The organism is Rhodococcus sp. MH15 (assembly GCF_019266045.1).
GTDB lineage: Bacteria > Actinomycetota > Actinomycetes > Mycobacteriales > Mycobacteriaceae > Rhodococcus_F > Rhodococcus_F qingshengii.
On sequence record NZ_LPNP01000061.1, the window covers coordinates 747,073 to 804,743 of the forward strand.

Sequence of the window (57,671 nt, forward strand, 5' to 3'; positions counted from 1 at the left end):
GAGGAACCCGAGAATGAAGTTCATCGCGATACCGCCGGACATGACGACGACGCGCTTCCACGCCGCCTTCTTGTACATCGCGTGCGGCTCTTCTTCAGGCGTCATCTCGTCGAGGGCCGTCATGCCCGCGATGTCGCAGAATCCGCCCAGCGGCAGCGCCTTGAGGCCGTACTCGGTCTCACCTCGACGGAACGAGAAGATCTTCGGTCCGAAGCCGATGTAGTAGCGGCGAACCTTCATTCCCAAAGCCTTGGCCGTCCACATGTGACCGGCTTCGTGCAAGGCGATGGACACGCCGATGCCGAGGGCAAACAGCACTACGCCCAGTGCAAAAACCATGAAAGCTCTAGCCCTCCTGCTTCACGAGCTGACGCGCTCGTGTGCGTGCCCAGCCGTCTGCGGCCAGAACGTCGTCCACGGTAACCGGTTCTGCGGACCATTGACCTGCATCGTCGAGAACAGCGGCCACCGTGCGGACGATCGCCGGGAAGGAAAGGACACCGTCGAGGAATGCCTGAGCCGCCACTTCGTTGGCCGCGTTGTAGATCGCGGTGAAGCAACCGCCGGATTTGCCCGCGCTTCGCGCCAGATCGACGGCGGGGAACACCGACGAATCGAGCGGCTCGAATTCCCAGGTGGAGGCGGTGGTGAAGTCGCATGCCGACGCAGCACCTTCGATGCGGTCCGGCCAGCCTAGAGCGAGAGCGATCGGGAGCTTCATGTCCGGCGGGCTTGCCTGCGCCAGCGTCGACCCGTCGAAGAAGGTGACCATGGAATGCACGATCGACTGCGGGTGCACGGTGACGTCGATGCGGTCGTAGTCGATCCCGAACAGCAGGTTCGTCTCGATCAGCTCGAGGCCCTTGTTGACCAGAGTTGCCGAATTGAGGGTGTTCATGGGCCCCATCGACCAGGTGGGGTGCGCTTTTGCCTGAGCTGGATTCACACTTTCGAGATCCTCGGCGCTCCAGCCACGGAACGGCCCACCCGAAGCGGTGAGAACCAACCGGGCCACCTCGTCGCCTGTTCCACCACGTAGGCACTGGGCAAGCGCCGAATGCTCCGAGTCGACCGGCACGATCTGACCGGGGGCGGCGGCTTTCGTCACCAGCGCTCCGCCGGCGACAAGCGATTCCTTGTTCGCCAGCGCCAGGCGCGCTCCCGAGTTCAAAGCCGCCAGTGTCGGTTCGAGTCCCAACGAACCGACGAGCGCATTGAGGACAACATCGGCACCGCTGTCCCGAACCAGTTCTGTCACGGCGCTCGGTCCCGAACGGGCGGTTACCGATTCCAGCGCCGATGCCGCTGCAGGATCGGCGACGGCGACGTCCGTGACGCCGGTTGCACGAATCTGTTCGGCCAACAACTCGACGTTGTTGCCGCCCGCTGCAAGACCGACTACTTCGAAACGGTCGGGGTTGGCAGCGATGACCTCCAGCGCTTGGGTACCGATCGAACCGGTACTGCCGAGGAGGAGGACGCGGGTACGTGTGGTTTCCTGCACTCGCCCATTGTTCCTGATAACACCTGAGAACAACCTTATCGACGCCCAACTACGTACGACAGGCAGTCGTATGTCACCATATTGGGCAGTAGTGCAACCGAATGAGCAGGAGGATCGACCGTGGCCGATACCCAGTTGGACGTCAAGTCCAGCGCCCCCGTCGTGGTCTCGCACGTCGATGAGGCCGAGGTTCCCTCTGCCGCATGGGGGTGGAGTGGTGAAGGACTCAAGTTTTTCCGTTTCCTCGGATGGTTCTTCGCAATATTCCTGCTTCTGATGATGATCGGAAACCATCACGGCAAGGTCGAGGATCTGTGGCTCATCGGCACCGCCGGATTGATGATCTTCATTCTGGTCCGCGACATCGTCATCCGTCGCCGCCCGCGCTAGAAACCTGACAAAGAGAAGGCCTCCACGAACGAAAGTTCGTGGAGGCCTTCTCTTTACGTGTTTCAGGCCTGAAACGTTTCAGTTCTCGGCTGCCAGCTGGCCACAGGCCGCGGCGATTTCCTGACCGCGCGTATCGCGCACCGTGCACGAGACGCCCTGGGCGATGACCCGACGCACGAACTCACGCTCGACGTCCTTGGGGCTCGCGTCCCACTCGCTGCCCGGAGTCGGGTTGAGCGGAATCAGGTTGACGTGCACCAACCCGCCGAGTGCTTTCTTCAGCTTCTTGCCCAGCATGTCCGCGCGCCACGGCTGATCGTTGACGTTCCTGATCATCGCGTACTCGATGGACACACGGCGACCGGTCTTGTCTGCGTAGTACCGGGCAGCCTGAAGTACCTCCGACACTGACCAGCGATTGTTGACCGGGACAAGAGTGTCGCGCAGTTCGTCGTCCGGTGTGTGCAGCGATACCGCCAGCGTGACGCTCAGGCCTTCGTCAGCGAGCTTGCGGATAGCGGGAGCTAGGCCGACGGTCGAGACCGTGACGGACCGCTGAGACAGGCCGAGGCCGTCGGGTGCAGGCGAGGTGATCCGTCGTACCGCTGCCACCACACGCTTGTAGTTCGCCAAAGGCTCGCCCATACCCATGAACACGACGTTCGAGAGGCGTCCGGGGCCGCCGGCGACTTCGCCGTCGCGCATGGCGGCCGCTGCCTCGCGAACCTGATCGACGATCTCGGCGGTCGAGAGGTTGCGGTCGAGGCCGCCCTGACCCGTCGCACAGAACGGGCAGGCCATTCCGCAGCCCGCCTGACTCGAGATACAGAGTGTCGCCCGATCGGGATAACGCATCAGGACGCTTTCGAGCAGCGTTCCGTCATGTGCCTTCCACAGGGTCTTGCGAGTGTCGCCCGAGTCGCACGCGAGGTGCTTGATCGGGGTCAACAAGGTCGGGAACAGCGACTCCCCCACCTTCTCGCGCACCGATGCGGGGAGATCGGTCATCTTCTCCGGATCGGCTTCCAGCCGCGCGTAGTACTGACGCGCCAGCTGATCGGCCCGGAAAGCCGGAAGGCCGAGCTCTTTCACCGCTTCTTTGCGCTCGGCGGAATCGAGATCGGCGAGGTGCCGTGGAGGCATTCCGCGCTTGGGTGCAGTGAAAACGAGGGGAAGAGAGGCAGCCATAGTTACACCATTGTCCCATTGTTTTGGGGTGCTACCCCACTGCCACCCGATTGTGGCCGGATTACCCGTGCAACTTCGCGCAGGTTGAGTGATGATCATGTCATGTCAACCACACCAGAGGATCCGTCGAATTCCCCCGTGTACGGCCCAGCCGACGGTTTCGGCCCCGATCCGGAACTTCCGAAGGTGGACGAGAACAAGGCAGTGGAAAAACACGATCCGGAACCGACACCGACGCCTGAACCAGTGCCGACCGGAACGTCGGTCACCGACCGAACCAGGGCTGCGACGACCTGGGTTGGCCTGGTCATAGGCGCAATTGTGCTGATCTTACTGCTGGTGTTCATCCTGCAGAACCTCGAGAGCGTCTCCGTCAAGATCCTCGCCTGGCAGATCGACTTTCCGCTCGGAATCACGATCCTGCTTTCCGCCATCGCGGGCGCGTTGATCATGGCGTTGGCAGGTGGCGTTCGCATCATTCAGATCCGGCGCGCAGCGAAGCGGCAGATGTGACTGAAATCTAGTTACGCAATTGGGTCGATCGATGGGCCAGCAGGCATCATTGATGTCGTGGAAATCACCGGAAAGGCCCTGATGTGACTACTCACATGGAGAGACCTGTGACCTCGCGAATTGCCCCGCAGCAGGCAAGATCCTGGCTCCTCGTCCCCGCGTCCAAACCGGACACCTTCGACGCCGCACTCGCGAGTGCGGCCGACGCCGTCATTCTCGACCTCGAGGATGCCGTCACCGCACCCAACAAACCAGCTGCCCGCCGCGATGTCGCCGCATTCCTGAGCGAACACAATCACGCCTGGGTTCGGATCAACGACGCCACGACACCGTTCTGGGAAGAGGATCTGGCCGTACTCGCGGGCCTCCCCGGACTCGAGGGTGTCATGCTCGCAAAGACCGAAAGCGGTCAGCAGGCCGACGCCACGGCCGAGCGACTTCCCGACGGCACCAAGATTCTTGCTCTCGTCGAATCCGCGGTGGGACTCGAGGCTGCGCCCGAGATCGCACGCACTGACGGCATCTTCCGTCTCGCATTCGGCAGCGGCGACTTCCGGCGCGACACTGGGATGGACGACTCCCCCACGTCGATGTCGTACCCGCGTTCGCGGCTCACCATCGCCAGCCGCGCGGCACGCATCGCTCCGCCGATCGACGGTCCCACGCTCGGCCCCGATCTGGATCTGCTCGCCCGAGACTGTGCGATCACCTTGTCACTCGGCATGGCCGGCAAACTCTGCATGACCACCGCGCAGACTGCCCCCGTCAACGCAGGACTGAGTCCCTCCGTGGCCGACGCGATCTGGGCTCAGAATGTCATCGACGATCTCGGCGAAGACGGCTCACGCGTGCGCGACGGCAGCGACTTGCCCAAGCTCGCCAAGGCGAAGAAGATTCACAAGCTCGCCACCCTATTCCACATCCCCACCGATCACTGATTTTTTTACTACTGAATCGGTGCAGAAAACGTCAGGCGCTCAAGTCGGAGCGCCTGACGTTCGTCTTTTGAGCCCGCCTTCACGCAAGTTCGAGTGATCGTGGTTTGGACCGAACATGGATCCGGTATCGCACCGTGAAGCCCAATCCCGTTACTTGCGAGAACGCACGCTCGGCCGTCTTCTCGGTGAACTCGATTCCGAGTACCCGCCGCATATCGTCTCGATTCTCGAACTCCCACCGGGTCTCGATGCGCGTGAGCGAGAATCCTTGAGCCTCGAAGAACGCTTCGACCGCCGCGGGATCGTATTTGGGCAGATCCGCCCTCATCCACTCCCCGTACGGGCCGGCGCTCACATCGAGATCCACGATCAGCAAGACTCCCCCGGGCCTCAGGATGCGCATGGCCTCACGAATTCCCGGGCCGCAGCCTTTTCCGAAGAAGTACGCCGTACGGGCATGGACGAGATCGACTGAAGCATCCACCAGACCCGTGGACTCTGCTGAACCCTGGACTACGTCGATCGACGCCGAATCGCGGGTTCGTTCCCGTGCGGACTTCACCAGCGGTGCATGCGGCTCCACTCCGACAACACGACGAGCGCTACGAGCAAACTCCGGTAGATGGAACCCCGCCCCACAGCCGACGTCGACGATGTCGCGTCCAGACCAGTCGACCTGAGCTCGCATCGCGGCCCAGATGGAACCGTCGACGTCCTGCGCGCGGTTCTCGATTTCGTACACGTCCGGCCAATGCCAGATGTTCGGGCTGGGGATCGGCTTGGAACGGCCGGAGAAGAAATCACGCACGAGAAATCAGACGAGTGCGTACAGAATCAGCCAGGTGACAAATGCCGACGGCAGGAGTGAATCCAGGCGGTCCATGATTCCGCCGTGGCCGGGAAGCAAGGTTCCCATGTCCTTGATGCCGAGTTCACGCTTGATCTGCGATTCGATCAGGTCGCCGACCGTCGCGACTACCACCAGGACGACACCGAGCAGGACGCCGATCATCGAATTCGCGTCGAGGATCAACGTCACCGAAAGCAAACTGCCGATGACGCAGAAAATGAGGGATCCGACGAATCCCTCCCAGGACTTCTTCGGGCTCACAGCGGGCACCATCGGATGCTTCCCGAACAGCACTCCAGCCGCGTAGCCGCCGATGTCGGAGCACACGACACCGATCATCAAGACGAAGACGCGACCGGGGCCGTCGTCTTCGAGCACCATCAACGCACCGAATGACGCCAACAGCGGGATCCACGCCAGAACGAACACCGTGATGGAGGTGTCTCGCAGGAAGTTCTTCGGGGTCGCTTTGAGCCCGTGGTCGAACAACCGCCACACCATGCACACCAGGACGGTTGCGGTGAATCCGCTGAGCACCCCGACCGGTCCCCACGGCCAGCCGAGCCAGATCGTGGCTTGCCCGCCGACGAGAAGGGGAATTCGCGGCACCTCGATGTCGGCTTCACGAAGCCGCGTGGTGACCTCCCACGTCGCGATGAACATCGCGATCGCAACGACTGCGATCCATCCCGGGGGGAGGAAGATCAAAGTGCCGATGACCAAGGCGCCGAGGCCAGCTCCGACGCCGATGGCGGCAGGTAGGTTCCTGCCCGCCTTCGACTTCGGCGGTTGCGCGCCCTCAGCGCCGCCCGTAGGCCCGTCCGTGACGGGACCACCGGCGGTTCCCTCTTGTGCGTGCACCCAAACTCCCTGATCTACTCCCGACGACAAACACTGCAAATGAGGAGGCTATACCTCCATCAACTCTGCTTCCTTGTGCTTGACGAGTTCCTCGACCGTGTGCACGTACTTCGCCGTGGTCTTGTCGAGTTCTTTCTCTGCGCGACCGACCTCGTCCTCGCCGGCTTCACCGTCCTTCTGGATCCGGCCGAGTTCGTCCATCGCCTTGCGGCGGATGTTGCGCAGCGTGACCTTCGAATCCTCGCCCTTGGACTTGGCCTGCTTCACCAGTTCACGTCGACGCTCTTCCGTGAGCTGCGGAACCGAAATGCGGATGATGCTGCCGTCGTTGGACGGGTTCACACCGAGATCCGAGTTGCGGATCGCCGTCTCGATCGCGTTGAGCTGCGAAGCCTCGTACGGCTTGACGATGACCATGCGGGCCTCGGGGACGTTGATGCTCGCGAGCTGCGTGATCGGCGTGATCGAACCGTAGTAGTCGATCACGATGCGCGAGAACATACCGGGGTTCGCGCGTCCGGTGCGAACCGAGCCGAGATCGTCCTTGGCTACCGTGACAGCCTTTTCCATCTTCTCTTCTGCCTCGAAGAGCGCTTCATCGATCACGGCTGTTCCTCCATGTTGTTCTGCATCATTTTTTGGGTGTCACTCACGACTTGATCAGGGTGCCGATCTTCTCACCGGACACCGCGCGAGCGATGTTTCCTTCGGTGAGGAGGTTGAACACCATCATCGGCATCGAGTTGTCCATGCACAGGCTGAATGCCGTCGCGTCCGCGACCTTGAGCTCACGTTCGATGACCTCACGGTGCGTGATCTGTTCGTACATCGTCGCGTCCGGGTCGAGACGCGGGTCGGCCGAGTAGACGCCGTCGACAGCCTTGGCCATCAGCACTACCTCGGCACCGATCTCCAGCGCGCGCTGCGCAGCAGTGGTGTCAGTCGAGAAGTAGGGCATACCCATCCCGGCACCGAAGATGACTACGCGCCCCTTCTCGAGGTGCCTGCGTGCGCGAAGGGGGAGGTACGGCTCGGCGACCTGGCCCATGGTGATGGCCGTCTGCACGCGAGAATCGACGCCCGCCTTCTCCAGGAAATCCTGCAGAGCGAGGCAGTTCATGACGGTGCCTAGCATGCCCATGTAGTCGGAGCGCGCGCGATCGAGGCCACGCTGCTGCAGTTCCGCCCCGCGGAAGAAGTTTCCGCCGCCGATGACCACTGCAACCTGTACGCCCGATCGAACGACCTCTGCGATCTGCTCAGCCACCTTGGTGACCACGTCGGGATCGAGACCGACTTTGCCGCCTCCGAACATTTCGCCGCCGAGTTTGAGCAGGACCCGCTTGAATCCTGGACGTTCGTTGGCTGGTTCGGACATTGTTCTCCTCAGTTCGATACAAGACCTTGTAGGTCCTTCATTCTTCTTCTGCCGCCGAATCGGACACCGCGGCATAGGAAAGCCCCCGGGACTCGTCCCGAGGCACTCTCATCCTGCCTCATCGGAGGCCCCAGGTACACGTAGACCCCGCCGGTAGAGCAAATGCTCTTCAGGCGGGGTCCATGTGTGCGGGCTCCGAATTAAGCGGAGGCGCCGACCTCGAAACGCACGAAGCGCTTGATGGTCACGCCTGCATCGTCGAGGATCGCCTTGACGGTCTTCTTGGAGTCCGTGACCGAAGACTGCTCGGTCAGAACGACGTCCTTGAAGTAACCGTTGACGCGGCCTTCGATGATCTTCGGCAGTGCCTGCTCGGGCTTGCCTTCTGCGCGGGCGGTCTCTTCGGCGATGTGACGCTCGGAAGCGACGATCTCCTCGGGAACCTCGTCACGCGTGACGTACTTCGCCTTGAGTGCTGCGACCTGCATTGCAGCGCCGCGAGCGGCCTCAGCAGCAGCATCGCCTTCACCGGTGTACTCGACGAGAACGCCGACAGCGGGCGGCAAGTCGGAGCTGCGCTTGTGCAGGTAAACGGCAACGGGGCCGTCGAAGGAAGCGACGCGGCTCAGTTCGAGCTTCTCACCGATCTTCGCGGACTGCTCCGCAATGACGGTGTCGATGGTCTTGCCGTCGAGCTCGAGCGCCTTGAGAGCGTCGAGGTCAGCAGGCTTACCAGCAGCAGCGACGGTCACGATCTCGTCGGCCAGCTTGATGAACTCGTCGTTCTTGGCCACGAAGTCGGTCTCGCAGTTGATCTCGATCATGACGCCGTCCTTGGCGACGACGAGACCCTCAGCGGTGGTGCGCTCTGCGCGCTTTCCGACATCCTTAGCGCCCTTGATGCGCAGCTGCTCGACGGCCTTGTCGAAATCGCCGTCTGCATCTGCGAGTGCGTTCTTACATGCCATCATTCCGGAGCCGGTGAGCTCACGGAGCCGCTTGACGTCAGCGGCGGTGTAGTTCGCCATGATTAGCGAGCCTCCTCATGTGTCTGTTTCGGACCTAGGACTAACGGTGAAGCACGGCCTAACGGTGAAGCACGGCCTGACGGTGGTGCTCGGGCCTAACGGTGAAACGGCCCTGACCAAAAGAACTCTTGGTCAGGGCCGGTTTCAACGAATCAGGCCTCGGTGGCCGGTGCCTCTGCGGCGGGGGCTGCCTCAGCCTCTGCAGCCGGAGCTGCCTCAGCCTCTGCGGCCGGAGCTGCCTGCGAGAGCAGTTCCTGCTCCCACTCGGCGAGGGGCTCGCCTGCGCCGGCTTCGGGCTTCGCGTCCTTGTCGGCGCTCAGTCCTGCACGTGCCTGCACACCTTCGGCAACCGCGGAAGCGACAACCTTGGTCAGCAGTGCTGCGGAACGGATGGCGTCGTCGTTGCCCGGGATCGGGTAGTCGACGAGGTCGGGGTCGCAGTTGGTGTCCAGGATCGCGATGACCGGGATGTTCAGCTTGCGAGCCTCGGCAACTGCCAGGTGCTCCTTGTTGGTGTCGACGATCCACACCGCGGAAGGAACCTTGGCCATGTCGCGGATACCACCGAGGGTGCGATCCAGCTTGGTCATCTCACGCGTGAGCATGAGGATTTCCTTCTTGGTGCGACCTTCGAATCCACCGGTCTGCTCCATTGCCTCGAGCTCCTTGAGGCGAAGCAGACGCTTGTGAACGGTGGTGAAGTTGGTGAGCATGCCGCCGAGCCAACGCTGGTTGACGTAGGGCATTCCGACGCGAGTCGCTTCGGAAGCGATGGACTCCTGCGCCTGCTTCTTGGTACCGACGAAGAGAACGGTGCCGCCGTGGGCAACGGTCTCCTTGACGAACTCGTACGCCTTGTCGATGTACGTCAGCGTCTGCTGGAGGTCGATGATGTAGATGCCGTTGCGGTCGGTCAAGATGAATCGCTTCATCTTCGGGTTCCAGCGACGAGTCTGATGTCCGAAGTGGGTTCCACTATCGAGCATCTGCTTCATGGTTACGACAGCCATGGCTGTGTACCTCAAACTTTCAATCCGGTTGATGCAGGCGATCGGGTGATCCCTGCCCTGGCACCCGCACGGCCGTCGGACCTGTTTCGTGAGAACCAGGACCAGCCGAGGCCGGAAAACGTGCGCGGGCGCGCGAAGTCGGACTGTGCGAGCACAGACCGCTCGACAAGTGTACGTCCTCGTCCCCCGATGCCATAACCACCCCGGAAGCAACAGACCGAACCGGCGGTTGTGGATCGGTGGCTACCTTGTGGATTACCCGTCTGATCTGCATTGAAGCGTGCGCTACTCCACGCAAGATCAAGGAATGACGATGTTGCGCGGAGCTCGACGAGGCGTGGTCTTTGCCGTGATCTCCTGCTGTGTCGCCGTAGGCACGGCGTCAGCAGACACGCGATTCGACTGGCCGCTCGCTCCTCGGCCGCACGTGGAACGCGCTTTCGACAAACCGGCCGAGAACTGGCTGCCGGGTCATCGCGGGGTCGATCTCGGCGGCAGCGCCGGCCAATCCGTCCTCGCGGCCGGCGACGGCATCGTGGTGTTCGCGGGAGTGGTCGCCGGAAAGCCGACGGTGTCGATCGATCATTCCGGCGGCCTACGCACGACCTACGAACCCGTCACCGCAGTCGTTCGCACAGGTGAACGCGTCGCAGCCAGGTCAGTGATCGGAACCCTTGAAACCGGGCACGAAGGGTGCGCTGTCGAAGCATGTTTGCACTGGGGCTTGCGCAGAGGACGCGAGTATCTCGATCCACTCGGACTGGTTCGGTCGCAACCGCTCAGGCTCAAGCCATTGAAAGGAGGCTGATCGGTCGCAGAAATCGGTCGCAGAATCAGTGCCACTCGGAGACGGCGTGCCGACCCACAGCGTCCGCGAAGTCGTCGGCCACCATCGCTGCCAGTTCCATGAACGCTCGTCTGGTGGCCGGTCGCATCAATTCGAGGTCCATCACCGACCCCTCCGCGAGATGCTCGTCGAAAGGAATGACCTCGACGGCGCGGCATCGACGCATGAAATAGTCCACCAACGCGTCCATGTCGATGACGCTCGACCCTGGTCGGGCGGCGCTGATGACGACGACGGTCCGCTCGACCAGATGGCCGTATCCGTGCAACTGAAGCCAATCGAGCGTTGCCGCCGCACTGCGCGCTCCGTCGATTGCCGGCGAACTGACCAGAACCAACGAATTGGCAAGATCGAGAACGCCGTTCATCGCCGAGTGCATGATCCCGGTACCGCAATCAGTGAGGATGATGTTGTAGTAGACCTGCAAGATGTCGATGACCTGGCGATAGTCGGCCTCGCTGAATGCCTCCGAAATCGCCGGATCCTGCTCACTCGCCAGCACCTCGAGACGACTCGACGACTGGGATGTGTGCACTCGAACGTCCGAATAGCTCTTTATGTCCGGTCTAGCAGCAATCAGATCGCGCACTGTCGAATTGGTCTGCAGCGGAACACGTTGTGCCAAGGTCCCGAAATCGGGATTGGCGTCAACCGCCACGACGCAGTCACCACGCAGCGAAGCAAACGTCGCACCGAGTCCGACCGTGACCGTCGTCTTGCCCACTCCCCCTTTGAGCGAGAGCAGAGCGACTCGGTAGTCGTTGCGGATCGGCTGCTCGATTCGGGCGGCCAGTGCACGGTTGCGCTGTTCGTTGGTCGAATCCCCCAGATTGACCACACCTCCGGTCGCACGATGCAATCCCCTACGCCAGCCGCCACGCGGCGTCCGTTTCGGGCGTTTCAGTAAAGCTTCGGCAACCAGATCCTGGTTTGTCACCTGCTGTTGGCTCGACGGTGGCGGTGGCGTGGACCAGACCTCTTGCAGTCGCGCCACAGGCTCCGGCGTCGGCGCCGGCTCGGGAGCCGGTTGCGGCGATTCGGACAGCCAGGCTGGTTGGCCGCTGTTCGGCAGGTGCTTCACATCTTGGCGGTTCACGAATCCCCCGGATATCGCATGTAATCGAGTGTCTCGATACGACGATCGAACTTTGCCGATTGTTCACTCTTCTGAGCTGCGACGCTACCAAATACCAGCCGAGAACTCGCGTCGCTCCACAAATCAGGCGCGCGGATGGGCCTGATCGTGGACGGATCGAAGCCGTTCGACCGACACGTGCGTGTACAGCTGAGTGGTCGCCAAACTCGCATGACCGAGGAGTTCTTGGACCACACGAAGGTCCGCACCACCCTCCAGCAAATGTGTCGCAGCCGAGTGCCGAAGCCCGTGCGGACCCATGTCGGGAGCCCCTGGAATTGCAGCCATGGTTTCGTGGACCACCGAACGCGCCTGACGCTGATCGAGCCGGCCGCCTCGAACTCCGAGGAGCAACGCTCGCCCGGACCGATCCGAACACAGCGCGGGTCGTCCGTGCTCCAGCCAGCCGTTCAGTGCCGATTCTGCGGGCAGGCCGTATGGCACCGACCGCTCCTTGTTCCCCTTGCCGAGAACACGAAGCAATCGTCGATCGGCATCGACCGACTCGACGTCCAGTCCACACAACTCGCCGACGCGAATTCCGGTGGAGTACAACAATTCCACGATGAGTCGGTCTCGCAGGGCGAGCGGCTCTTGTTGCTGCGCACCGCTTTCCGCCGCATCCATTGCGTCGAGGGCCTGGCTCTGACGCAGCACCGTCGGCAGCGTCCGGCGAGCGGGTGGAGCCGCCAGACGTGTGCCCGGGTCGACGGAAATGCGTCCGGTCTGCGCGAGCCACGCAGTGAACCCACGCGCCGAAGAAGCCCGTCGAGCTACCGTCGTACGGGCTGTTCCTACGGCATTCTGGGCGGCCAACCACGAACGCATGACACTTAGGTCGAGGCGGTCGAGATCTGCATTCTCCGAACCCGCGGAGAAATGGGTCAGCAATGCCCGCGCGTCACCGACGTAGGCGCGGATCGTGTGTTCCGACCGGCCTCGGCTCAGTCGGAGGTGCTCGGCATACGCATCGAGGTGAACGCTCAAGCTCGCCGGCAATGCGTCAGTCATGAACACACGCTCGCTCGCCGCGATTGAAACTGCAAGCTCCCTCGCCGATAGGGTTGATCGGTGAATCGAGCAATTCCTGTGAAGATGTTGTGCGTACTGGCACTGATTTCCGCAATCGCTCCACTGTCCATCGATATGTACCTGCCCGGCCTACCGTTGATGGCGGATGCACTCGACACTACTGCGGCCAGCGTTCAGCTCACGCTGACCACCTTCATGGCAGGCCTCGGAATCGGCCAGCTGATCATCGGTCCGATCTCCGACGGACTTGGCAGGCGACGAATACTGCTGGCCGCGACAATCATCACGGCACTGAGCGGCGCGGCATGCGCGGTGGCGCCGAACATCGAGTTTCTCATCGGTGCACGACTCGTCCAGGGCTTGAGTGGAGGCGCTGCCATCGTTCTTGCCCGCGCTTGTATTGCCGACCGAGCGCGCGGCGACGACGCAGCGAAGCTCTTCAGCATCATGATGATCATCGGCGGTATCGCTCCCGTGGTCGCGCCACTGATCGGCGGCGCACTTCTCGGCCCCGTCGGGTGGCGCGGGATCTTCTGGGTCCTGGCGGTCGCGGGCGCTGTAATGGTGGCTGGTGTCGTTTTGCTCGTTCCCGAGACACTTCCGCCCGAGCGACGCCACGGCGGCGGATTGAAGGCCCTGATCTCGAATCTGCGATACGTGGTCCGCAATCGGCACTACCTCGGATATGCGCTCGCATTCGTCTTCGGATTCGGCGCCTTGTTCGCGTACATCTCCGCGTCACCGTTCGTCGTTCAGAACGTTCTCGGGCTGAGTCCGTCACAATTCTCGATCGCGTTCGCAGTGAACGCCACCGGAATGGTCACGGCAGCGATGATCACCACTCGCCTGCTCGGTCGCGTCGGAGCACGCACGCTGCTGCGTTTCGGGGTGTGCCTACTCCTCATGGGCGGCGCCGTATTGTTCTGCACCAGCGTGGTTTTCAGTTCCACGAATACCTGGTTGATCTTGGTCCCACTGTTCGTGGCAATTTCGAGCATCGGGTTCATCATGGGCAATGCGACCGCTCTCGCCCAAGGAGAGGTCACCAACGCGGCCGGGACCGGTTCAGCGCTGATGGGAGCGGGCCAGTTCGGCTTGGCGGCGCTGGTTTCGCCGTTGGTGGGAATTGCGGGAGAAGACACGGCAGTTCCGATGGCAATCGCAATTCCCACCTTCGGAGTTCTCGCGGCCGTTGCGCTCGTGTTGCTGACTCGCGGCACGGCCGCCGCGAGTTAGTTTTCGGCCGCGGCGAGTTCGGACTTCCAGACCCGGAAGCCCTCTTCGGTGCGACCACGACGCCAATAGCCGGAAATAGAAGCAGCCGACGCCGGGACATTTCGTTCCTTGCGAATGTACGGTCGGAGGTTGTGCATGACGGCTTGTGCTTCACCGTGAATGAACACGTGCGGTTCGCCCGGCAACCATTCGAGTGCCTTGACCGCGGCGACAACCGGAGCGTTGTCGCCCGCTAATTCTTCGCCGACCGCATCGGACGATGCCCCGCGATGTAGCCAGGTCACGGCAATACCTTCTGGGGCATCGAGCGCGATTTCGTCTTCCGGTCCCCCGACTTCGACAACGGCGTAGCCGACCGCATTCGGCGCCAATCGCGCTATCGACGCGGAAATAGCGGGTATTGCGGTCTCGTCTCCGACGAAGAGATACCAATCAGCGGTTGGTGACGGCAAAAACGCGCCACCAGGTCCCCGCAGAGTAATCTCAGCGCCCGGCTGAACTGACGCGGCCCACGGACCTGCGACACCCATGTCGCCGTGGACGACAAAATCGATTGCAATCTCTTTGGCATCAAGATCGTACGAACGAATCGTGTAGGTGCGCAGTGTCGGCTGATCAGGAGTGCCGAATTCGATCTTTACATAGGAATCACTGTATTCGCTGGGAGTGAACGACTCGAAGCCTGGTCCCCCGAGAAACACTCGTACCATATGGGGGGTCAATTGTTCGGTCCGCAGAACCGTCAATGCAGTTGTCGGCTTGGCCACAGAAAGATCCTTCCGAAAGTTAGTGTTACCTAACTAATGTACACGACAATTGCAGCACGAGGGCGAAATACCTCGCCGGCGACTCCACACAGCGCTCTGTCGACCTTTGTACAGAGCGAAAGAAACCGACCAATCTGCTGGGTAAATTCGGTGCTGTTTAGACGAATTATTTGATCTGCTTCACACGGACGACCTGTCGGACAAAGCTGTCCGAGAACTCGGCAAAGCAACAGTAAAATACACCTCTGGCTCCCGGCGAGTTCGCCGAGAGCCAGAGGTGTATTTAATTCAATCTAGTGTGCAGCGTCGAAAGCGTCGATGATTTCCGCTTTGATACGCCCACGCGGAGCAACTTCGTAACCGTTCTTACCTGCCCAGTCACGGATGGCCTGGAGCGTCTCCTTGGAGCGTCCGGAACCTGAGGTGGCCTGCGGAGATGCAGCCTGAGCCTTCTTGCCGCGCTTCCCGCTCACCTTCGCAGCAGCCTCGACGAACGGCTTCACCGCAGCGTCGAACTTCTCTGCATTGGTGGCGCGCAGATCGATCACGTAATCCGTTCCCTGGTAAGAGAACTCAATTCGATCACCGAATCCATCGTCAATCGGCTTACCATCAAGGTCGTCGATGAGTTGCCGAATCAGCTTCTCAGCCATTGCACTCCTCTTTCAATGATCGATTCAATTCTCCTTCACAATACACAGATAGAGCGTTGATGAACAAAAGAAGTTCGAAAGCCTTCACCGTTTCCGAACAGACTCAATGGTCCGAATTAGCAGCGGGTTAGCGGCATTGCCTCGACCGAACACGACCCTGAAAATTCTGCACATTCATCCCTCGGATGCCGGGTGTCAATCAATGCCCGCCGTCATCGTGATCCAGACTAATCGGACTTCCATGCACATTGACCTGAGGCTTTCCTGAGACCCGTCGAACTTGCAGGTCGGGTCGGCGAAACGCATCGAGAATTACATTGCACACAGTCGAGCAAATTCGTGAAAAATAGCCCTGACGTGCCATTTCCGATGCGCTGCGGGTATTGACGATTCACGGTCTTCGCAAACGATTAGTGAGCATCGCCACGCATGGTCTGACGGGCGCAGAAGTAGTTCACGTACTACCGCGTCCGAAACCAACCACTGGAATCAGAACTTGCAAATCCCTCCAGTTCGAGCAGAGGAAGAGTGGCACGAACCTGAGCTATGAGCAATCCCGATTCCTCGGACAACTCACGCGTACTGCGAGACCCCGTTCCCGGCAATGCTTCGTATACCAATCGAGAATTGCCTCGCAATGCGTCGATGTCACGCGTCGCGGCTGCATCCTCCGCGGAATCCCCGACACCAAATGGGCCTGACGCTTCGACTACATCCACGGCATTGGACACGAGTTGCGCTTCACCTTCTCGGATCATCCGGTGGCATCCGGTCGACGATGCCGAGGTAACCGGTCCGGGCACCGCCATCACGGGACGGCCTAACTTCCGAGCCCAATTGGCGGTATTGCGTGCACCACTGCGCCAACCCGCCTCGACCACCACTACTCCGTCCGACAACGCAGCTACCAGTCGATTCCTTGCCAGAAACCGGAACTTTGCAGGTGTTGTGCCCGGCGGATATTCACTTATCACTGCACCCGAACTCGCTATCTGTTTGAGTAGTCGCGCATGCCCTGACGGATACGCTCGATCCACGCCACAGGCCAAGACAGCCAGTGTGTTTCCACCTACGCCCAATGCAGCGCGGTGCGCGGCCCCGTCGATACCGAAGGCCGCCCCGGAAATCACGGTCCATCCGTCGACAGCGAGGTCACCGGCAATCTCTGCCGTCACGTGTTCGCCGTACGCAGTCGATGCCCGCGTGCCCACAATTCCAACCGATCTCTCGGTCAGATCAACCAAATCCCTGGACCCCAACACCCACAACACAAATGGCGCCGTCTCACCCCCGGAGGGATCGAGTCCGTCAAAGGAAAGCATTCGCCACGCCGGCCAATCGGCGCAGTTCGGTGTTACGAGTCTGCCACCCATCGCCTCAATCAGGTCGAGGTCTCGTTGGGCTGTGTCGATGTGAGCGCGGGCTCGCGTCTTCTCCTCGATCGCGGGTGGCAGATCGCCGTTGCGAACCGCCCTCGCAGTTTCTTCGACCCCGAGCTCGCCGATCAACATGGACATATATGCGCTAGGGCCCTGCACGACGCGGGACAGATATGCCCAAGCGAGTAGTCGTGGATCGTGTGCAGTCATTGGAATCCCCTGTCTCGAAAGTCGAGTGCGGTGACAACTTGGTCTGGTCCGGGCATCGCTTCACCTGCCAGATCGGCGACACTCCAGGCAACCCGCAACGCTCGGTCCGCCCCACGAGCAGTGATGACACCTTTACGCAGCGCCCGTTCCACCGGCGCCAGCGCTGCACGCGAGAGTCTGAACTTCTGTCTCAACGCCGGCCCTGGTACCTCCGCGTTGGTCCGCCACCCGTACTCACTCCACCGCTGGGCTGCAGTGTCTCGAGCCGCCGCCACGCGCGCACGAACATCGCTGGTGCTTTCCCCCACTTCGTCGATCAGCGCTCCGGTTGCTACCGCCTGCATCCGGACCCTGATGTCGACTCGGTCCAACAACGGGCCAGACAATTTCCCCAGGTAACGGCGACGCGCCGCGGGTGCGCAGACGCAGTCCGCGTCTCGCGGCGGCGCGCATGGGCAGGGATTGGCGGCCAGGATCAGCTGGAACCGCGCCGGGTACCGAGCAACTCCGTCCCGCCGGGCGATTCGCACTTCCCCGTCTTCGAGTGGTGTGCGTAGCGCTTCGAGCACCTTCACCCCGATCTCGGCACATTCGTCGAGAAACAGCACGCCGCGATGGGCGCGGCTGACCGCACCAGGACGAGCCATCCCACTACCACCACCCACCAGTGAGCTGACCGACGAACTGTGATGCGGCGCAATGAAAGGCGGCATATCGATCAACGGCCGATCCTCCGGCAACACCCCCGCCACCGAATGAATCGCCGTCACCTCCAACGACTCCCCCTCCGTCAACGGTGGAAGAATCCCCGGAAGCCTCTGCGCCAACATCGTTTTCCCGATCCCCGGCGGACCCGTCAACATCAAATGATGCGCACCCGCCGCAGCAACCTCTATCGCCCACCGAGCATCCGTCTGCCCGACAACCTCACTCAGATCCCGCGCCGTCACCACATCAGCGCGCTCGAAGACATCGGGAACAGCCAGCGCCAACTCACCACGCAACCACCCGATCACCGCAGACAAATCATCGGCACCCAGCACCTCGATCCCCTTGACCAGGCCCGCCTCTGCCAACGCCCGAGCTGGAACCACCACAGTCCCCCATCCCGCCCGCTTCGCCGCAAGCACCGCAGGCAACACACCGCGCACCGTCCGCAAACGACCGTCGAGTGCCAACTCCCCCAAAAAGACAGTCTCCCGCAACAACTTCCGCGGCAATTTCTTCGCCGCGTCGAGAACCGACAACGACAGAGCCAAATCGTAAACGCTGCCCACCTTCGGCAATGTCGCCGGCGACAACGCCAAAATCACCTTGCTGTCCGGCCACTCCTCACCAGAATTGGTCACCGCGGCCCGAATCCGATCACGCGACTCGTGCAACGCAGTATCAGGCAGCCCTACCAAATGCACCGCAGGCAACCCGCGCCCGATATCCGCCTCGATCTCCACTATCTGCCCGTCCACACCACTGACCGCAACAGAATGCGCCCGCCCCAACGCCATCAGAACGCATCCACAAAATGCTCGACCGAAGGCACGCCGTCGCGGCCGATCAATACGGCCACCACATCAAAACGCACCCTCGACCACGACCGACCCGAATCAGTGAGCCACTGCATCGCCAACACCCGAATCCGACGCTGCTTCGCGAACGTCACCGACTCCGCCGGACTCCCGTACCCGACACCAGAGCGAGTCTTCACCTCCACGAACACAATCCGATCACCGGATGTCGCAACAACATCCAACTCGCCGTACCGACAACGCCAATTGCGCTCGACAATCTCCAAACCAGCATCAATCAGGAACTCGACAGCCACATCCTCGCCCCGAGCTCCCAACGCCATATTCCTCGCCATCACAGCCCCCACCACTCACACGACCGCGCGCCCGCCCCATACGAAGCGCGTCCCAACCACCACCCTCAACCCACCACCACAAAACCAAGCCACCCACAACCCACCTGTTGACAACTCCGTACCTGTGGAATTCGGCAGCGCGACACACCAACGGCGACCCGAAACCTGACAATTTTCTGAAATCAGCCACATCTTGGACGAAAGTCCAGTAGAACTAGTTACAGTTTTGCTCAAACCGTCACGCACCCCGCTGAATGGAGTTCTACATGGCCCGCCGCTCACTTCGCCACGCAGTAGCAACCACTACATCCCTCGTTCTCATCGCCGCCGGCGTCACTGTTGGACTTGGAGCCTCGGTGGCGCAAGCAGCACCGGCATGCGCGCTCAACCAGTCGGTCACCGACAGTTGGGCCGGTTCCCTCGGGACGCCGTACACCGTCAGCAAGGAGGTTGTCGGCGACGGCAAGGTCGCCCCGGGACAGACGGTCACCTACCTGACAAAGGTTTCCGGTTCGGGAGCACTCGTCAATCAGATCCGCGATTTCCACCCGGCAGGATTCCAGCTGGTCAAGGCTCGCCTGAACGTCAAATGGCTTATCGGCGACCAGAAGTGGGACGACGTCACCAAGACCGTCGTCGTCGGCAACAACTCCGTGGTGGCAAAGGGCGGCGGATGGACCACTGCTGGTGGCGGCATCATCGCATTGGAGACCACCTACAAGGTTCCCGATAACGCAGTTGTCGGCTCTCAGCTCGACAGCGGCGCCGGCACCAACATTGTGCTGGCGGCGGGCGACTGGAACATCAATCCGATGGGCGTGTGCGTCACCATCCGGCAGCCGAACCCCGTCGAGGCCGGCGCCGGAAGCCTCGAAGACATGGGCTTCGGCTCACTCAACTCCGGATCGGGCCAGGTATTCGGCTCCCTGACCGACCCGCAGGGGTCAATGACCAATGTCATCAGCGGCGTCCTGGGCAATGTGCTCGGCAACATGAGCTGACTCAGTTCAGATTAGTAAATGGGCCGAGCCACCAGCACATGCTGGCAGCTCGGCCCATTTCTACGTTGCCGAACAAAGCTTTGCCGTCAACCGAGTTCAAGAAATCATCAGCAAATCACCGCGTCAGCTTTCCGCCGTACCGGGCCGGCGTCGTACCGAAGGTTTCCCGAAATGCGGCGATGAACCCGCTACTGGTTCGGTAACCCACCTGCGGGGCAACGTCGTTGACACCCTCACCCCGCGCGAGCATCTCGAGCGACGCATACATTCGGGCGCGAGTCCTCCACTGTCCGAAGGTAATCCCGGTATCGGCGACAAAGGCACGCATCAAAGTCTTGGAACTGACCCCGAGTTCGCCCGCCCACTCCCCCAGCGTCCGTGCGTCTGCCGGATCGGCAAGGATGCGGGCAGAAACCGAACTCGCCGCAGCATTGCGAGGAACCGCGAGGACGTCGTGCCGTTCGGGCGCGGCAGCAAGAATGTCGTAGAGCAACTCCTGACTCATCAACCGCCGAGCATCGTCGATGGTCCGATCTGCGAGATGGCGCAGCAATTGAGCGGATAAAGCATCGACTTCGAGAACCAGTGGCTGAGTCCACCTGGGCCCGCCAGGGCGTAGATCCGGACGCGCATAGGCCGCAATCATGCACCCCTCCGTCAGAAGTGTCATGTCGTGGAGAACGGTGCCCGGCAACCAGACCAAGTGCTCGCTGTGCAGGTGCCACACGTTGCCTCCGGTAGCGATCCGCATCGTCCCTTCACTCATCCAGGCGATCTGATGCTCGGGGTGTCGATGAGCTCCGTACGCAGTCACTCCGTCGACGACGTTGGTGTAGACCTGAAAATCTTTGAATGTCCGTCCGCGACTATCGGGCAGCGCTAGCAAGGACTTTGGACGAGTCGAGTACTCGATAGTGGACATTTTGCGTCTTTCTGGGCGTATCCGACTCCATCCTGAAGGATGGACCGACGATCTTGCAAAGGTTAGCCTCACTTTATTGCTGACGCGACCAGTTCAGCACTTCACGCGGACCTCAGATCACTTCGCCCACCACTTCGAAGGAGCATGCACGTGCCCTCACGTAGCACCCGAATCCTCGCCGCCTTATTCACGACGGCCGCGATCATCGGGTTCTCGACCGCCTGTGGAACCTCGCAAGGCGTCGACACCGCATCAGCGCCCCAGAGCAACGACGCATTCCCCGTGACGATCGAGCACGCACTGGGTTCGACGACAATCGACGCCGCACCACAGCGCGTCGTCACACTCGGATACACCGATCACGAACCACTGCTTGCCCTGGGGGTTGAACCCGTCGGAATGGCCGAATGGTGGGGCTCCGGCCTGGATGAAAGCTGGCCGTGGACGAAGGACTACTGGAAGGGAATGACTCCGACCTACATCAACAGCGGCGGAGACTTCAACTTCGAGCAAATCGCCTCCCTCGCACCAGATCTGATCCTCGCGCTGTACGCCGACATCGACACGGAGACCTACAAGAAGCTGACCTCGATTGCGCCGACTGTCGCGCAGAGCAAGGACTACGACGCGTACACAACGCCGTGGACCGACATGACGCTCACCGCCGGGCGCGCCCTCGGCAAAGGACCACAAGCTCAGCAACTGATCACGGATACCGAAAACGCGTTTGCCGCCGCCCGCGCTGCACACCCGGAGTTTGCCGGGCAAACCGCAACGATCGTCAACCTCGACACTCCCGAGGGATACGTGTTCTCGTCGCACGACCCACGCGGCATTTTCCTCTCGTCACTCGGGTTCACCCTCCCCGCGACCGTCGACGCATTCGTCGGCGACCAGTTCGGCGACTGGCTGCCGAACGAGCGATACGACATCCTCGAACCCGTTGATCGTTTGATCGTGATGGCCGATCCGGAGGGAGAGAAGGCCCTCGCCGACAACACGCTCTACCAGCGCCTACCCGCCGTGAAGAGCGGAAATGCGATAGTCGTGCGGTACACCGCAGATCCACCCGTCGGCGCGGCGATGTCCGGCAATACCGTCCTGAGCATTCCGTATGCCATCGACCAACTGACAGCCACGTTGTCGAAGTAAACTACAGGGCAGGTATCGAAAATATGTTCGAAGAGTGTTAGCCTCGGGGTCAGGAAGCACTCACGGACATCGAGGATCACCATGGACGAGGTACCGGACACCGCGTTAGATCTGGCTCGACTGGTCGACGAGCTGACGGTTCTCGACCAGCGACGCGTCGACATCGGCGAGAGTTTGGTTCATCTCGAGTACCTCTACTCCCAGATGGGCGCACGGCAACAAGCAGATGCTGCCCGAAAAGCCTTCCAGGAGAAGTACGTCGGACGAATCTACGAACTCGCAGACGGCCTGCGAACCTGAAAAGGGGTTGCACACAACCACTGACCGAGCGCATGGTCATTCCTGCACGACACACCGGACCGATCGGTTCGGCTGTGAACTATGTGGGAGAAATCTGATGGAGAAGATCACCAAGAGGCTGTGGAACTGGGCATCGATACTCGACGAGAACGCTCGCGAGCAAGCGCTGCGTACGTCCCAGATGCCTTTTGTCCGTCCACATCTGGCGCTTATGCCGGATGCGCACCTCGGTGCGGGAGCGACGGTGGGTTCGGTCATTCCGACGGAAGGCGCAATCATGCCCGCCGCCGTCGGAGTCGATATCGGCTGCGGAATGATCGCGGTCAAAACCCAGTTCAACGCACGCGACCTTCAAGGCCGCGACCTGAGCGTACTTCGCCACAGCATCGAACGCTCCGTCCCGCTCTCGGCAGGTGTCTACAACAAGACGCTGAGCGACACGGCGCAAATCCGCATCGCAGAACTCGAGGCGATGGCGGACGATCGCCTGGCCTTCTACGACAAGTTCAAGAACAACTGGAGGTTTCAGCTCGGAACGCTGGGTTCTGGCAACCATTTCATCGAGGTGACACTCGATGAAAGCGACGGCGTCTGGCTGTTCCTGCACTCGGGAAGCCGCGGTATCGGAAACAAGCTCGCGCAGCATCACATCAAGATCGCCAAGGACTTGTGCGAGCGGTGGTACATCAACCTTCCCGATCCGGATCTTGCCTACCTGGTCGAGAAGACGCCCGAATTCGACTCGTACATCACCGATCTCAACTGGGCTCAGCACTTCGCTCTGCTCAACCGCGAAGAGATGATGGACCGCGTCGTGAAGGACTTCGCGCACTTCATGGGAGACGGCAAGCCCGCGATCATCGACGAAGTCGAGCGGATCAACTGCCACCACAACTTCACCCAGAAGGAGTTCCACATGGGCAGGGGTGTGTGGCTGAGCCGTAAGGGTGCGATCAAGGCCGACGAGGGCACGCCCGGGCTCATCCCCGGTTCGATGGGGACGGCGAGTTACGTCGTCGTCGGGAAGGGAAACGTACCGTCGTTCAAGTCCAGCCCCCACGGCGCAGGTCGGGTGTACGGACGTAACCAGGCACGCAAGACCTTCACCATCGAAGATCTCGACAAGGCAATGGTCGGCATCGAATACAAGCGTTCCGCGGCGTTCCTCGACGAGATCCCGGGTGCGTACAAGGACATCGACGTCGTGATGGACGACGCGAAGGACTTGGTCGAGATTCGACACACGCTGCGTCAGATTGTGAACGTCAAGGGCAACTGACCCCGCACAACTCCGCGAAATACGAAGTGCCCCGCCGATATCGGCGGGGCACTTCGTTGTCGAGATCAGTCCGGCAAGCGCAGATCAGTCAGGAAGGCGCAGATCCGGCTTGTCCAGCTCTTCGATGTTGACGTCCTTGAAGGTCACGACGCGTACGTATTTCACGAATCGCGCCGGGCGGTACATGTCCCACACCCAGGCGTCGGACATCCGCAGCTCGAAGTAGATCTCCCCGTCTGAATTGTGGGGCAGCAACTCGACCGTGTTGGCCAGGTAGAAACGTCGTTCGGTCTCCACGACGTAGGAGAACTGTCCGACGATGTCCCGGTATTCACGGTAGAGCGACAGCTCCATCTCGGTTTCGTACTTCTCGAGATCCTCGGCACTCATCGGTTTAGCCAGTCCTCCCAGTTCGTCTGAACGTCCATCATCCCGTACGGCCCGCGCGTTGTTCCAACCGGACTCCCGCAGCCACCACGTTGGCATAGGTCATGCGGTGCTCAGGGCACGGCCCCAGCTCGTCGAGTGCGTCCATGTGCAGTGGCGTGCTGTATCCCTTGTGAATCGCGAAGCCGTATCCCGGATGAGTGTCGTCCATCTCGGTCATCACACGATCTCGGGTCACCTTCGCGAGAACGCTCGCCGCGGCGATGCATGCAGCGGCGCCGTCACCGCCGATGACCGGTAGCGACGGAGCCGTCAGACCCGGAACCCGGAATCCGTCGGTGAGAACGTAGCCCGGTTCGAGGTCGAGGCCCGCAACTGCTCGTCGCATCCCCTCGATGTTGGCGACGTGGATGCCGATCTGATCGACTTCCGCAGCGGGAACAGAGATGACACTCCACGCCAACGCCAAGCGCTTGATCGCCGGGAAAAGCTCCTCGCGCGCACGTTCGGTCAGCTTCTTCGAATCGTCGAGCCGCGCGAGGGCTGCTTGCGGTTTCGGCGCCAGGACACACGCTGCAATGACAAGTGGACCAGCGCACGCTCCGCGCCCGGCCTCGTCGACGCCGGCCACCGGACCGAGTCCGGTTCGCGCCAACGCAGACTCCATCGTCCGCAGACCTGCCGATCTGCGAATGACAACGCGAGGGGGCCAACTACTCACTGTCTCTGCCTACTCGGAACTACGCGAATCCATGTGTGCGGTCCGACAACTCAGTTGCCCTGAATATCAGGCGCATCGATGCCGCCCATTCGCGACGGGGGAAGAACGATGAAACGAGCTTGACCGATGATGTTGTCGATCGGGACGGTTCCCTGGAACTCGTCGTCGACGTGGTAGCGCGAGTCGGCGGAATTGCTGCGGTTGTCACCCATGACCCACACGTGGCCCTCGGGAACGGTGATCGGTCCGAAGCAGCGGCCCGACTTCAATTCGGTGTCACACGTTTGCGTTCCCGGAGTGAACGGGAAATCCATCTTGATGTACGGCTCGTCGAGCGGCTTGCCATCGACCAGGACTCGGCCCTGATCGTCACAGCATTCGACGGTCTGGCCGCCGGTAGCGATCACTCGCTTGACCAAGTCGTTCTCGTCCGGCGGAACGAGGCCGACCCACGAACCGACCTCTTGAATACCGCGGACGACAACGTTGTCGGACCGATTGGACACATATTTCGTGTTCCACGAATCGGGTCCCTTGAAGACGACGACGTCGCCGGGTTCCGGATCGCCGAAGCGGTATCCGATCTTCTCCACCACGATGCGGTCACCGGTACATCCCGCACAGCCGTGCAGTGTCGGTTCCATCGACTCGGATGGGATGAGAAAAACTCTGAAGACAAATGCCTGAAGGACGATGCTGAGTACCAGCGCTACGCCGATCAGAACAGGGAGTTCTCGCAGAAACGATCGCTGTTTCTTCTGCGGCCGATGTGAGGTCGGTTCCGCGGAACCGCTTGATCCCTCGTGATTCTCGGGTCCGGACGACAATGCCTGCTCCTTCGAAGAATCTGCCACAGAAACCAGATTAGCCCGACACCGCGCGTACGCGGTGCCGGGCTCATCGGAAAGATCAGCGCTTTTCCTTGATCTTCGCCTTCTTGCCACGAAGCTCACGGAGGTAGTACAGCTTGGCGCGACGGACGTCACCGCGGGTCAGAACCTCGATGGAGGCCAGCGTGGGGCTGTGAACCGGGAAGGTGCGCTCGACGCCGACGCCGAAGGAGACCTTACGGACGGTGAAGGTCTCGCGAACGCCGCCGCCCTGGCGACGAATAACGACGCCCTTGAAGACCTGCACGCGCTCCTTGGAGCCTTCGATAACCTTGACGTTCACGTTGAGCGTGTCGCCGGGACGGAACTCAGGGATGTCGTCGCGGAGCGACTTTTTGTCCAGGAAGTCCAGGGTGTTCATATGTCATCCTTGTATTTCGCAGGAGCAGAGGAACCGAGCGGCACGCGTTTCGGTCTCCCGAAACGGCGCTCGTCTGGTTCGTGCCCAGATCAAGTGCTGCTGCCTGGTCCAGGCAACCCGTCCATTGTGCCAGACGCGGATACCAGCGGGGAAATCGGTGGCGGCGGAGCTGCGTGGATGGTGTGGTCCAGTTCCTGCTCGGCCGCGGTCATCGCATGTTCGACGCTCGGCGATCCGGCTATCAGATCCTGGACGTAGATCTTGGCCCGGATGACGGGCCGACGCCATTTCCGTTCGCGTTCGAGCGCGCGGTTCATCCGTTTCGGCTTGCGCGTGTACCGCCAGCGAGCCCACGGTGCACCCGGCCGGCTCAGGCGGACCGCTCCGATTACCAGCAACGGGAAAACGAACAGGCCGACGAGCCCCGTCCAGATCTTCCCTTTGAGAATCACGATGGCTGCCAAGGCGAAGTTGATCAACGCGACGAAAACGAAGACCAATTTGATCCACGGATCGCGTTCTTCACGGAATCCGGCGACGTCGAGAAGTTCGAGCGGGCGGAAACCCAGCAGCACCAGACCGGTCACGGCGATCGCGACGAAGACCGCATCCACCGAGGTCCGACCTTGTTCGGACCAGTACACATCCTTCAGATAGAAGATCAGTGCGAACTCGTCGAGCACCAACGCCGCACCCATACCGAAGATCGCCGCCAGGACGGCACCGGTGGTCTGCGAACCATCGACGTAGACCGCGATCAACGCACCACCGGAGATCATCATGGCGATCACACCGAACACGACGTGATGCACATGCTGGCCTCCGGGCGCGATGTTGCCCGGCCACCATTTCACTTGCGCGCGAATCATCCGGACGCTGAGGCGGATGAAAAGGAAGGCGGACAGGAACCCGAGCAGGAAGAACAGCAACGGCAATCGGCCATGGGCGATGATCTCGCGCTCGAGCCACTCCCGCATCACTGTCCTCCCTTCACCGAATTCATGATCCGACCCTGATCGGATTCATACCGCCAACCGACTCGATTGTGACGATACGGACTTCGAAAACCCGGCGGACGGATTTACTTGCCGAAGCCCGCCTTGCGCAGAGCGTCGGCCATCGACCCGGCAGCAGGCGCGCGGTTGTCCGGTCGCTGCTCGCGTCCGCCCTGGCGTCCGCCATTTCCTCGTTGCTGCCCCTGCCCCTGACGCTGGCCCTGCGGCTGGCCCTGACGCTGGGGTTGCCCACCTCGCTGGCCTTCGGACTTGCGGGGCGCTCCCACCTCGTCGTCGAGACGAAGCGTCAGCCCGATGCGTTGGCGTGCCTCGTCCACTTCGAGGACCTTCACCTTGACGACGTCACCTGACTTGACGACCTCGCGTGGGTCCTTGACGAAGTTGTGTGACATCGCCGAGACGTGAACCAGACCGTCCTGATGAACTCCGATGTCGACGAAGGCACCGAAGGCTGCGACGTTGGTGACCACGCCTTCGAGGGTCATGCCGGGCTTGAGATGCGCGACCTTCTCGATACCTGCGGCAAAGGTTGCGGTCTTGAATTCGGGTCGTGGATCTCGTCCCGGCTTCTCCAACTCGGAGATGATGTCGGTGACGGTCGGTAGACCGAATCGCTCGTCGACGTAGTCGGACGCCTTGACCGATCGAAGTGCCTGCGAGTTTCCGATCACGGTGCGCACGTCCCCGCCTGCACTCGCGACGATCTTGCGAACCACCGGATATGCCTCCGGGTGGACGCTCGACGCGTCGAGAGGGTCGTCGCCGTCGGTGATCCGCAGGAAGCCTGCGCACTGCTCGAATGCCTTGGGTCCCAGGCGGGAGACATCCTTGAGACCCTTGCGGGATTTGAACGGACCGTTCTGGTCCCGATGCGCGACGATGCTCTCTGCAAGGGATCCTGCAATTCCGGACACCCGAGCAAGCAGCGGCACGGACGCGGTGTTGACGTCGACGCCGACCGAGTTGACGGCATCCTCGACGACGGCGTCGAGGGAACGCGAGAGCAGCGATTCGGTGATGTCGTGCTGGTACTGACCGACGCCGATGGACTTGGGATCGATCTTGACCAACTCCGCCAACGGATCCTGCAAGCGACGCGCAATGGACACCGCACCGCGAATCGAGACGTCGAGGTCGGGAAGTTCCTGCGACGCGTAGGCCGAAGCCGAGTACACCGATGCGCCTGCCTCGGAGACGACGATCTTGGTCAGGTTGGGCGCGCCGGTCTTCTTGATCAGTTCGGTAGCGAGCGTGTCGGTCTCGCGTGAGGCCGTGCCGTTGCCGATGGCGATCAGTTCGACGCCGTGTTCGGCGACCAGTCCGGCAAGCGTCGCGAGAGCCGCGTCCCACTTGTTCTGCGGCTGGTGCGGGTAAATCGTCTCGTAGGCAACAACTTTGCCGGTTCCGTCGACGACGGCAACCTTCGTTCCGGTGCGGAATCCGGGGTCGAGTCCCATGGTGGGTCGGGCGCCGGCGGGAGCTGCGAGGAGTAGATCCTTGAGGTTGGTGGCGAAGACGTCGACGGCGTCCTTTTCGGCCGACTGCCGCAGACGCATCCGAGTGTCGATACCGAGCGTGACGGCGAACTTCGTCTTCCACGCCCACTTGACGGTGTCGAGAAGCCACCCGTCGGCGGCCCGACCACGGTCGGCGATCTCGAACCGCGACGCGATGCGGCCTTCGTAGACCGTGCGCTCCCCCGGCGCGAGTTCTTCGGTGTCTGCCGCCATGTTGAGCGACAGCACTTCTTCCTTCTCGCCGCGCAGGACGGCGAGGATGCGGTGCGAGGGCAATTTGGAGAACGGTTCCGAGAACTCGAAGTAGTCAGCAAACTTCGAGCCATCGGTTTCCTTGCCCTTGCGGACCGAGGAGACGACCTGGCCGCGATTCCACATCAGCTCACGCAATTCACCGACCAGATCGGCGTCCTCGGCGAAGCGCTCGACGAGGATCGACCGGGCACCGTCGAGCTGCTCGTCCGAATACTTCGCGGGATCGGTGGTGGGATCTCCGATGAGAGCATCGGCGACGGGCTCGTGGCCGGCCTCGCGGGCGATCTGCGCCTTGGTGCGCCGCTTCGGCTTGAAGGGGAGGTAGATGTCCTCCAGCCGCGCTTTCGTCTCGGCCAGCATGATCTGACCGCGCAGTTGATCGTCGAGTTTGCCCTGAGAGTCGATCTCTGTGAGCACGGCGTCACGACGGTCGTCGAGCTCGCGGAGATACCGCAGCCGCTCGTCCAGGAGTCGCAGCTGGGCGTCGTCGAGCGTGCCGGTGACTTCCTTGCGGTACCGGGCGATGAAGGGCACCGTGGCTCCGCCGTCGAGAAGGTCGACTGCTGCTGCAACCTGGCCTTCGCGGACGTCGAGTTCCTCGGCAATGCGCTGGTTCACGGTCTTGAGAATCACGAGATCCGACCCTACCGCTATCCTGAGACAAGAAGATCGGCAACAGTGCCGTGTCAGGGCTACCGGGGGAAACAAATGAGTACGCGGTACGTCCGGATTGCCGCAATGGTGGCCGCAGTTACTTTTGCGGCTTCGTGCAGCGGTGGACAGAACCCGGATGATCCGATGCAGACCCCCGCCTTTCCCGACACCAATGTTCCGGTAGCCGAGACCCTCGACGGCCGTCTGGGACAGGCTCAGGTGGCTGCGCTCGGGCGTGGTGCGGACGTCTCCATCGCCATCCTCGACCGCTCCTCGGACAAGTACCTCGACGTCGCCGGTGACCAGCAGATCGAAACAGCCTCGGTGGCAAAACTTTTCATCGCCGAGGATCTACTTCATCAGGATGCGCGCGGTGAGCGACCCATCACGGACGACGATCGCACCCTCATGGCGGCGATGCTCGAATCCTCCGACGACACCGCAGCCAACCTCCTGTGGGACGAGGTCGGCGGCCAAGAGGTGATCACCCGCGTCGCCGAGCGTTACGCACTGACCGCGACGACGCCGCCCTGGGACGGAATGTGGTGGAACACCGAGACCACGACACGTGACCTGGTCACCTTCTACAGCGGTGTCCTCGACGACTCCGATCAACTCGGACCTGAACGGGTCGAGCAGTTCGTCGAGTACCTGCGGCAATCCACTCCCGAAGGAACCGACGGTTACGACCAGAGATTCGGCCTGCCCGAGGCCTTGTTCGGCGAGCCCGTCATAGGAGTCAAACAGGGCTGGATGTGCTGTGTCGAGGACAAGTGGATCCATCTGTCCACCGGCATCGTCGGTGACGACAACCGATACATCATCGCAATCGGTTCGCGAGAAGACGTCCAGTACACGGATGAGGACAGCTTCTATCCCGACACCTCGTTCACCGATGCCGTCGACGACGAAAGTGCATTGCACGCTCGCGACACGGTCACCGGCGTCACGCAGATTCTCTTCCCGAGCGGAAGCATCGACGACTGGGCAGCGGCATCCACGACCGCGGATTCGGCGATGCCCGAAGCTTCCGGGCCCTGAGTCGATCCACGCGGTCGTGTTCGTCCTCAAGCCTGCTTGTACTCGAGCACCGAACCGATGACCCGGTCCTGTTGTTCGAACGTGAGCATGGGCCACAGCGGCAGTCGAAGGATCGACGCGGAGAACTCGGCACTACGCACGCACGGCTGCGGTGTTCGTCCGTAGCGCACACCGGCCGCACTCGTATCGAGCGGAACGTAGTGGAACGGCGCCACGATTCCGTCACCGGCAAGGTGCCGAATCAAGCCGTCACGGCTCTCTTCGGTCGGCATCTTGAGATAGAACAGGTGCGCAGTGTGCTCGCGATCATCGGGCACCGCCATGGGCACGACACCGTTCGCGGCCGCCCACTCGCCCAGACTCACGCTGTAGGCATCCCAGACGCGATGCCTGGCCGCCTGAATCGCGTCGAACTCGGAGAGTTGTGCGTCGAGGACGGCGGCATTGAGTTCACTGGGCAGATAACTCGACCCGATGTCCTGCCACGAATACTTGTCGACCTGGCCGCGCAGGAAACGCGCACGGTCGGTCCCCTTCTCACGGATGATTTCGGCGCGAGTCATCAACTGATCGTCAGAGAGCAACAGCGCGCCGCCCTCACCGCAGTGAACGTTCTTGGTGTCGTGAAAACTCTGCGTTCCGATTGTTCCGATGGTGCCGAGCGAGCGCCCGCGCCACTTTCCGCCGAGTCCGTGAGCGTTGTCTTCGATCAACGCAACGCCGTGGAGTTCCGCGAGGTCGAGGAGAGGTTCCATGTCCGCGGCGACTCCGCCGTAATGCATGACCAGTACAGCTTTGGTGCGTTCGGTGATCGCCGCCGCGACGCACGCCGGGTCGATGTTGCCGGTACTCGGATCGATGTCGACGAAAACAACAGTGGCCCCGCGCAACGCGACGGCGGTTGCCGCCGAACTGAACGCGAAGCTCGGAACTATTACCTCGTCGCCCGGGCCCAATTCGAGCAGCAGCGCACCCAATTCGAGTGCATGCGTGCACGAGGTGGTCAGCAGAGCATGCGTGGATCCGGTGATCGCCTTGAGCGCTGCAGTCGCGGACTTGGTGAAACGTCCGTCACCGTGAATGTGGTCGGACTCCAGAACCGTTGCCAGATTCGACAATTCGTTCGATGCCCGATAGGGGCGGGAGAAGATGATGCGATCAGTGCTCACGACTACGCCGATCGATCGAGGTTCCGGGCCGCGGGGAGTCGACAGTCAGATACAGCGGCTTTCCGACAAGGACGTGCAGTGCCACACCGAGATATTCGGCAATGAGCCCGAGCGAGAACAGAATCGCACCCGAACAGACCAGCAGCGCCATGATGATCGACGCCCATCCTTCGGGATCATTGTTGTCGCCGGTCATGGCCCCGATGAAGATCACCGCGGCCATGATCACGCCGGCCGACGCCAGGGTGACTCCGAGCAGGCTGACCAGCCGCAGACCGCGTGTTCCGCTACACAACACCATCTTCCAGAACAACGAGAACAAACGGCGGTAGTTGTACCCGGATTCTTCGCGGCCTTCGGCTCGAAGTGTCACCGGCGCCGTGGCCGTGTTACCGACAACCCACGTCAGCGCAACGTCCAGATACACGCCGTTGGCCGCGACGCCGGCCAACTGTCGGCCGATGTCACCGCGGATCAGGCGATAACTTTCGAATCTCGTCGAATCAGGGAACGCGAATACCGTCGCCAAGACGATCTTTGCGCCGCGCGAGGTCAGGTTCCGCAAGAATCCGTGCGGGCGTGTGTTCGTGGGTTTGGAATACACGAGATCGGATCGCTCCGTCAGCGCGGTGTCGAGGAAAGCCCCGATGTGCACCGGGTCGTGCTGGCCGTCCTCGTCCATCGTCACGATCCACTGTCCAGTTGCAGCGGCCATGCCGGCGATGGTCGCCGCGTCCTGGCCGTAGTTGCGGCTGAGCCACACGACACGCACCTGCTCGAAACGGCGCTCCAATTCGAGTAACACGACGTCGGAGCGGTCCGGGCCGTTGTCGTGAACCAGCACGATCTCGTCGACGGAGAACTGCGCACCACCGGGCGTCGCACTCGGTGTGCCCAGGCCGTCCAACTCCTCGACGAGCGCCGTGATCGTCTTTTCGCCCTGATAAACGGGCACTACGACGGAAATCGAGTGCACTCGCTTCCACTCCCTTCAGGGGGCTCGACTGGCGCCGAGAGACAGGCACGATCGGGCCCACACCGTCGCGAACTTTAACACGCAGAGATGTCTTGACTTCGGATGCCGGCGGCGCGTGACGCGCTCGCGTCTCCGTACGCCCCACCTGCCCTGTTAAGGTCTGGAACTCGTGGTGGAAACTCGCACTCTCGCCCGGGCAGACGTGTACAAGTGGGGCGCCGTCACGGCGATCGGTGTCATCGCCGGTTATCTGGCCGTGGTGCTCGCGAATGCTCGTCACTTCTACACCGACGACACCGAGTCCCAATACGCGCCGCTGTGGGTCATGCTCGGCCGCAGTCTGCGAGAAGGACACCTCCCGGTGCTCGTCCCCGAGAACTGGATGGCGGGCAACTACGCGATCGAGGAAGCAGGCCTTCTCAATCCACCGCAACTCCTGATCGACCTGATCGCACCGTCCTTCGACAACCTGGCGTTGTACGCGACGATCGTGAAGTTGATCTTCGCGATCATCCTTGCACTCGGCGTCTATCGGATCTGCCTCGAGTACGGCTCGAAGCCCACGTGGGCTGCCGTCGCCGGCGTCTCGATTCCGTTCACCGGTTTCCTGCTGTTCTTCGACTCGGCCAGTTGGATGACTGCCTTCACCGGCACTGCCTGGATGGTTCAGGCGTGGGCGTCGGCAATCCGCTACGCCCGAGGTAAGAGCGGTCCGATCCCGACCTTCGTGTTCTTGTATCTCGCGATGTCGGTCCAATATGTTTTCCCCGCAGTCGAATCCGGCTTGATGATCGGCGCGGTCGCAATCGGCGAAGTTGTCTATCAGCGGCGTTGGCTGCCGTCACTGCGGCTTCTGGCGGTGTCCGCGTGTGCCGCTCTGGCCGGTCTCGCGACGTATCTGCCGAGCCTGCTCACCGCGGACGTCACCTGGCGCGGTGCATCCGAAGTCAAGAACGACGCATTCCTCGCCGTCCCGTGGTCGGAATCGCTGAACGCGAGCCTGCCGAGCACGATGCCCGCGTTCACCTCGTGGTGGGGATACATCCAGACCATGCCCATGGTCTACATCGCCTGGTTCCTCATACCCGCCCTGGCATTCATCGACTGGGGCAAGGCACGCGCCGCGGCACGCGAATTGACCGCCGTCGGGATCTTCACGGTCGCCGTCCTCATGTGGACTGCCGGGCCGAGCACGATCGGCCCACTGCGGTGGCCCGCGCGCGTACTTCCGATGGTGGCCATCGGACTCCTGCTTCTGGTGTGCATCCTGCTCGGGCGTTACGCCACGACCGACAAGTTGCGCGGGCGCTGCGTTGCAGCGGGAATCCTCGTGGGCCTGCTTCTGATTCGGTCAGCCTCGGCAGCTCCCGGGCTCGCGAAATGGCATGTGATCTCGGCCCTGCTCGTTGCCGCACTCGGCGCCGCGATGGTCTGGCTCGGCCGTACCAAGGGCACTGCTTTCGCATGCCTCGTAGCGATCGTCGCTGTCTCCCCCATCGCGTACGCCCAGGTTCGGGCCGCGCAACCAACCCCGATGAGCTGGAACCTGCCCGAATCCCGCTCGGAGATGAAAGACGCCTTCCCCGACTTCGAAGGCACGACACTGCAACTGGGCGACCGTGCGCTCATCGCCCCCGGGGACAAGACCCTCGACGGAGCGTACGGTTCCCTGGCTTTCGGCAACTACCCCAAAGACCTCGAACTGACCTACACCAGCGGCTACACCCCCAACGGGCACTTCTACTTCGGTGACCTGCTCTGCATGCGCTGGGACATGAGTGTCTGCCCCGACGCCTTCCGACGCGCATTCACCGTCGAACCCACCACCGGCCGCACCATCGTCGACCTGATGAACGTGGACCGCGTCGTACTTCAGAACGCTCTCTACCCCGATGCACGCAAGAACCCGGCTCCCGACGGATGGAAATGGGTCGACTACCCCGGACACGAGAACTACATCTCGGTACTCGAACGCGTCGACGGCCCCGTCTCGACACGCAACGGACGCATCGCCGACGCCCACGGCGTCGAGGCTACGTCGATCGCGGAATCGAACATGTCGAGCACCCTTCGTGTCAGTTCGGAGACCGGCGGCAAGGTTGTGTTCGCACGGCTCGGCTGGCCCGGATATCGGGCGAGCATCGACGGTCAGCCTGTCCCGATCGACGTCGTCGCGAAGTCCTTTGTCACCGTGGACGTTCCAGCCGGTACGAAAGACGCGGAACTTGTCCTGACGTGGCGTCCCCCGGGATGGAAGGTCGGCGGCGCTTCGATGGTCGCCGGAGTCCTCGGACTCGGCGTGCTCGAGTGGATGTATCTGCGGAACCGACGCAAGGACGGGATCAACACCGTGAAAACCGAGTCTTCATGACCGAAGACATCGCATCACCCGAGAACCCCGGCCCACTGCTTCGGGTGGTCAAGCATCAACCCATCGCATTTGCCATTGTCGGAGTGGCCAATACGACGATCGGATACGTGCTCTTCGTGGTCTGGTCACTGATCCTCGACAACAAGGACCTGTATCAAGTGGCTGTGATCGGCGCGTACTCCATCAGCGTCCTCATCGCTTTCGTTCTGCATCGGACTCTCGTTTTCCGCGTCCGCGGACATGTGGCACGCGACCTGGGAGCGTTCATCGTCGTCAATTCCGGTGGCCTGGTGCTGAATCTGATACTCGGAACAATCGCGGTGTCGATTCTGCATGCCCCGCCGCTTCCCGCCCAGGCGGTTGTCATGCTGATCGTCGCCGGTGTGAGCTTCTTCGGTCATCGATACTTCTCGTTCCGCCGCAAACCTGCCGAACGGCACTGACCTTCTACGATTCGCGGGGTAACGCTCGATCCACCGCCGCCTCGACGATCGTCCGAATATCTTCCTCTCCGAACAGGTTCGGCAATGTGAGTCGATCCAGTGCGAGCCAGTTCAGCGACAAATAGAGCAGGCGAACGGTCATCGCATCACCCGGCACGCCCGACGCCAGATGATTGGCTACGTTCAGATCGAAGTCTTCTCGGATGCGGACGGTCAGGACCGCTCGCAGGTCCGGTCGACGCGTCGCCTCCAGTCGTAACTCCATGAGCGCGAGGAAACCCGTTCCGAACGAGGTGACGCGCTCGACCACGTCGAGCATGAGCGTCACCAGGCGCTCACGATCGGTGCCGTTGACGGGATCGATCATCCCTTCGAGGTCCTCCGGAATCAGTCGCTCGTAGATCCGGCCACCCGCTTGAGTGAGCAGGTCGTCGCGATTGGAGAAGTAGTTCGACGCTGTCCCGTTCGGCACTGATGCCTGGGCGTCGACGGCTCGAAACGTCAAGCCTCGAGCACCCTCTCGGGCCAACACCTCGATTGCCGCGTCGATCAGGGCAAGCCGGCGTTCCGGGTTCTTTCGCACTTGACATCACTCCTGACACGACCCTAAGTTAAACCACTACAAACATAGTAGTACGAACGGAGCGTTATATGCGAAAGCTTGTGTACTACGTGGGAGCTTCCCTCGACGGATACATCGCGGGGCCTGGTGGCGAATTCGATTTCCTCCCGGTCTCCGAACAAATCACGGCCTGGATATGCGATCGATATCCTGAAACCGTGCCAACGCATGTGCGGCCCGCTCTCGGAATCGAGGACGCTCCCAACAAGACCTTCGACACGGTCGTCATGGGCCGCGGCTCCTACGAGCCCGGGCTGGCCGCCGGAGTGAAAAGCCCCTTCGCGCACCTGCGTCAGTTCGTCGTCTCCACAACCATCCCTGACACCGAGGATCCCCCCGTCACCATCGTTCGCGCCGATCCGCTTGGGGTAGTCAGATCTCTCAAAGAGGAAGAAGGACAAGATATCTGGCTGTGTGGCGGCGGAACTCTCGCCGGCGAACTACTACCGGAGATCGACGAGTTGATCATCAAGAGGTATCCGGTAGTCGCCGGCGCAGGCATACCGATGATCAGAGGTAACTTCGAGCCGACACTGTTCACACCGACTGCAACCGAATCGCTCGACGACGGCGCAAGCATCACCTGGTTGAAGCGAAATACCTAAGGAAGAAGATCCGGTCGACGCTCGGCCGTGCGCTGCAGCGACTGCTCATGGCGCCACGCTTTGATCTTCGCGTGATCACCGGAGAGAAGCACCGGCGGAACTTCGAGGCCGCGCCACACAGCCGGGCGAGTGTAGCTAGGCCCTTCGAGAAGGCCGTCGGAAAACGAATCCTCTTGGTGTGAAAGCTGATTGCCGAGAACGCCGGGCATCAGTCGCACGACAGCCTCGACCATCACCAGCACGGCCGCTTCGCCGCCGATCAGGACGTAATCGCCGATGCTGACTTCTTCGACTCTGACCCGCTTGGCGGCGTCGTCGAAAACCCGTTGATCGATACCTTCGTATCGGCCGCAGGCGAAGACGAGGTGCTTGGCGTTGGACCAGCGGTGCGCGGTCTCCTGGGTGAACGGGACGCCGGCGGGAGTGGGCACCACCAGAATGGTCTCGGCATCATCGGGGCCGGAAGAATCGGAGCGCCCGATCACGTCGTCCAGTGCCGGGCCCCAGACGGTGGGTTTCATGACCATGCCGGGTCCGCCGCCGTACGGGGAATCGTCGACGGCTTTGTGTACGTCATGGGTCCACGACCGCAGATCGTGGACGTCGACCGAGATCAAGCCGCGTTCGATTGCCTTGCCCAGCAAGGCAGCACGAAGCGGTTCGAGATACTCGGGAAAGATGGTGACTACATCGAGACGCATGACAAGCGATCAGTCGCTGTCGGCGTTCGAATTGTCGCTGTTCGACTTGTCACCGAAGTCCGGGTCGAGCAGTCCCTCGGGGGGCTCGATCACCACGACGCCGTCGGCGATCGACACCGAGGTGACGATGGCTGCGACAAACGGGATCAGCAATTCACCGGACGTCTCACCGGCGCGGCGAATCGATAGCAATTCACCTGCGGCGGAATGCAATACCTCGATGACCGAACCGATCTCGGTGCCGTCCGTGAGGACGACCTTCAGTCCTTCGAGTTCGTGATCGTAGAACTCGTCCGGATCATCCGAAGGCTCGAGTTCGGAACTGTCGATGACAAACAGTGTGCCGCGCAACGCATCTGCGTCGCCACGGTCACTGACGCCTTCCAGGCGCAGCAGAAGCCGCCCGGAATGATCCCGGGCGGCTTCCACTGTGTACGACTTCAGTGTGGACTCGCGCGGCTTGCGCCCACGCAGCACGGAACCTACGGCAAAACGATCCTCGGGCTCGTCTGTACGAACCTCGACTACCAATTCACCTTTGATGCCATGCGACTTCGCGACACGACCGACTACGAGTTCCACCTGTTTACTGCCGTCTACTGATCGGTGTCGACGACATCAACACGGATACCGCGGCCACCGATGCCGGAGACCAAGGTCCGCAGAGCGGTCGCCGTGCGACCACCCCGACCGATGACCTTGCCGAGATCGTCGGGGTGCACGTGCACCTCGACGGTCCGTCCCCGACGTCCGGTGATCAGCTCGACGCGCACATCGTCGGGATTGGCGACGATGCCACGCACGAGATGCTCTACCGCATCAGCGACGACGGCACTCACTTGTCAGCAGCCTCGGCGTCTGCAGCGGGAGCCTCGGCGTCAGCCGCGGTGTCTTCTGCCTTGGCCTCGTCAGCCTTTGCAGCCTTCTTCTTCTTGGGGGTGATTGCTTCTGCAACCGGCTCGTTCTCGGCCTGCGCGAGCGCAGCCTGGAAGAGCTCGAGCTTGGTGGGCTTGGCTTCCTTGACGCGCAGGGTGCCTTCGGTGCCCGGGAGGCCCTTGAACTTCTGCCAGTCACCGGTGATCTTGAGGAGTGCCTCGACGGGCTCGGTGGGCTGTGCGCCCACGGACAGCCAGTACTGAGCGCGCTCGGAATCGATGTCGATCAGCGAGGGCTCTTCCTTGGGGTGGTACTTGCCGATGGTCTCGATCGCACGGCCGTCACGACGGGTGCGCGAGTCGGCGATGACAACGCGGTACTGAGCGTTGCGGATCTTGCCGAGGCGGGTGAGCTTGATTTTGACAGCCACAGCTGCAGTTCTCCTTCAGCGCGCACAACAGTGCTGCGCATGTCACGTGCAATTCAGCGACCCACACGATTTGTGAGCCCGGTTTTGCCTCTATCCTGTGACCGTCGCAGCGGTACGTAACCGGTTGCGACGAACAATGGTCCATTGTGCCAGATGGGTGGGCTCGTTCGGAAACCACCCTGTGCGCGCTTCGAGAGTGCGGGGACTCCCTAACCACTCACGGGGGTTCCGCGGAGGATCACACGCATCGGCTTCGCGAGCACATCGGGGTTTCCGCGCGGATCTTCGGAATAAACCACCAGGTCGGCGGGCGCTCCTTCTTCGATCCCCTGCGCACCCAACCAACTCCGTGCGTCCCAGCAGGCTGCGCCCAGCGCCTGATGCGCCGTCAAACCGGCAACTTCGAGTTCGGCGATCTCGTCGGCGATCCGCCCGTGCCTGATCGATCCGCCGGCATCCGTTCCGGCATAGATCGGAATCCCGGCCTCGTGAGCGGCACCGATCGTCCGATGTCGACGAGCGTGCAGATCCCGCATGTGCGCCGCGTAGATCGGATACCGCGTGGCGGAGTCCGCGATCTCGGGGAAAGTTGCGATGTTGATCAGCGTCGGAACCAAGGCCGTGCCGTGAGCGACCATCAACTCGATGGTCGCGTCCGTCAATCCGGTGCCGTGCTCGATGCAGTCGATGCCGGCGTTGATCAGGCCGGGCAGAGCATCCTCGGCAAAGACGTGAGCGGTGACCCTTGCGCCTTCGGCATGGGCGGCAGCGATGGCCTCGACCAGAATCTCGTCGCTCCACAACGGGGCGAGGTCGCCGATGGAACGATCGATCCAGTCCCCGACGAGCTTGACCCAACCGTCACCGGCGCGTGCCTGCCGCACCACCTCGGCCGGCAACTGAGATTCGTCGTCCAGGTCGACCGGCAGGCCCGGGATGTACCGCTTCGGTGCTGCGATGTGCTGACCTGCGCGAATGATCCGCGGCAGATCGAGGCGCTCGTCGATGAACCTGGTGTCGACCGGCGATCCGGCGTCACGAAGCAACAGCACGCCCGCGTCACGTTCGGTCTTCGCCTGCCCCAGCAAGCCGTCGACGGTTTCGCCGCCGCCACCGCCGTAGCGGATACCGACGTGACAGTGCGCATCCACGAGACCCGGTGTGATCCAACCCGATTCGACGATCGTCTCCGCACCGGACACCGACTCGAAGGAAATCAGCCCGTCGACGATCCACAATTCGATCGGCTCGGCATCGGGCAGACCGATACCCCGCAGATGAAGCGCAGCCACCGACTACTTCTTGGGCAGCTTGAGCTGGGAGAGATCGATGCCTTCCAGTCCGGGCGGCAACTGATCGAGACCCTTGGGCATGTTCGACAGGTCGGGCATACCGGCCGGCATTCCGCCGGGCATACCCGGGAATCCGCCCATGCCGGGGAATCCTCCGCGCATCTTGGGCTGCGTCGGGCCCTTGCCGCCCTTCTTGCCCTTCTTGCCCTTCTTGCTGCGAACCTGCTTACGCGCGCCGGGCATACCCATACGGCCGGCCATGGCAGCCATCATCTTGCGGGCTTCGAAGAAACGGTCCACCAACTGGTTGACGTCGGAAACCTTGACGCCCGAACCGTTCGCGATGCGCAGTCTGCGTGAGGCGTTGATGATCTTCGGATCGTCGCGCTCGGCCGGCGTCATACCGCGGATGATGGCCTGAATGCGATCGAGTTGCTTCTCGTCGACGTTGGCAAGCGCGTCCTTCATGCCGCCTGCACCCGGCAACATACCGAGGAGGTTGCCGATCGGGCCCATCTTGCGGACGGCCATCATCTGATCGAGGAAGTCTTCGAGGGTGAGCTGACCGGAACCGATCTTCGCTGCGGTCGCTTCGGCCTGATCGGCGTCGAACACCTGCTCGGCCTGCTCGATGAGGCTCAGGACGTCGCCCATGCCGAGGATCCGGCTGGCCATGCGATCGGGATGGAAGACGTCGAAGTCTTCGAGCTTCTCGCCGGTGGACGCGAAGAGGATCGGCTGGCCGGTGACCTCGCGGACGCTCAGCGCGGCACCACCGCGGGCGTCGCCGTCGAGCTTGGTGAGGACGACACCGGTGATGCCGACTCCCTCACGGAACGCGTCGGCCGTGCTGACCGCGTCCTGACCGATCATGGCGTCGAGGACGAAGATGGTCTCGTCCGGGTTGACGGCGTCACGGATACCGGCGGCCTGCGCCATCAGCTCCGAGTCGATACCGAGGCGACCGGCGGTGTCGACGATCACGACGTCGTAATGCTTGTTGCGTGCTTCTTCGACGCCGGCGCGGGCGACCTCGACGGGGTCGGCCGCGGAAACGCCCAGTGCGTTCTCGCCGCCGCCGATGGAGGTGCCGGGGTGCGGCGCGAAGACTGCGGCGCCTGCACGCTCACCGACGATCTGAAGCTGAGTGACGGCGCCGGGACGCTGAAGGTCACAGGCGACGAGGAGGGGCGTGTGCCCCTGATCCTTGAGCCACTTGGCCAACTTTCCGGCCAGCGTGGTCTTACCGGAACCCTGCAGACCGGCCAACATGATGACCGTCGGCGGCGTCTTGGCGAACTGCAGTCGACGGGTTTCACCGCCGAGAACCTCGACCAGTTCTTCGTTGACGATCTTGACGACCTGCTGAGCCGGGTTCAGTGCACCCGAGACCTCGGCGCCCTTGGCGCGTTCCTTGATCTTGGCGATGAAGCTGCGCACTACGGGAAGCGCGACGTCGGCCTCGAGCAGGGCAAGGCGGATCTCGCGGGCCGTAGCGTCGATGTCGGCGCCGGACAGACGACCCTTGCCACGCAGATCCTTGAGAGATCCGGTCAATCTGTCGGAAAGGGATTCGAACACCGAGTGCGCTCCTGAAGGTCGTGCGAGTTAGCCATGGATATTCTCGGGCACCAGCCTAGCCGCTACGCCCGCACCGATCCCAGCCGATGCGGGCGTAACTGCCGAAACCGGTCCGTCAATCCTCTTTCTTCTTGGGTTGTGGCACCGGAACCACCGCCAGCACCGCCTCCTCGACGCGCTCTCGCGCCGCGCGGGTATCGGCCTCACCGAAGTCGAGGCAGAACGCGTCGACCACCGAGGAACCCAAGGTGGCGACCTTCGCCCACCGGATGTCGGCTCCACTGTGTTCGAGTGCTGCGGCCAGTCGGCAGAGCAGGCCGACGCGGTCCTCGGTACGCAATTCGAGGATCGCCTGACCGTCACCGGGCGCGTCGAACCAGATGACCCGCGGTGGCGCCTGCGCATAGAGCACCGGAACCGCGGAATCCTTGTTGGTCTGGATCGGGTCGTCCCACTGCTCTGCCCGTGCCTCCTCGTCCTTCGCGTCGAGAAGTTCGAGCAAATTCAGTTCACCGGCCGAAGCCCGGATCAATTCCTGCCGGAGCAGCACCGCCTGCGGGGGTGTGCCGAACCTCGGCGTCACGACAAACGAGTTGACCGCCGAACCTGCATGCGACCCCAGCGATGCGGAATGCACCCGCAAGGACTGCAGCGCCAGAACTCCGGCAGCCCGAGACAGCAGCCCGGGAGCGTCGGGCGCGATGACGGTCACGACGTAGGTGTGCGCATTCTCGGCCGGAACGAGCGAGACGTGAACCCCGCCCTCCTCGGCGATGGCCAATTGCTCGGGAGCGAGTGGATCGGGTTGCGGGAGCTCCTCCCCTGCCATCAGCAAACGACAACGACGCACCAGCTCGCCGATCAACGACGACTTCCAGTCGCCCCAGACACCAGGCCCGGTGGCCAGCGAATCCGCTTCCGCCAACGAATGCAGGAGATCGAGAAGGGTCCCGTCTCCCTCGAGTGCGTCGACCACTCGCTGCACCGTTGCCGGATCGTCGAGGTCGCGACGGGTGGCGGTTTCCGGCAACAGCAAGTGGTAGCGCACCATCGCCGTCAACGTCGCGACGTCGGAAGGCCAGAGTCCCAAGCGATTTCCGATCGCGGTGGCCAATTCGGCACCGACGACGCTGTGGTCTCCCCCTCGCCCCTTCCCGATGTCGTGGATCAACGCACCGAGCATGAGCAGATCCGGCCGAGCGACGCGAGTGGTGAATCCGCTTGCATACGCGGCGGTTTCGACCAGGTGCCGATCCACCGTCCACGTGTGGACGGCGTCGCGCGGCGGAAGATCGCGAATGGTCCCCCACTCCGGCAGGAGTCGACCCCAGAGCCCGGTCCGGTCCATCGCCTCGATCACCGGAACCGCACGCGATCCCGAACCCAGCACGACCAAGAGATCGTTGACTGCATTTTTCGGCCACGGCTCACGCAATTCGGGGGCATTGTCGGCCAGGCGATTGAGCGTCGACGCGGAGATCGGCATGCCGTTGGTGGCCGCCGCTGCCGCGACCCGCATCACCAGACCGGGATCCTTCTTCGGTCTCGCATCGCGCGCCAGAACTACTTCGCCGGCATGCTCGACGACGCCCTCGTCCAGTGGCCGTCGCACCGGCGCGCGACGCAGCCGCGACAAACCACGCCGGGGCAAGGAGTTTCCGGCGGTACGGATACCGACGTCGACCGAATAGCTGATGGTGCGCGCCGATTCGCTGAGAAGTCGCGCCAGATCGAAGCGATCACCGATCCGTAGCGCCGCACCGATCTCGTCGGCGTCCTGTGCTCGCAGTTGGTCGCGGGCGCGACCGGCAACGCGGTGAAGTTCGGTGCGCACGTCGAGCAACCGCCTGTGCGCAAGTGCCAGACCGCCGCCGGGCGAGTTGGGTCCCAGCCCCGGCATCCCGTCGGTCAATTGCGCGATGGACAGGGCGTTGAGCAGTTGGACGTCTCGCAGCCCGCCACGACCGCTCTTGAGATCCGGTTCGGCGCGATGGGCGATCTCGCCGCTGCGCTCCCACCTCGTACGGGTCTGGGTGATCAATTCGTCGAATCGGCTGCGGATGTCCATGCGCCACTGTCGTCGGACACCACTGATCAACAGGTTGCTCAGCTCCACGTCGCCGGCAATGTGGCGTGCTTCGAGCATTCCGAGTGCTGCCGTCATGTCGGTGGCCGCAACCTGAAGCGCCTGCGGAAGCGTCCGCACGCTGTGGTCGAGTTTGATGTGCGCGTCCCACAGCGGGTACCACAGGCTGTCCGCGACCTGGGCCACGACCGCCGGGTCCATGTCGTCGTGCAGCAGAATCAGATCGAGATCGGAATACGGCAGCAGTTCGCGTCGGCCGAGACCACCCACGGCGACGATGGCAAACCCACAATCCGGTTTGATGCCCAGTTCGGTCCCCTTGGTGGTCAACCAGAATTCGTGCAGATCGACCAGTGCATGTCGCAGCGCGGGGGCGTCGAGCCTCCTGTTCTTGACGCCTCCGGTGAGTAGGGCCTTGCGTGCGCGGGCCAGGTCCGCAGCTTCGTCGGATCCCCCTGACGAGACCGGCCCTGGCCCCGTCGCTTTCGCGACGGAACCAGGGCCGAAGTTCTCGGACCCTTTCGGGTCAGAGTGCATCGCCACCGCGTTCCCCGGTGCGAACCCGGATGACCGACTCGACTGGCGAGACCCACACCTTGCCGTCACCGATCTTGCCGGTTCGAGCGGCCTCGACGATCACCTCGACCACCTTGTCAACGGCCGCGTCGTCGACGACGACCTCGACCCGGACCTTGGGTACGAAGTCCACGGAGTACTCCGCGCCTCGGTACACCTCGGTGTGGCCCTTCTGTCGGCCGTAGCCCTGAACTTCGCTGACTGTCATACCCAGCACTCCGGCCTGCTCGAGTCCGGTCTTGACGTCCTCGAGCGTGAACGGCTTGACGATTGCTGTGATCAGCTTCATGTGCTCATCCCTTTCCAAACTCTGAAGTGCCTGAATTCACTTTAATCACGTGCTGATCACGCGAGGTCGTATGCGGTCTCTGCGTGTTCGGTCTCATCGATGCCGCGTGCCTCGTCCTCGGCCGAGATTCGCCAGCCCAGGGGCTTGAGTGCGAAGCCGATGATCGTCGTCAGAACGCCGGTGAAGACGAGTGCTGCGAGTGCGATCACGATCTGAACCACCAGTTGCTTGTAGTCGCCGCCGTAGAAGAGGCCGGTTGCGGTGCCGAAGAATCCGATACCGATCGTGCCCCACAGGCCGGAGACAAGGTGAACACCGACGACGTCGAGCGAGTCGTCGAAGCCGAAGCGGAACTTCAGGCCGACTGCGAGAGCGGACAGGATGCCGGCTACTGCGCCGAGGAAGATGGAACCGACCGGGTTGAGCGCACCGGCAGCAGGGGTGATGGCGACCAGACCGGCGACCGCACCGGAAGCTGCGCCGAGGCTGGTGGCGTGGCCGTCACGAATACGCTCGGTAGCGAGCCAGGCCAGGACTGCGGCACACGTCGCGGTGGTCGTGTTGACCCAGGCGAGACCGGCGTTACCGTCGGCGGCGAATGCCGAGCCGGCGTTGAAGCCGAACCAACCGAACCAGAGGAGTGCGGCGCCGAGCATCACGAAGGGCAGGTTGTGCGGACGGAAGGCGGTCTTGCCGAAGCCGAGACGCTTGCCGACGATGAGTGCGAGGACCAGACCGGCCATACCCGCGTTGATGTGAACGACTGTGCCACCGGCGAAGTCGATCGGAGCGACGTTGGCGACGGTGACTCCGTCGTCGTTGACCGTGGTGCCGAAGAGCTTTGCCGCGATGCCGTCCTCGGAGCCCGAGAGGAGTCCGCCGCCCCACACCATGTGTGCGAGCGGGAAGTAGACGACGGTGACCCAGATACCCGAGAACAGGAGCCAGGTGCCGAACTTGACCCGCTCGGCCAGGGCACCACTGATGAGGGCGGTGGTGATGATCGCGAACGTCACCTGGAACGCGATGTCGATGACGTTGGGGTAGCCCCAGGCGCCGGCGATGAAGTTGCCGTCAGCATCGGTGATGCTGTTCTTGAGGCCGAAGAACTCGAACGGGTTGGCAAAAATGCCCCCGATGTTCTCGGTGCCGTAGGACATCGACCATCCCCACAGAACGTAGATGACGCCGATGACGGCCATGGCCCCGAAGGACATCATCATCATGTTCAGGACGGACTTGGACCGAGACATCCCGCCGTAGAAGAAAGCGAGGCCGGGTGTCATCAGCAAGACCAGAGATGCAGCCATCAGCATCCATGCGGCGTTACCGGAGTTCGCCAACAAATCGTCGGTACTCACTTACTACCTCCTAGTCGCACGTGCCGGGCAGCACGTCGTTAAGGAGAAGAGTGCTGGGCTGGTGTTTCGTCCATGGCGCTGTCGCGTTTCGCAGACGTGAACCAATTGCCCAACTTTGTTGCAAACAGGTTTCGCCAGGGGGTTCTACCGACCCTGTGCGCCTTTTTGGTAGTTCGCGCTACCAAAAAGGCGCACGGGGGCGTCAGCCCAGGAGGGCGTCGACGAACGCACCCGGCTCGAACGGCGCCAGGTCGTCGGCACCTTCACCGAGGCCGACCAACTTCACCGGCACACCCAGTTCATGCTGAACCTGGAAGACGATTCCGCCCTTGGCAGTTCCGTCAAGCTTGGTCAGTACGACGCCGGTGATGTCCACGACCTCCGCGAACACTCGTGCCTGCGCCAGTCCGTTCTGGCCGACCGTCGCATCGAGAACCAGCAGAACGTCGTCGACCGACGCCTTCTTCTCGATGACCCGCTTGACCTTGCCGAGCTCGTCCATCAGGCCGGTCTTGGTGTGCAGGCGGCCGGCGGTGTCGATGAGGACCACGTCCACGCCGTCCGCGATGCCTCGTGAGACCGCGTCGAAGGCAATCGCAGCGGGATCGCCACCCTCCTTGCCACGAACAACTTCAGCGCCGACACGCTCAGCCCACGTCTGGAGCTGATCGGCGGCGGCGGCGCGGAACGTGTCCGCGGCACCGAGCACGACGCGACGACCGTCGGCGACGAGCACGCGAGCCAGCTTGCCGGTGGTGGTTGTCTTGCCGGTCCCGTTGACGCCGACGACGAGCAGAACAGCCGGGTGATCATCGTGCGGCAATGCGCGGATGGAGCGGTCCAGTTCGGGACGCAGTTCGGCGATCAACACCTCGCGCAGAAGGGCGCGGGCGGCAGCCTCGGTCCGGACGCTGCGGGCCGCCATCTGCTCACGAAGCTTCGTGACGACTTTTTCCGTGGTCGCGGAGCCGAGGTCCGCGATGAGGAGGGTGTCCTCGACTTCTTCCCACGAATCCTCGTCCAGATCGCCGCCACCGAGCAGACCCAGCAAGCTCTTGCCGACTGCTGACTGCGAGCGGGAAAGGCGCCCGCGCAGTCGGTCCAGCCGACCCTCGGTCGGGTCGATCTCGTCCAGCACGCGCGGTGCAGGCTCGACGGGTTCGGGAACGACAGGTTCTTCGACAACAGGTTCTGCTACCGCTGGTTCTTCTACGACCGGCTTTTCGATTACCGGCTCTTCGACAACCGGCTCTTCGACAACCGGTTCCTCGACAACCGGTTCCTCGACAACAGCGGGTTCTTCGACAACCGGCTCCTCGACAACGGCCGGCTTCTCCGCAACAGGTTCTTCGACGATCGGTTTTTCGACGACAGGTTCTTCGACGACGGGCGGCTTCTCGGCGACCGGAGGTGTCGGAACCACCGGAGGTGGCGCCGTTGCCGTCGACCCCTGACTGAAGTTGAACCCGCCACCGGCCTTGTAGCCGCCTGACTTGTCCTTCTCGGGTGCGCCGAGCTCCGGCTTCGTCTCGGGTGCCTTCAGCGATACCTGCCCCTTGCGGTAGCGCAGGAATCCGGCAACGAGAACGACGAGTAGTACGGCCGCTACAGCCGCGATGATGATCCAAGCCTGGGTAGTCACCGGCCCATTGTTTCAGGCTCCGACCCGGAAAGTGAGCAGGGCTTACGTCGAGGCCATGTCTTGACCGCGAAGTCGCTGCGAAATCACGGTGGTGATGCCGTCGCCGCGCATGCTGACGCCGTACAACGCATCGGCGATTTCCATCGTCGGTTTCTGGTGAGTGATCACGATCAACTGCGACTTCTCCCGCAATTGTTCGAAGAGTCCGATCAGCCGCCGCAGGTTGGTGTCGTCCAACGCCGCCTCGACTTCGTCCATCACGTAGAACGGGGACGGGCGTGCCCGGAAGATCGCGACCAGCATGGCCACCGCGGTCAACGACTTCTCGCCGCCCGACAGCAACGACAACCGCTTGACCTTCTTACCGGGCGGACGCGCCTCGACTTCGATGCCGGTGGTGAGCATGTCCGAGGGATCGGTGAGGACCAGCCGCCCTTCTCCCCCGGGGAACAATTTCTCGAACACTCCCACGAACTCACGCTCGACGTCGGCATAGGCCTCGGTGAACACCTGCAGTATTCGTGCGTCGACGTCTGCGACCACAGCAAGAAGGTCCTTGCGTGCGGTCTTGACGTCCTCGAGCTGAGTGGAGAGGAAGGTGTACCGCTCCTCGAGAGCTGCGAATTCTTCGAGCGCCAGCGGATTGACCTTGCCGAGGGTGGCGAGGTCCTTCTCGGCCCGCTTGGCGCGCCGTTCCTGAGTCGCGCGGTCGTACGGAAGCGGAGCGGGGGCGGTGACCTGCTCCCCACGCTCCTTGGCCTGCTCGTACTCCTCGATTTCGAGAGCGGTCGGCGGCAGTTCGACCTCGGGCCCGTACTCGGCGATCAGATCGTCGAGGCCGATACCGTACTGATCGAGGATCGACTCCTCGAGTTGTTCGATGCGCAGCGCTGCCTGTGCCTTCGCTACCTCGTCGCGGTGGACGGCGTCGGTGAGCGAAGCGAGTTGTCCGGTCAGTGCTCGGACTGTCTGGCGGACCTGATCCAGCTTGGCCGTGCACTCGGTGCGGGCCCGAGCCAACTCGTCGCGGTGAGCAAGAGCCGCGGCGACGACTGTCTCGAGTTCGGCCGCCACGCGCTGTCCCGACTCGGCGACGGCAGCTGCAACTTCCGCAGCGTGCGCTCTGGCGCGCAGAGCCCGCTCGGCGCGAATCCGCGCTTCTCGTTCCGCGGCGGCCGCACGCCGAAGCGAATCGGCCTTTCCGCGTACGGATTCCGCACGCTCTTCGGCGGTGCGCACGGCAAGGCGAGCATCCATTTCGACGATGCGCACTTCGGCGAGCGCTGCTGCGGCCATTTCGCGATCGGCAGCGGTCGATTCCGCACCGTGTCCCGGTGCACTGCCGTCGGTTTCGGCGACGCGCAGACGTTCCTCCAGATCCGCGAGCTTTGTCAGCGACTCACCGCGGCCCTCCTCGGCACGCACTCGCTGGGCGGTCAACCGCTCGGATTCCGCGTGGGCGACTCGTGCTGCCTGCCCCAATCTGCCCAACTGCTCGTAGATGGCGGACATGGCGGCGTCCGACTCGTTGAGCGCTGCCAAAGTTTGCTCCGCGGTCTCGCGTCGAGCGGCTTGTTCGGCCAGAGCGCCGGACAGCGCAGCGTCGAGTTCCTCGGATCGGCTCTCCGTTGCCGCCAGTTCCGCTGCTGACGCGTCGATCGCCGCCTGCACCTCGAGCGTGCTCGGTTGCCGATCCGAGCCACCGATCATCCACCCCGAACCGTGCAGATCGCCAGAACGCGTCACTGCGCGAATTCCCTTGTGGTCAGCAACAACTCGAATCGCGTCATCGAGAGTCTCGACGAGGACGACGCCATCGAGGATGGCGGTCAATCCGGCACGCAACTCGTCAGGGCAGTCGATGACGTCGACGGCCGGACGACTACCCGGCGCGATCTCGGCCTCGCGCTTGATCGCCGGTTCACCGCTCACGATCAGTGATGCACGTCCACCGTCCTGATCGGCCAGTGCTGTGACAGCGGAGCGAGCAGAGTCCAGCGAATGCGCAACGACGGCGTCTGCTGCCGGCCCCATCGCGGCGGCGATCGCGGCCTCGTAGCCGGGTTCGACGTGAATCAGTCCGACCAGCGAGGTGATGCCGTCGTCGCCGCGGTGTTCGAGCAGCCAGCCGCCACCGTCCTTGCGCTGCAAACCCATCGACAGTGCCTCGATGCGCGCCCGGAGCGAAGCGATGCGTTGCCCGCTCGTCTTTTCTTCCTCACGAAGCTCTTCGACGCGCGCGTCGATCATCTCGAGAGCCTCGATGGCGCGTTCGTGATTGGTATCGAGGCCGACTTCACCGGCGTCGAGGTCCCCGATGCTTTCTTGCACCGTGTCGAACTCGGCCTGTGCGGCATCGCCACGCAGACGAGCCTCGTCGATCGCTTCGGTCAGCCGAGACACTTCCGCGTCGACGGATTCGACGCGGGTACGCAGAGTGTCGACCTGACCGGAGAGTCGAGCAAGACCTTCACGGCGGTCGGCGACGGCACGAACTTCCGCCATGTGCGCCCGTTCCGCTTCTGCTGCAGCATCTTCGGTGGCTGCGAGCTGGTCCCGAGCAGCTTCCGACGCCGCTCGCGCGATTTCGACGCCTTCGAGGAGTTCGGCCTCCTCGGCAGCAAGACGTTCGGCGCGCGCCTCCATCTCGTCCGGGTCCTGGCCGCGGTTGCCGACGGGTTCGGAGTCGAGATGACGCGCACGCTCGCGGGCGATGCGCACAGTGGCGTTCACGCGTTCGGCAAGCGCGGAAAGCTGGAACCAACTCTGTGCAGCCGCTTCCGATCCCGGAGTCAGACGAGCGAGAGCTTGCTCCTGGCGCCCGAGTTCGAGGTTGGCCTCGTCGAGCGCAGCCGCCACCTGGTTGTGCTGTTCACGGGCCGCTTTCTCGTCCTGCGCCTGGTCGTTCAACTGGTTTCGACGGGTCACCAGATCGTCAGCGGCCAGACGCATCTTTGCATCACGCAGGTCAGCCTGGACCGTCTGTGCTCGCCGAGCAACCTCGGCTTGGCGTCCCAGCGGTTTGAGTTGCCGACGCAGTTCCGCGGTGAGGTCACTGAGGCGAGCGAGATTGGCCTGCATGGAATCGAGTTTGCGCACCGCTTTTTCCTTGCGGCGGCGATGTTTGAGGACTCCCGCGGCTTCTTCGATGAAGGCGCGTCGATCTTCGGGACGGGATTCGAGGATCGCGGCGAGCCGTCCCTGCCCGACGATGACATGCATTTCGCGGCCGATGCCGGAGTCGCTGAGCAGTTCCTGGACGTCCATCAGACGGCAGGACGAGCCGTTGATCTCGTACTCCCCCGCGCCGTCGCGGAACATGCGGCGCGTGATCGACACCTCGGAGTACTCGATCGGGAGCGCCCCGTCGGCGTTGTCGATGGTCAAGGTCACCTCGGCGCGGCCCAGCGGCGCGCGGCCGGAGGTGCCGGCAAAGATGACATCTTCCATCTTGCCGCCGCGCAGGGCCTTGGCGCCCTGCTCGCCCATCACCCAGGTCAACGCATCGACGACGTTGGATTTACCCGAGCCGTTCGGGCCGACCACACAAGTAATTCCCGGCTCGAACCGAAGAGTCGTTGCCGACGCAAAGGATTTGAATCCCTTGAGTGTCAGACTCTTGAGGTGCATGGGGGGAAACTTTACCGCCAAACAGGTCAGCGTTCGACGAACCCTGTCAGGTCGCCCCTTGCGGTGTCCCAGCTGTCGACCACGAGATCCACCGAGCCTGGGGTAGTACCCGAGCGCAGCAGCTCCACCAATCGCTCGAGCTGCGTGCGTTCGCCCTCCGCCACGACGAGCACTCGACCGTCACGCTGATTGGACGCATATCCGATCAATCCGAGTTCGAGTGCGCGGGCCCTGGTCCACCACCGGAACCCGACGCCTTGAACGTATCCGTGAACCCACGCCGTCAACCGCACAGGCGCTGCTTCAGCCATGACGCTCAGCCCGCCACACGTTCGAGACGGTGAACGTCACCCAGGAAACCGGTGGTGTAGAGCGCGTTGGGATCCCAGCCCGGTCCGGCGCCGAACTTGACCGCGGATGTGAACGGCAGACCCGAGGCGATCTCACACGAAGATCCCGAATCCGGATCGACGCGAACAACTTTGCCGCCTGCATTGAATGCGACGTAAAACGCGCCGTCCGGTCCGACGGTCAGATCGTCCGCCATGTTTGCCGGACCGAACCCAGGGAGCGTGATCGTTCGCACCGGCCCGCCCAGATCGTCTGCGTCGAGGATGTGGACGGCGGTGACCATGTCGAAGGTCGTCGTCACGTAGATCGTCGAACCGGAGCGTGCGAGGCCGTCGACGGTGCCGAGGTCTTCACGAACGATCGAACTGCTTCCGTCACTGTTGACGACCGTGAGCCCCGGCCTGGTGAGTGTGCGGGCAGTGAGGAAACGGTTATCGTCCAGCTGCACAAGCCCGTTCGGCATCACCAGACCGTCGGCGATCGTTGTCACCGACCCGTCTGCGACGTCGACCTTGCGGAGGCTGCCGTCGGCGATTCCGAGCAGTCCCGAGACAGTCGAGTTGCCCGTGGTGAAGTACACGGATCCCTCACGCGCGACCAGACCGCCAGGTCCGGTGACGTCACCGACCAAAGTTGTCCGGATACCGTCCGGCGCCACTTTCAGCAGTGCACCCGGCCCGATCAGAGCCGACTGCGACAACACCATCGATCCGTTGCCGTCGAATTCGAGGTTCTCGAGCATTCCGGCACCAGTCGCCACGACGCTCGACGTCCATGTGCCGCAACTACCGGCCGAGCCGTCGGCCGGGACCGAGGCCTGCGCCGGAGCACTCAGCGCCACAACGGAACCCAGTGCGATCGCAGCGACAACGCTGCCGGCGCGGAACATCAGGCTTCCGTGTCGAACGACAGAGTGACCTTGGTTCCGGCCTTGAGCGTGCGCCCGACCGTGCATACCTTGTCCACGGAACGCTCGACGAGAGTGATGAGGCGCTGCTGTGCCTCGGCATCCAACTCGCTGAGATCGAGCTCGAGGACCTCGTCGAGCTGCGGGTAGACCTCGTTTTCGCGATCGGCGGCTCCGGACACTCGGACCGTCGCGTCGTAGTTGTCACCGAGCCGGCGAGAGATCGGGAAGTCGGAGCTCATCCCGGTGCATGCGGCCAGTGCAATTTTGAGGAGTTCGCCGGGCGTGAAGACTCCTGGCACCGATTCGGAGCCGATGAGAACCTCTGCGCCGCGCGAACTCTTGCCGGTGTAGAGGCGGGTTCCGGTTCGTTCGACCCAAAGCTCCGTGTGAGCCGGGGCGGTTGCAGTGGTGTCGGGAGTCTGTTCAGCCATGACGCAATCTTGCCACTCCGCCGAACCGAAGGGGTGGGAGACCTAGGCGATTCGCCGTGCCCTCGGGGTCGGCTGGCACCGCGGGCAACTGAACGACGATCGATTCATGAACTTCTCACGCTTGATCGGCGCGCCGCATCGCGGGCACGGGAGGTTTTCCTGCCCGTACGCCGACAGCGACCGGTCGAAGTAGCCCGATTCCCCGTTGACGTTCACGTACAGCGCGTCGAAGGACGTACCGCCCTGATCGAGCGCTTCACCCATCACCGAGTGTGCCGCGGTCAACAGTTCTCGAAGTTTGGGCCTGGTAAGCGTTTCGGCGATTCGGTTGCCGTGAATCTTGGCGCGCCACAATGATTCGTCGGCGTAGATGTTTCCGATTCCGGAGACCACCGTCTGGTCGAGAATCGCGCGCTTGATCTCGGTGTGCTTGCCCCGCAGGACTTTCACGACGGATTCGAGATCGAACGCCGCATCCATGGGATCGCGAGCGATGTGCGCCACCGACTCGGGCAGCATCGTTCCGTCGACCTCGACGAGGGGTGAAATCGACCAGCCACCGAAGGTCCGCTGATCGACGAATCGAAGATCGGCCCCGGAATCGAGGGCCAACCGAATGCGTAGGTGCTTTTCCCAGTCGACTGTCGGGGGTTGGACCAGCATCTGTCCGCTCATCCCGAGATGAACCACCAGTCCGACACCGGCAGGCTCGAGAACCAGCCACAGGTACTTGCCGCGACGCTCTGCCGAAGCGATGGTCTGCCCGGTGAGTTGGCCGATCAAGTCCTCGGAACCGAGAATGTGGCGCCTGATCGCGCGGGGATGGAGTACCTCGACGGCCTCGATCGCCGCACCTACAGCATGGGACTGTAGGCCGCGGCGAACGACTTCGACTTCGGGAAGCTCAGGCAAGAGTGAACTCAGCCGGCAAGATCAGGCGTGTCGTCAGCAGCGACTGCGGTAGCAGCGGCATTCTCCGACATCGTCTTCCATGCCGAACTTGCTGCCTTCTGCTCGGCTTCCTTCTTGGAACGACCGACACCGACACCCAAGGGTTTGCCACTGATGAGAACGGTGGCCGTGAATTCCTTGTCGTGATCGGGTCCGGTGGCGGTGATCTCGTAAACGGGAACTCCGGCACCGTGTTCTGCGGTCAGTTCCTGCAGACTCGTCTTCCAATCCAGACCCGCGCCCAGAAGCGGTGCGCGAGTGAGTAGATCGTCGAACAGATCGAGGACGACGCGTCGCGCAGTCTCGATGCCGTGCTGCAGGTGGATGGCGCCGAGAATCGACTCCATACCGTCGGCGAGAATGGACGGCTTGTCACGGCCGCCCGTCATTTCCTCGCCCTTACCCAGCAGCAGGTGTGCTCCGAGTCCACCTTCACCCAGAGTCCTGGCAACCTCGGCGAGTGCATGCATGTTGACCACGCTGGCACGGATCTTCGCCAGATCACCTTCGGATTTGTCCGGGTGGGACAGGTAGAGATTTTCGGTCACCGTGACGCCGAGAACGGAATCCCCGAGGAACTCGAGGCGCTCGTTCGTGGGCAGTCCGCCGTTCTCGTACGCGTACGAGCGGTGCGTGAGAGCCAGGGTCAGAAGACCGGGCTCTATATCTACGCCGACAGCGGCGAGGAGCTTGTCGTGATTGCCCTCGCCGCCGGCGGCTGAAACTGTATTTTCGCTCGTCATAGTCTTTCTCCGGGGAGAACTAGACAGCAGCGGTTACCTGGCGGCCCTTGTAAGTACCGCATGACGGGCATGCGATGTGGGGAAGGGTCTGCTCGCCACAGCCACGGTTGGGGCAGGTAACGAGGGTGGGCACAGTGGTCTTCCACTGGCTACGACGCGACCGCGTGTTGGATCGCGACATTTTGCGCTTGGGGACAGCCACTTCTACTTCTCCTCGGCTTCGGTGATCACAAGATTTTCGCTGGTGTTTGATTCCACGCCAAATTTGGCCGCGAGACCAGCCCAGCGAGGATCAAGTATGTCATGCCCATGCCCAGATTCCGCAATCGCCAGGCGAATGCCACATTCTGAGCACAATCCCAGGCAATCGTCACTGCACAGAGGCTGGAGCGGAAGCGCCAGCCCGACTGCATCGACGATGACCGGTTCGAGGTCGATTTCGTCGTCTTCGACCGCGTAGACCTCTCCCTCTTCCGTCGTCTCCTCGGTGGTGCTGTCCGGGTAAGCGAACAACTCCGTGAGATAGATGTCCACGGTGTCGGTGAAAGGTTCAAGGCACCGCGAGCATTCACCCTTGGTGGGTGCGTGCACGTTTCCGGTGACGAGAACGCCTTCGGACACTGCTTCGAGACGAAGATCGAGATCTATGTCCGCGCCCGCTTCGATCGCGATCAGATCGAGACCGATACGGTTCGGGGACTGAATTGTTCTCTCGACGGTACGCATCGACCCTGGACGACGACCGAGCTTGACCGTGTCCAGCAAAAATCCCGCATCACTTGACTGATGCGACGAACTACGACGATGCGTTGACAAAGAGAACTCACCTAACTGTTGAAACTGGTATGGGCAACCACTCCACAATACGGCAGCTACAAGGCAAATCCCAATTCGATCCACGAAAAAGTGGGCCGCCCCATATCGGACGACCCACCCTCGACTGACTTGTCTGCTCTATCGGCGCCGCTCGGAACGACGATCGTCGTCCTGGTAGTCGGGAACCCCCGAACCCGTTCGAAGCTGTTGACGACCACGCCCGACCGATCGAACCGTTCCGGTGAGGAACTCTTCGAACTCGGCCAACTTGGTGTCCACGTACAGGTCACACTCCGAACGCATCCTGTCGGACTCGGCATGAGCGGCGTCGATCACTCGCGCGGATTCCGCGTGAGCTGACTGGACAACCTCGGTCTGCGACACCAGACGAGCCTGCTCCGCCGTTCCCTCCGCCACCGAATGTTCGTACGAGGCCTGGCCGGACTCGATCATCCGATCGGCCTCGGCACGCGCCCGTCCGGTGACGGCCTCGTACTCACGACGGCCGTCGGTGACGGTCCGTTCCGCTTCTGCTTCGGCGTCCTCGACCAACTGATCGGCGTGCGCACGCGCTTCGGCAACCATGCGATCGGCCTGAGCCTTGGCATCGGACAGAATCCGGTCGGCGTCGTCGCGTGCGTTCTCCACAGTCGAGGTTGCCTCGGCATTGGCGCTGCTGACCGTCTTCTCGGCGTTTGCTCGCGCGTCACCGACCAATTTGTCGCGATGATCGAGGACGTCCTGAGCGTCGTCCAGCTCGCTCGGAATTGCGTCCCGGACGTCGTCGAGTAGCTCGAGTACGTCACCGCGAGGCACAACACACCCTGCGGTCATGGGAACACCGCGCGCCTCTTCGACAATTGCGACCAGTTCGTCCAGTGCCTCGAATACGCGGTACACAAGCAACCCCAATCTCTACCGGCCGAAATCGGCCCACATCGTCACCGGTCCACTCGGACCTGTGCCCGTTCCTGTCCAAGTTTGCCGGAAGAACGGCCAACGGGGTGTCGTCGTGGTCGGTGTGTCGGGGATCAGCTGTTTTCGGCTGCTCGCTCGGCGATACGTGCGAGTAGCCGAGAATGCACTTTGGCCGGCAACATGTCGGAGACGTCGCCGCCGAAAGTCGCGACTTCCTTCACCAGAGAACTCGACAGGTAGCTGTACGTCGGATTCGTGGCGACGAACAGTGTGTCGACGCCCGTGAGCTTCTGATTCATCTGAGCCATCTGCAGCTCGTAATCGAAGTCGTTCGCGCCGCGCAGACCCTTGACGATCGCGCTGAGGCCTTCTTGTTTCGCGTAGTCGACCAACAATCCGTGCCACGACGTGACGCGAACGTTGGGCAGGTGACTCGTCGCGTCTTCGAGCATCTCGATCCGCTCGTCGATCGTGAACATGCCACGCTTGCTCTTGTTGATCAGCACGGTGACCACGACCTCGTCGAATTGCGCAGCAACTCTTCCGATTACGTCGAGGTGACCGTTGGTCACAGGGTCGAAGGATCCGGGGCAGACGGCGCCAGTCATGAGTCCAGACCGTAGCAGGTGGCCAGCTCGATGCGGGCTTCACCGTAGTTCTTGGCCTTGATCGGCTCGTAGCCCTGAGGCCACACGGTCTCCGGCGAGCGCGACGATCGTTCGAGTACCACGATCGTGCCCTCCCCCACCCATTTGTTGGCCTGCAGATCGGTGAGCATGGACACGACGGCCTCGTCGGTTACCGCATACGGTGGGTCCGCGATCACGATGTCGTATTCACGCGCGCTCGGACCCGAGACCACGGCCGCAACCGGAGCGGCGCGAACCGTCGCCCCAGGCAACGCGACAGTGCCGATGTTCGCCTTGATGACGGCAGCAGCCTTGGCATCCGATTCCACGAGAACAACGTGCTCGGCTCCCCGCGAGAGCGCCTCGAGGCCGAGAGCACCCGAACCCGCAAAGAGGTCGAGAACCGCGCACCCTTCGAGATCGATGCGCGCTTCGAGAGCACTGAACAGCGCCTCACGAACCCGATCCGACGTCGGACGGGTGCCGCTCGGCGGGACTCGCAGGCGTCGACCGCCCGCGAGTCCCGAGATGATGCGTGTCACTCTGCGGCGCTCTCCCCCGTCGAGACGACTACCAGCAGGTCTCCACCCTCGACCTGTTGGACGGCGCTGATCGCGATCCGAGAGACGACGCCGGCGCGCGGCGAGGTGATCGCCGCTTCCATCTTCATTGCTTCGATCGTGGCCACGGTGTCGCCGGCCTCGATCTTCTGGCCTTCCTTCACCGCGAGCGTCACGACACCCGCGAACGGTGCCGCCACGTGGCCCGGGTTGTTCTTGTCGGCCTTCTCCGCCACCGGTACGTCACTGGCAATGGAGCGATCGCGGATCGAGACCGGGCGCAATTGGCCGTTCAGGATGCACATGACAGTGCGGTAGCCGCGCTCGTCGGGCTCGGAGATCGCTTCGAGACCGATGATCAGCTCAACGCCGGGAGCCAACTCGACGCGGTGTTCGTCGCCGCGCCGCAAACCGTAGAAGAACTGGTTCGCCGAAA

Annotated in this window: 61 protein-coding genes (2 of these 61 only partly in view); 13 read left to right on the top strand and 48 right to left on the bottom strand. The window is 62.5% G+C overall.

Annotated features, from left to right (window positions below; translation table 11 throughout):
• Positions 1–339, bottom strand: partial view of an RIP metalloprotease gene (locus tag ATN37_RS11410; RefSeq protein WP_030535658.1) — the start only. It extends 873 nt beyond the left edge of the window; only the first 339 of its 1,212 coding nucleotides appear in the window; the start codon lies at positions 337–339; its stop codon lies beyond the left edge, outside the window.
• Between the two features lie 7 nt (positions 340–346).
• The gene (gene dxr / locus ATN37_RS11415) at positions 347–1,504 is read right to left on the bottom strand and encodes a 1-deoxy-D-xylulose-5-phosphate reductoisomerase (RefSeq protein ID WP_030535659.1); all 1,158 of its coding nucleotides are present in this window, start codon (positions 1,502–1,504) and stop codon (positions 347–349) included.
• 120 nt (positions 1,505–1,624) lie between these two features.
• On the opposite strand from dxr, the gene ATN37_RS11420 reads away from it, so the two are divergent.
• Positions 1,625–1,894 carry a DUF2631 domain-containing protein gene (locus ATN37_RS11420; RefSeq protein ID WP_003942762.1) on the top strand — a complete coding sequence of 90 codons (270 nt, stop codon included), beginning with the start codon at positions 1,625–1,627 and terminating at the stop codon, positions 1,892–1,894.
• Positions 1,895–1,972: 78 nt separating this feature from the next.
• Here ATN37_RS11420 and rlmN read toward each other — a convergent pair whose 3' ends face one another.
• Positions 1,973–3,082: a 23S rRNA (adenine(2503)-C(2))-methyltransferase RlmN gene (gene rlmN / locus ATN37_RS11425; protein ID WP_218695151.1), complete on the bottom strand. Its 1,110-nt coding sequence runs from the start codon at positions 3,080–3,082 to the stop codon at positions 1,973–1,975.
• Positions 3,083–3,184: 102 nt separating this feature from the next.
• Here rlmN and ATN37_RS11430 point away from each other — a divergent pair, with 102 nt between their 5' ends.
• Positions 3,185–3,595, top strand: coding sequence for a lipopolysaccharide assembly LapA domain-containing protein (locus tag ATN37_RS11430; protein WP_073512295.1), 411 nt, complete (start codon positions 3,185–3,187; stop codon positions 3,593–3,595).
• Positions 3,596–3,690: 95 nt separating this feature from the next.
• Positions 3,691–4,533, top strand: a complete 843-nt coding sequence (locus tag ATN37_RS11435) for a CoA ester lyase (protein ID WP_030535660.1) — start codon at positions 3,691–3,693, stop codon at positions 4,531–4,533.
• Positions 4,534–4,612: 79 nt separating this feature from the next.
• Here ATN37_RS11435 and ATN37_RS11440 read toward each other — a convergent pair whose 3' ends face one another.
• The 6 genes from ATN37_RS11440 to rpsB form a co-directional block, all read right to left on the bottom strand.
• Positions 4,613–5,341 (bottom strand): class I SAM-dependent methyltransferase, encoded by a 729-nt coding sequence (locus tag ATN37_RS11440; RefSeq protein WP_218695153.1) that lies wholly within the window; start codon positions 5,339–5,341, stop codon positions 4,613–4,615.
• 6 nt (positions 5,342–5,347) lie between these two features.
• Positions 5,348–6,244 carry a phosphatidate cytidylyltransferase gene (locus ATN37_RS11445; RefSeq protein WP_003942673.1) on the bottom strand — a complete coding sequence of 299 codons (897 nt, stop codon included), beginning with the start codon at positions 6,242–6,244 and terminating at the stop codon, positions 5,348–5,350.
• A gap of 48 nt (positions 6,245–6,292) precedes the next feature.
• Positions 6,293–6,850, bottom strand: a complete 558-nt coding sequence (gene frr / locus ATN37_RS11450) for a ribosome recycling factor (RefSeq protein ID WP_003942777.1) — start codon at positions 6,848–6,850, stop codon at positions 6,293–6,295.
• 43 nt (positions 6,851–6,893) lie between these two features.
• Positions 6,894–7,622: a UMP kinase gene (gene pyrH / locus ATN37_RS11455; RefSeq protein WP_003942722.1), complete on the bottom strand. Its 729-nt coding sequence runs from the start codon at positions 7,620–7,622 to the stop codon at positions 6,894–6,896.
• Positions 7,623–7,822: 200 nt separating this feature from the next.
• Positions 7,823–8,650 carry a translation elongation factor Ts gene (gene tsf / locus ATN37_RS11460; RefSeq protein ID WP_054781688.1) on the bottom strand — a complete coding sequence of 276 codons (828 nt, stop codon included), beginning with the start codon at positions 8,648–8,650 and terminating at the stop codon, positions 7,823–7,825.
• Positions 8,651–8,802: 152 nt separating this feature from the next.
• A complete protein-coding gene (gene rpsB / locus ATN37_RS11465) occupies positions 8,803–9,660 on the bottom strand; it encodes a 30S ribosomal protein S2 (protein ID WP_003942709.1) in 858 nt (285 codons plus the stop codon).
• Positions 9,661–9,973: 313 nt separating this feature from the next.
• Between rpsB and ATN37_RS11470 the strand changes: the two genes are divergently transcribed.
• The gene (locus ATN37_RS11470) at positions 9,974–10,468 is read left to right on the top strand and encodes a M23 family metallopeptidase (protein ID WP_231915103.1); all 495 of its coding nucleotides are present in this window, start codon (positions 9,974–9,976) and stop codon (positions 10,466–10,468) included.
• Positions 10,469–10,493: 25 nt separating this feature from the next.
• On the opposite strand, the gene ATN37_RS11475 is transcribed toward ATN37_RS11470, so the two are convergent.
• Positions 10,494–11,603, bottom strand: a complete 1,110-nt coding sequence (locus ATN37_RS11475; RefSeq protein ID WP_003942711.1) for a MinD/ParA family protein — start codon at positions 11,601–11,603, stop codon at positions 10,494–10,496.
• A gap of 123 nt (positions 11,604–11,726) precedes the next feature.
• On the bottom strand, positions 11,727–12,653 hold the full coding sequence (locus ATN37_RS11480) for a tyrosine recombinase XerC (RefSeq protein ID WP_003942767.1): 927 nt from the start codon (positions 12,651–12,653) through the stop codon (positions 11,727–11,729).
• Between the two features lie 84 nt (positions 12,654–12,737).
• On the opposite strand from ATN37_RS11480, the gene ATN37_RS11485 reads away from it, so the two are divergent.
• Positions 12,738–13,910: a multidrug effflux MFS transporter gene (locus ATN37_RS11485; protein ID WP_007734871.1), complete on the top strand. Its 1,173-nt coding sequence runs from the start codon at positions 12,738–12,740 to the stop codon at positions 13,908–13,910.
• Here the strand turns inward: ATN37_RS11485 and ATN37_RS11490 are convergent.
• The 5 genes from ATN37_RS11490 to ATN37_RS11510 all read right to left on the bottom strand — a co-directional run bounded on the left by ATN37_RS11490 (position 13,907) and on the right by ATN37_RS11510 (position 18,780).
• Positions 13,907–14,677, bottom strand: coding sequence for a siderophore-interacting protein (locus ATN37_RS11490; protein WP_030535667.1), 771 nt, complete (start codon positions 14,675–14,677; stop codon positions 13,907–13,909). The two genes, ATN37_RS11485 and ATN37_RS11490, sit on opposite strands and share 4 nt — an antisense overlap.
• A gap of 293 nt (positions 14,678–14,970) precedes the next feature.
• A complete protein-coding gene (locus ATN37_RS11495) occupies positions 14,971–15,330 on the bottom strand; it encodes an Lsr2 family protein (protein ID WP_003942721.1) in 360 nt (119 codons plus the stop codon).
• Between the two features lie 461 nt (positions 15,331–15,791).
• Positions 15,792–16,919: a DNA-processing protein DprA gene (gene dprA / locus ATN37_RS11500; RefSeq protein ID WP_218695155.1), complete on the bottom strand. Its 1,128-nt coding sequence runs from the start codon at positions 16,917–16,919 to the stop codon at positions 15,792–15,794.
• Entirely contained in the window at positions 16,916–18,424 is a 1,509-nt protein-coding gene (locus ATN37_RS11505) for a YifB family Mg chelatase-like AAA ATPase (protein WP_063316580.1), read from the bottom strand. Before ATN37_RS11505 ends, dprA begins: the two co-directional genes overlap by 4 nt.
• On the bottom strand, positions 18,424–18,780 hold the full coding sequence (locus tag ATN37_RS11510) for a YraN family protein (RefSeq protein ID WP_037130401.1): 357 nt from the start codon (positions 18,778–18,780) through the stop codon (positions 18,424–18,426). The genes ATN37_RS11505 and ATN37_RS11510 overlap by 1 nt, the downstream gene beginning before the upstream one ends.
• Positions 18,781–19,046: 266 nt before the next feature.
• On the opposite strand from ATN37_RS11510, the gene ATN37_RS11515 reads away from it, so the two are divergent.
• On the top strand, positions 19,047–19,781 hold the full coding sequence (locus ATN37_RS11515; protein ID WP_007734864.1) for a hypothetical protein: 735 nt from the start codon (positions 19,047–19,049) through the stop codon (positions 19,779–19,781).
• Between the two features lie 115 nt (positions 19,782–19,896).
• On the opposite strand, the gene ATN37_RS11520 is transcribed toward ATN37_RS11515, so the two are convergent.
• Positions 19,897–20,703 (bottom strand): AraC family transcriptional regulator, encoded by an 807-nt coding sequence (locus tag ATN37_RS11520; protein WP_064688737.1) that lies wholly within the window; start codon positions 20,701–20,703, stop codon positions 19,897–19,899.
• A gap of 144 nt (positions 20,704–20,847) precedes the next feature.
• On the opposite strand from ATN37_RS11520, the gene ATN37_RS11525 reads away from it, so the two are divergent.
• From ATN37_RS11525 to ATN37_RS11535, 3 genes are all read left to right on the top strand, one after another.
• A complete protein-coding gene (locus tag ATN37_RS11525; protein ID WP_244993294.1) occupies positions 20,848–21,855 on the top strand; it encodes an iron-siderophore ABC transporter substrate-binding protein in 1,008 nt (335 codons plus the stop codon).
• Positions 21,856–21,936: 81 nt separating this feature from the next.
• Complete coding sequence (locus ATN37_RS11530) at positions 21,937–22,155, top strand: hypothetical protein (RefSeq protein WP_003942716.1); 219 nt, start codon at positions 21,937–21,939, stop codon at positions 22,153–22,155.
• Positions 22,156–22,252: 97 nt separating this feature from the next.
• Entirely contained in the window at positions 22,253–23,434 is a 1,182-nt protein-coding gene (locus ATN37_RS11535) for an RtcB family protein (RefSeq protein WP_218695157.1), read from the top strand.
• An 84-nt stretch (positions 23,435–23,518) separates the two neighbouring features.
• Here the strand turns inward: ATN37_RS11535 and ATN37_RS11540 are convergent, their stop codons facing one another.
• The 6 genes from ATN37_RS11540 to ATN37_RS11565 all read right to left on the bottom strand — a co-directional run bounded on the left by ATN37_RS11540 (position 23,519) and on the right by ATN37_RS11565 (position 29,214).
• On the bottom strand, positions 23,519–23,824 hold the full coding sequence (locus tag ATN37_RS11540) for a DUF2469 domain-containing protein (protein ID WP_003942715.1): 306 nt from the start codon (positions 23,822–23,824) through the stop codon (positions 23,519–23,521).
• Between the two features lie 37 nt (positions 23,825–23,861).
• Positions 23,862–24,542 carry a ribonuclease HII gene (locus tag ATN37_RS11545; protein ID WP_024487346.1) on the bottom strand — a complete coding sequence of 227 codons (681 nt, stop codon included), beginning with the start codon at positions 24,540–24,542 and terminating at the stop codon, positions 23,862–23,864.
• Positions 24,543–24,592: 50 nt separating this feature from the next.
• On the bottom strand, positions 24,593–25,396 hold the full coding sequence (lepB, locus tag ATN37_RS11550; RefSeq protein WP_003942787.1) for a signal peptidase I: 804 nt from the start codon (positions 25,394–25,396) through the stop codon (positions 24,593–24,595).
• Positions 25,397–25,451: 55 nt separating this feature from the next.
• Entirely contained in the window at positions 25,452–25,793 is a 342-nt protein-coding gene (gene rplS / locus ATN37_RS11555; RefSeq protein WP_003942791.1) for a 50S ribosomal protein L19, read from the bottom strand.
• Positions 25,794–25,882: 89 nt separating this feature from the next.
• Positions 25,883–26,770 carry a hypothetical protein gene (locus tag ATN37_RS11560; RefSeq protein ID WP_003942742.1) on the bottom strand — a complete coding sequence of 296 codons (888 nt, stop codon included), beginning with the start codon at positions 26,768–26,770 and terminating at the stop codon, positions 25,883–25,885.
• Between the two features lie 104 nt (positions 26,771–26,874).
• Complete coding sequence (locus ATN37_RS11565; protein ID WP_007729297.1) at positions 26,875–29,214, bottom strand: Tex family protein; 2,340 nt, start codon at positions 29,212–29,214, stop codon at positions 26,875–26,877.
• 75 nt (positions 29,215–29,289) lie between these two features.
• Here ATN37_RS11565 and ATN37_RS11570 point away from each other — a divergent pair, with 75 nt between their 5' ends.
• The gene (locus ATN37_RS11570; RefSeq protein ID WP_007729299.1) at positions 29,290–30,276 is read left to right on the top strand and encodes a serine hydrolase; all 987 of its coding nucleotides are present in this window, start codon (positions 29,290–29,292) and stop codon (positions 30,274–30,276) included.
• A 26-nt stretch (positions 30,277–30,302) separates the two neighbouring features.
• On the opposite strand, the gene rffA is transcribed toward ATN37_RS11570, so the two are convergent.
• Complete coding sequence (gene rffA, locus ATN37_RS11575) at positions 30,303–31,445, bottom strand: dTDP-4-amino-4,6-dideoxygalactose transaminase (RefSeq protein ID WP_003942806.1); 1,143 nt, start codon at positions 31,443–31,445, stop codon at positions 30,303–30,305.
• Positions 31,435–32,421, bottom strand: coding sequence for a glycosyltransferase (locus ATN37_RS11580; RefSeq protein ID WP_003942691.1), 987 nt, complete (start codon positions 32,419–32,421; stop codon positions 31,435–31,437). Before ATN37_RS11580 ends, rffA begins: the two co-directional genes overlap by 11 nt.
• A gap of 172 nt (positions 32,422–32,593) precedes the next feature.
• Between ATN37_RS11580 and ATN37_RS11585 the strand changes: the two genes are divergently transcribed.
• The gene (locus tag ATN37_RS11585) at positions 32,594–34,792 is read left to right on the top strand and encodes a hypothetical protein (protein ID WP_064444658.1); all 2,199 of its coding nucleotides are present in this window, start codon (positions 32,594–32,596) and stop codon (positions 34,790–34,792) included.
• Entirely contained in the window at positions 34,789–35,235 is a 447-nt protein-coding gene (locus ATN37_RS11590) for a GtrA family protein (RefSeq protein ID WP_166502161.1), read from the top strand. Before ATN37_RS11585 ends, ATN37_RS11590 begins: the two co-directional genes overlap by 4 nt.
• 4 nt (positions 35,236–35,239) lie before the next feature.
• On the opposite strand, the gene ATN37_RS11595 is transcribed toward ATN37_RS11590, so the two are convergent.
• Complete coding sequence (locus tag ATN37_RS11595; RefSeq protein ID WP_166502160.1) at positions 35,240–35,818, bottom strand: TetR/AcrR family transcriptional regulator; 579 nt, start codon at positions 35,816–35,818, stop codon at positions 35,240–35,242.
• Between the two features lie 68 nt (positions 35,819–35,886).
• On the opposite strand from ATN37_RS11595, the gene ATN37_RS11600 reads away from it, so the two are divergent.
• Positions 35,887–36,462: a dihydrofolate reductase family protein gene (locus ATN37_RS11600; protein WP_208689629.1), complete on the top strand. Its 576-nt coding sequence runs from the start codon at positions 35,887–35,889 to the stop codon at positions 36,460–36,462.
• Here the strand turns inward: ATN37_RS11600 and trmD are convergent.
• From trmD to ATN37_RS11710, 22 genes are all read right to left on the bottom strand, one after another.
• Positions 36,459–37,163, bottom strand: coding sequence for a tRNA (guanosine(37)-N1)-methyltransferase TrmD (trmD, locus tag ATN37_RS11605; protein ID WP_166502159.1), 705 nt, complete (start codon positions 37,161–37,163; stop codon positions 36,459–36,461). The two genes, ATN37_RS11600 and trmD, sit on opposite strands and share 4 nt — an antisense overlap.
• Positions 37,164–37,172: 9 nt before the next feature.
• Positions 37,173–37,745: a ribosome maturation factor RimM gene (rimM, locus tag ATN37_RS11610; RefSeq protein ID WP_050656639.1), complete on the bottom strand. Its 573-nt coding sequence runs from the start codon at positions 37,743–37,745 to the stop codon at positions 37,173–37,175.
• A gap of 14 nt (positions 37,746–37,759) precedes the next feature.
• Positions 37,760–38,002, bottom strand: a complete 243-nt coding sequence (locus tag ATN37_RS11615) for an RNA-binding protein (RefSeq protein WP_003939023.1) — start codon at positions 38,000–38,002, stop codon at positions 37,760–37,762.
• Positions 37,999–38,469 carry a 30S ribosomal protein S16 gene (rpsP, locus tag ATN37_RS11620; RefSeq protein WP_003942818.1) on the bottom strand — a complete coding sequence of 157 codons (471 nt, stop codon included), beginning with the start codon at positions 38,467–38,469 and terminating at the stop codon, positions 37,999–38,001. Before rpsP ends, ATN37_RS11615 begins: the two co-directional genes overlap by 4 nt.
• Positions 38,470–38,678: 209 nt before the next feature.
• A complete protein-coding gene (locus ATN37_RS11625; protein WP_166502158.1) occupies positions 38,679–39,761 on the bottom strand; it encodes an amidohydrolase family protein in 1,083 nt (360 codons plus the stop codon).
• 3 nt (positions 39,762–39,764) lie between these two features.
• Entirely contained in the window at positions 39,765–41,342 is a 1,578-nt protein-coding gene (ffh, locus tag ATN37_RS11630; RefSeq protein WP_003942713.1) for a signal recognition particle protein, read from the bottom strand.
• A gap of 115 nt (positions 41,343–41,457) precedes the next feature.
• Positions 41,458–43,965 (bottom strand): [protein-PII] uridylyltransferase, encoded by a 2,508-nt coding sequence (locus tag ATN37_RS11635; protein WP_003942689.1) that lies wholly within the window; start codon positions 43,963–43,965, stop codon positions 41,458–41,460.
• Complete coding sequence (locus tag ATN37_RS11640; RefSeq protein WP_003942772.1) at positions 43,955–44,293, bottom strand: P-II family nitrogen regulator; 339 nt, start codon at positions 44,291–44,293, stop codon at positions 43,955–43,957. Before ATN37_RS11640 ends, ATN37_RS11635 begins: the two co-directional genes overlap by 11 nt.
• A 56-nt stretch (positions 44,294–44,349) precedes the next feature.
• Positions 44,350–45,609, bottom strand: coding sequence for an ammonium transporter (locus ATN37_RS11645; RefSeq protein ID WP_042450902.1), 1,260 nt, complete (start codon positions 45,607–45,609; stop codon positions 44,350–44,352).
• Positions 45,610–45,856: 247 nt separating this feature from the next.
• Positions 45,857–47,296 (bottom strand): signal recognition particle-docking protein FtsY, encoded by a 1,440-nt coding sequence (gene ftsY / locus ATN37_RS11650; RefSeq protein WP_003942718.1) that lies wholly within the window; start codon positions 47,294–47,296, stop codon positions 45,857–45,859.
• Positions 47,297–47,338: 42 nt separating this feature from the next.
• Positions 47,339–50,926: a chromosome segregation protein SMC gene (gene smc / locus ATN37_RS11655; RefSeq protein ID WP_166502157.1), complete on the bottom strand. Its 3,588-nt coding sequence runs from the start codon at positions 50,924–50,926 to the stop codon at positions 47,339–47,341.
• A gap of 26 nt (positions 50,927–50,952) precedes the next feature.
• Complete coding sequence (locus ATN37_RS11660; RefSeq protein ID WP_037130369.1) at positions 50,953–51,237, bottom strand: acylphosphatase; 285 nt, start codon at positions 51,235–51,237, stop codon at positions 50,953–50,955.
• A 5-nt stretch (positions 51,238–51,242) separates the two neighbouring features.
• On the bottom strand, positions 51,243–52,166 hold the full coding sequence (locus ATN37_RS11665; protein ID WP_166502156.1) for an SMP-30/gluconolactonase/LRE family protein: 924 nt from the start codon (positions 52,164–52,166) through the stop codon (positions 51,243–51,245).
• The gene (locus ATN37_RS11670) at positions 52,166–52,618 is read right to left on the bottom strand and encodes an OsmC family protein (protein WP_003942740.1); all 453 of its coding nucleotides are present in this window, start codon (positions 52,616–52,618) and stop codon (positions 52,166–52,168) included. Before ATN37_RS11670 ends, ATN37_RS11665 begins: the two co-directional genes overlap by 1 nt.
• Positions 52,619–52,660: 42 nt before the next feature.
• Complete coding sequence (gene mutM, locus ATN37_RS11675; protein WP_003942752.1) at positions 52,661–53,530, bottom strand: bifunctional DNA-formamidopyrimidine glycosylase/DNA-(apurinic or apyrimidinic site) lyase; 870 nt, start codon at positions 53,528–53,530, stop codon at positions 52,661–52,663.
• An 8-nt stretch (positions 53,531–53,538) separates the two neighbouring features.
• Entirely contained in the window at positions 53,539–54,312 is a 774-nt protein-coding gene (gene rnc / locus ATN37_RS11680; RefSeq protein WP_003942759.1) for a ribonuclease III, read from the bottom strand.
• A gap of 19 nt (positions 54,313–54,331) precedes the next feature.
• Positions 54,332–54,514, bottom strand: a complete 183-nt coding sequence (gene rpmF / locus ATN37_RS11685) for a 50S ribosomal protein L32 (protein WP_007729318.1) — start codon at positions 54,512–54,514, stop codon at positions 54,332–54,334.
• A gap of 2 nt (positions 54,515–54,516) precedes the next feature.
• Positions 54,517–55,077: a DUF177 domain-containing protein gene (locus ATN37_RS11690; RefSeq protein ID WP_007729319.1), complete on the bottom strand. Its 561-nt coding sequence runs from the start codon at positions 55,075–55,077 to the stop codon at positions 54,517–54,519.
• Between the two features lie 189 nt (positions 55,078–55,266).
• Entirely contained in the window at positions 55,267–56,028 is a 762-nt protein-coding gene (locus ATN37_RS11695) for a DivIVA domain-containing protein (RefSeq protein ID WP_003942696.1), read from the bottom strand.
• Positions 56,029–56,159: 131 nt separating this feature from the next.
• On the bottom strand, positions 56,160–56,654 hold the full coding sequence (coaD, locus tag ATN37_RS11700) for a pantetheine-phosphate adenylyltransferase (protein ID WP_003942776.1): 495 nt from the start codon (positions 56,652–56,654) through the stop codon (positions 56,160–56,162).
• Positions 56,651–57,217, bottom strand: coding sequence for a 16S rRNA (guanine(966)-N(2))-methyltransferase RsmD (gene rsmD, locus ATN37_RS11705; RefSeq protein WP_030535425.1), 567 nt, complete (start codon positions 57,215–57,217; stop codon positions 56,651–56,653). Before rsmD ends, coaD begins: the two co-directional genes overlap by 4 nt.
• Positions 57,214–57,671 carry the final stretch of a pyruvate carboxylase gene (locus ATN37_RS11710; RefSeq protein ID WP_003942675.1) on the bottom strand. The gene runs 2,947 nt beyond the window's last position, so the window shows 458 of its 3,405 coding nt (coding positions 2,948–3,405); its start codon lies beyond the right edge, outside the window — the gene reads right to left on this strand; its stop codon occupies positions 57,214–57,216. The genes rsmD and ATN37_RS11710 overlap by 4 nt, the downstream gene beginning before the upstream one ends.

Coding starts and splice junctions, on each gene's coding strand:
- ATN37_RS11515 (WP_007734864.1), top strand. CDS start 19,047: ATGGCCCGCCGCTCACTTCGCCACGCAGTAGCAACCACTACATCCCTC.
- ATN37_RS11590 (WP_166502161.1), top strand. CDS start 34,789: ATGACCGAAGACATCGCATCACCCGAGAACCCCGGCCCACTGCTTCGG.
- ATN37_RS11430 (WP_073512295.1), top strand. CDS start 3,185: ATGTCAACCACACCAGAGGATCCGTCGAATTCCCCCGTGTACGGCCCA.
- ATN37_RS11505 (WP_063316580.1), bottom strand. CDS start 18,424: ATGGCGTTGGGGCGGGCGCATTCTGTTGCGGTCAGTGGTGTGGACGGG.
- ATN37_RS11485 (WP_007734871.1), top strand. CDS start 12,738: ATGTTGTGCGTACTGGCACTGATTTCCGCAATCGCTCCACTGTCCATC.
- ATN37_RS11535 (WP_218695157.1), top strand. CDS start 22,253: ATGGAGAAGATCACCAAGAGGCTGTGGAACTGGGCATCGATACTCGAC.
- coaD (WP_003942776.1), bottom strand. CDS start 56,654: ATGACTGGCGCCGTCTGCCCCGGATCCTTCGACCCTGTGACCAACGGT.
- tsf (WP_054781688.1), bottom strand. CDS start 8,650: ATGGCGAACTACACCGCCGCTGACGTCAAGCGGCTCCGTGAGCTCACC.
- trmD (WP_166502159.1), bottom strand. CDS start 37,163: ATGCGTCTCGATGTAGTCACCATCTTTCCCGAGTATCTCGAACCGCTT.
- ATN37_RS11540 (WP_003942715.1), bottom strand. CDS start 23,824: ATGAGTGCCGAGGATCTCGAGAAGTACGAAACCGAGATGGAGCTGTCG.
- ATN37_RS11525 (WP_244993294.1), top strand. CDS start 20,848: ATGCACGTGCCCTCACGTAGCACCCGAATCCTCGCCGCCTTATTCACG.
- rplS (WP_003942791.1), bottom strand. CDS start 25,793: ATGAACACCCTGGACTTCCTGGACAAAAAGTCGCTCCGCGACGACATC.
- ATN37_RS11570 (WP_007729299.1), top strand. CDS start 29,290: ATGAGTACGCGGTACGTCCGGATTGCCGCAATGGTGGCCGCAGTTACT.
- ATN37_RS11510 (WP_037130401.1), bottom strand. CDS start 18,780: ATGGCGAGGAATATGGCGTTGGGAGCTCGGGGCGAGGATGTGGCTGTC.
- rlmN (WP_218695151.1), bottom strand. CDS start 3,082: ATGGCTGCCTCTCTTCCCCTCGTTTTCACTGCACCCAAGCGCGGAATG.
- ATN37_RS11560 (WP_003942742.1), bottom strand. CDS start 26,770: ATGCGGGAGTGGCTCGAGCGCGAGATCATCGCCCATGGCCGATTGCCG.
- ATN37_RS11665 (WP_166502156.1), bottom strand. CDS start 52,166: ATGTTCCGCGCCGGCAGCGTTGTCGCTGCGATCGCACTGGGTTCCGTT.
- ATN37_RS11495 (WP_003942721.1), bottom strand. CDS start 15,330: ATGGCTGAGAAGCTGATTCGGCAACTCATCGACGACCTTGATGGTAAG.
- ATN37_RS11645 (WP_042450902.1), bottom strand. CDS start 45,609: ATGCTGATGGCTGCATCTCTGGTCTTGCTGATGACACCCGGCCTCGCT.
- ATN37_RS11480 (WP_003942767.1), bottom strand. CDS start 12,653: ATGACTGACGCATTGCCGGCGAGCTTGAGCGTTCACCTCGATGCGTAT.
- dprA (WP_218695155.1), bottom strand. CDS start 16,919: ATGACTGCACACGATCCACGACTACTCGCTTGGGCATATCTGTCCCGC.
- ATN37_RS11435 (WP_030535660.1), top strand. CDS start 3,691: ATGGAGAGACCTGTGACCTCGCGAATTGCCCCGCAGCAGGCAAGATCC.
- ATN37_RS11530 (WP_003942716.1), top strand. CDS start 21,937: ATGGACGAGGTACCGGACACCGCGTTAGATCTGGCTCGACTGGTCGAC.
- ATN37_RS11660 (WP_037130369.1), bottom strand. CDS start 51,237: ATGGCTGAAGCAGCGCCTGTGCGGTTGACGGCGTGGGTTCACGGATAC.
- ATN37_RS11470 (WP_231915103.1), top strand. CDS start 9,974: ATGTTGCGCGGAGCTCGACGAGGCGTGGTCTTTGCCGTGATCTCCTGC.
- ATN37_RS11600 (WP_208689629.1), top strand. CDS start 35,887: ATGCGAAAGCTTGTGTACTACGTGGGAGCTTCCCTCGACGGATACATC.
- ATN37_RS11520 (WP_064688737.1), bottom strand. CDS start 20,703: ATGTCCACTATCGAGTACTCGACTCGTCCAAAGTCCTTGCTAGCGCTG.
- smc (WP_166502157.1), bottom strand. CDS start 50,926: ATGCACCTCAAGAGTCTGACACTCAAGGGATTCAAATCCTTTGCGTCG.
- rnc (WP_003942759.1), bottom strand. CDS start 54,312: ATGACGAGCGAAAATACAGTTTCAGCCGCCGGCGGCGAGGGCAATCAC.
- ATN37_RS11635 (WP_003942689.1), bottom strand. CDS start 43,965: ATGCACTCTGACCCGAAAGGGTCCGAGAACTTCGGCCCTGGTTCCGTC.
- rpsB (WP_003942709.1), bottom strand. CDS start 9,660: ATGGCTGTCGTAACCATGAAGCAGATGCTCGATAGTGGAACCCACTTC.
- pyrH (WP_003942722.1), bottom strand. CDS start 7,622: ATGTCCGAACCAGCCAACGAACGTCCAGGATTCAAGCGGGTCCTGCTC.
- ATN37_RS11640 (WP_003942772.1), bottom strand. CDS start 44,293: ATGAAGCTGATCACAGCAATCGTCAAGCCGTTCACGCTCGAGGACGTC.
- ATN37_RS11670 (WP_003942740.1), bottom strand. CDS start 52,618: ATGGCTGAACAGACTCCCGACACCACTGCAACCGCCCCGGCTCACACG.